General features: G+C 47.0%; 64 protein-coding genes and 3 pseudogenes. 35 read left to right on the top strand and 32 right to left on the bottom strand.

From position 1 onward, the window contains the following. Window positions 1-207: 207 nt before the first annotated feature. The 4 genes from C7N83_RS01385 (at window position 208) to C7N83_RS01400 (ending at window position 2,266) form a co-directional block, all read left to right on the top strand. Window positions 208-435: a hypothetical protein gene (locus C7N83_RS01385; protein WP_106740068.1), complete on the top strand. Its 228-nt coding sequence runs from the start codon at window positions 208-210 to the stop codon at window positions 433-435. Window positions 436-440: 5 nt separating this feature from the next. Further along, window positions 441-1,208, top strand: a complete 768-nt coding sequence (locus C7N83_RS01390) for a hypothetical protein (RefSeq protein ID WP_106740069.1) — start codon at window positions 441-443, stop codon at window positions 1,206-1,208. Window positions 1,209-1,691: 483 nt separating this feature from the next. Further along, the gene (locus C7N83_RS01395) at window positions 1,692-1,979 is read left to right on the top strand and encodes a CopG family ribbon-helix-helix protein (protein WP_106740071.1); all 288 of its coding nucleotides are present in this window, start codon (window positions 1,692-1,694) and stop codon (window positions 1,977-1,979) included. Beyond that, a complete protein-coding gene (locus C7N83_RS01400) occupies window positions 1,967-2,266 on the top strand; it encodes a type II toxin-antitoxin system RelE/ParE family toxin (protein ID WP_106740073.1) in 300 nt (99 codons plus the stop codon). The genes C7N83_RS01395 and C7N83_RS01400 overlap by 13 nt, the downstream gene beginning before the upstream one ends. A 290-nt stretch (window positions 2,267-2,556) precedes the next feature. Here the strand turns inward: C7N83_RS01400 and C7N83_RS01405 are convergent, their stop codons facing one another. Next, on the bottom strand, window positions 2,557-2,919 hold the full coding sequence (locus tag C7N83_RS01405) for a hypothetical protein (RefSeq protein WP_106740074.1): 363 nt from the start codon (window positions 2,917-2,919) through the stop codon (window positions 2,557-2,559). A gap of 649 nt (window positions 2,920-3,568) precedes the next feature. Here C7N83_RS01405 and C7N83_RS01410 point away from each other — a divergent pair. From C7N83_RS01410 to C7N83_RS01435, 5 genes are all read left to right on the top strand, one after another. After that, window positions 3,569-3,967, top strand: coding sequence for a phosphoglycerate kinase (locus tag C7N83_RS01410; RefSeq protein WP_106740076.1), 399 nt, complete (start codon window positions 3,569-3,571; stop codon window positions 3,965-3,967). Between the two features lie 59 nt (window positions 3,968-4,026). Next, window positions 4,027-4,437: a hypothetical protein gene (locus C7N83_RS01415; protein ID WP_106740078.1), complete on the top strand. Its 411-nt coding sequence runs from the start codon at window positions 4,027-4,029 to the stop codon at window positions 4,435-4,437. A 15-nt stretch (window positions 4,438-4,452) separates the two neighbouring features. Then, window positions 4,453-4,863, top strand: coding sequence for a hypothetical protein (locus C7N83_RS01420; protein ID WP_106740080.1), 411 nt, complete (start codon window positions 4,453-4,455; stop codon window positions 4,861-4,863). Window positions 4,864-4,891: 28 nt separating this feature from the next. Continuing rightward, window positions 4,892-5,146: a hypothetical protein gene (locus C7N83_RS01425; protein ID WP_106740082.1), complete on the top strand. Its 255-nt coding sequence runs from the start codon at window positions 4,892-4,894 to the stop codon at window positions 5,144-5,146. A 178-nt stretch (window positions 5,147-5,324) separates the two neighbouring features. Next, the gene (locus C7N83_RS01435) at window positions 5,325-5,762 is read left to right on the top strand and encodes a hypothetical protein (RefSeq protein ID WP_106740086.1); all 438 of its coding nucleotides are present in this window, start codon (window positions 5,325-5,327) and stop codon (window positions 5,760-5,762) included. Between the two features lie 467 nt (window positions 5,763-6,229). Here C7N83_RS01435 and C7N83_RS01440 read toward each other — a convergent pair whose 3' ends face one another. The 13 genes from C7N83_RS01440 to C7N83_RS01500 all read right to left on the bottom strand — a co-directional run bounded on the left by C7N83_RS01440 (window position 6,230) and on the right by C7N83_RS01500 (window position 17,379). After that, window positions 6,230-7,078, bottom strand: a complete 849-nt coding sequence (locus C7N83_RS01440; RefSeq protein WP_211296550.1) for a calcium-binding protein — start codon at window positions 7,076-7,078, stop codon at window positions 6,230-6,232. Between the two features lie 17 nt (window positions 7,079-7,095). Further along, the gene (locus tag C7N83_RS01445; RefSeq protein WP_106740089.1) at window positions 7,096-10,872 is read right to left on the bottom strand and encodes a putative Ig domain-containing protein; all 3,777 of its coding nucleotides are present in this window, start codon (window positions 10,870-10,872) and stop codon (window positions 7,096-7,098) included. Window positions 10,873-10,882: 10 nt separating this feature from the next. Continuing rightward, complete coding sequence (locus tag C7N83_RS01450) at window positions 10,883-11,407, bottom strand: hypothetical protein (protein ID WP_106740090.1); 525 nt, start codon at window positions 11,405-11,407, stop codon at window positions 10,883-10,885. 332 nt (window positions 11,408-11,739) lie between these two features. Then, entirely contained in the window at window positions 11,740-12,366 is a 627-nt protein-coding gene (locus tag C7N83_RS01455; RefSeq protein ID WP_106740092.1) for a recombinase family protein, read from the bottom strand. Between the two features lie 8 nt (window positions 12,367-12,374). Next, window positions 12,375-13,049, bottom strand: coding sequence for a Fic family protein (locus tag C7N83_RS01460; RefSeq protein ID WP_106740094.1), 675 nt, complete (start codon window positions 13,047-13,049; stop codon window positions 12,375-12,377). A gap of 224 nt (window positions 13,050-13,273) precedes the next feature. Then, entirely contained in the window at window positions 13,274-14,323 is a 1,050-nt protein-coding gene (locus C7N83_RS01465; protein WP_106740095.1) for a relaxase/mobilization nuclease domain-containing protein, read from the bottom strand. 10 nt (window positions 14,324-14,333) lie between these two features. After that, window positions 14,334-14,852 carry a plasmid mobilization relaxosome protein MobC gene (mobC, locus tag C7N83_RS01470; protein ID WP_106740097.1) on the bottom strand — a complete coding sequence of 173 codons (519 nt, stop codon included), beginning with the start codon at window positions 14,850-14,852 and terminating at the stop codon, window positions 14,334-14,336. Further along, the gene (locus C7N83_RS01475) at window positions 14,845-15,333 is read right to left on the bottom strand and encodes a zincin-like metallopeptidase domain-containing protein (RefSeq protein WP_106740099.1); all 489 of its coding nucleotides are present in this window, start codon (window positions 15,331-15,333) and stop codon (window positions 14,845-14,847) included. Before C7N83_RS01475 ends, mobC begins: the two co-directional genes overlap by 8 nt. Continuing rightward, window positions 15,314-15,907: an ArdC-like ssDNA-binding domain-containing protein gene (locus C7N83_RS01480; protein WP_106740101.1), complete on the bottom strand. Its 594-nt coding sequence runs from the start codon at window positions 15,905-15,907 to the stop codon at window positions 15,314-15,316. The genes C7N83_RS01475 and C7N83_RS01480 overlap by 20 nt, the downstream gene beginning before the upstream one ends. A gap of 87 nt (window positions 15,908-15,994) precedes the next feature. Next, window positions 15,995-16,207: a hypothetical protein gene (locus tag C7N83_RS01485; protein WP_106740103.1), complete on the bottom strand. Its 213-nt coding sequence runs from the start codon at window positions 16,205-16,207 to the stop codon at window positions 15,995-15,997. Next, a complete protein-coding gene (locus C7N83_RS01490) occupies window positions 16,204-16,470 on the bottom strand; it encodes a hypothetical protein (protein WP_211296551.1) in 267 nt (88 codons plus the stop codon). Before C7N83_RS01490 ends, C7N83_RS01485 begins: the two co-directional genes overlap by 4 nt. Before the next feature lie 13 nt (window positions 16,471-16,483). Beyond that, window positions 16,484-16,696 carry a hypothetical protein gene (locus tag C7N83_RS01495; RefSeq protein WP_106740104.1) on the bottom strand — a complete coding sequence of 71 codons (213 nt, stop codon included), beginning with the start codon at window positions 16,694-16,696 and terminating at the stop codon, window positions 16,484-16,486. Between the two features lie 32 nt (window positions 16,697-16,728). After that, window positions 16,729-17,379, bottom strand: a complete 651-nt coding sequence (locus C7N83_RS01500; RefSeq protein WP_106740106.1) for a lytic transglycosylase domain-containing protein — start codon at window positions 17,377-17,379, stop codon at window positions 16,729-16,731. A gap of 408 nt (window positions 17,380-17,787) precedes the next feature. On the opposite strand from C7N83_RS01500, the gene lysS reads away from it, so the two are divergent. The 3 genes from lysS (at window position 17,788) to C7N83_RS01520 (ending at window position 21,700) form a co-directional block, all read left to right on the top strand. After that, a complete protein-coding gene (gene lysS / locus C7N83_RS01505) occupies window positions 17,788-19,299 on the top strand; it encodes a lysine--tRNA ligase (RefSeq protein WP_106740172.1) in 1,512 nt (503 codons plus the stop codon). Window positions 19,300-19,558: 259 nt separating this feature from the next. Beyond that, complete coding sequence (locus C7N83_RS01510; protein ID WP_106740108.1) at window positions 19,559-19,765, top strand: hypothetical protein; 207 nt, start codon at window positions 19,559-19,561, stop codon at window positions 19,763-19,765. A 519-nt stretch (window positions 19,766-20,284) separates the two neighbouring features. Beyond that, window positions 20,285-21,700 carry an alanine/glycine:cation symporter family protein gene (locus tag C7N83_RS01520; RefSeq protein WP_106740112.1) on the top strand — a complete coding sequence of 472 codons (1,416 nt, stop codon included), beginning with the start codon at window positions 20,285-20,287 and terminating at the stop codon, window positions 21,698-21,700. Window positions 21,701-21,819: 119 nt separating this feature from the next. On the opposite strand, the gene C7N83_RS01525 is transcribed toward C7N83_RS01520, so the two are convergent. From C7N83_RS01525 to minC, 4 genes are read right to left on the bottom strand one after another with little or no spacing between them, the layout of a single operon-like run. Then, on the bottom strand, window positions 21,820-22,740 hold the full coding sequence (locus C7N83_RS01525) for a hydrogen peroxide-inducible genes activator (RefSeq protein ID WP_106740114.1): 921 nt from the start codon (window positions 22,738-22,740) through the stop codon (window positions 21,820-21,822). Then, window positions 22,737-23,012: a cell division topological specificity factor MinE gene (gene minE / locus C7N83_RS01530; RefSeq protein ID WP_106740115.1), complete on the bottom strand. Its 276-nt coding sequence runs from the start codon at window positions 23,010-23,012 to the stop codon at window positions 22,737-22,739. The genes C7N83_RS01525 and minE overlap by 4 nt, the downstream gene beginning before the upstream one ends. A 3-nt stretch (window positions 23,013-23,015) precedes the next feature. Beyond that, a complete protein-coding gene (gene minD, locus C7N83_RS01535) occupies window positions 23,016-23,831 on the bottom strand; it encodes a septum site-determining protein MinD (protein ID WP_106740117.1) in 816 nt (271 codons plus the stop codon). Window positions 23,832-23,873: 42 nt separating this feature from the next. Then, window positions 23,874-24,587: a septum site-determining protein MinC gene (minC, locus tag C7N83_RS01540; protein ID WP_106740118.1), complete on the bottom strand. Its 714-nt coding sequence runs from the start codon at window positions 24,585-24,587 to the stop codon at window positions 23,874-23,876. Window positions 24,588-24,847: 260 nt separating this feature from the next. Between minC and C7N83_RS15610 the strand changes: the two genes are divergently transcribed. Further along, window positions 24,848-25,234, top strand: coding sequence for a DUF2520 domain-containing protein (locus tag C7N83_RS15610; protein ID WP_245911086.1), 387 nt, complete (start codon window positions 24,848-24,850; stop codon window positions 25,232-25,234). Further along, window positions 25,234-25,404 (top strand): DUF2520 domain-containing protein, encoded by a 171-nt coding sequence (locus C7N83_RS15615; protein WP_245911087.1) that lies wholly within the window; start codon window positions 25,234-25,236, stop codon window positions 25,402-25,404. The genes C7N83_RS15610 and C7N83_RS15615 overlap by 1 nt, the downstream gene beginning before the upstream one ends. A 243-nt stretch (window positions 25,405-25,647) precedes the next feature. On the opposite strand, the gene C7N83_RS01550 is transcribed toward C7N83_RS15615, so the two are convergent. Together C7N83_RS01550 and C7N83_RS14445 are read right to left on the bottom strand one after the other, a co-directional pair. After that, window positions 25,648-25,908 (bottom strand): hypothetical protein, encoded by a 261-nt coding sequence (locus C7N83_RS01550; RefSeq protein WP_106740120.1) that lies wholly within the window; start codon window positions 25,906-25,908, stop codon window positions 25,648-25,650. 59 nt (window positions 25,909-25,967) lie between these two features. Continuing rightward, window positions 25,968-26,144, bottom strand: coding sequence for a hypothetical protein (locus C7N83_RS14445; RefSeq protein ID WP_211296552.1), 177 nt, complete (start codon window positions 26,142-26,144; stop codon window positions 25,968-25,970). A 239-nt stretch (window positions 26,145-26,383) separates the two neighbouring features. On the opposite strand from C7N83_RS14445, the gene C7N83_RS14125 reads away from it, so the two are divergent. Next, complete coding sequence (locus tag C7N83_RS14125; protein ID WP_146135071.1) at window positions 26,384-26,833, top strand: hypothetical protein; 450 nt, start codon at window positions 26,384-26,386, stop codon at window positions 26,831-26,833. Here C7N83_RS14125 and C7N83_RS01560 read toward each other — a convergent pair. Further along, window positions 26,793-28,268 (bottom strand): malate:quinone oxidoreductase, encoded by a 1,476-nt coding sequence (locus tag C7N83_RS01560; protein ID WP_106740124.1) that lies wholly within the window; start codon window positions 28,266-28,268, stop codon window positions 26,793-26,795. The two genes, C7N83_RS14125 and C7N83_RS01560, sit on opposite strands and share 41 nt — an antisense overlap. Before the next feature lie 349 nt (window positions 28,269-28,617). Here C7N83_RS01560 and C7N83_RS01565 point away from each other — a divergent pair. Continuing rightward, a pseudogene (locus C7N83_RS01565) lies at window positions 28,618-29,263 on the top strand (transposase). A 260-nt stretch (window positions 29,264-29,523) separates the two neighbouring features. Here C7N83_RS01565 and C7N83_RS01570 read toward each other — a convergent pair. The 3 genes and pseudogenes from C7N83_RS01570 to C7N83_RS01580 form a co-directional block, all read right to left on the bottom strand. Continuing rightward, on the bottom strand, window positions 29,524-30,141 hold the full coding sequence (locus tag C7N83_RS01570; RefSeq protein WP_106740125.1) for an acetyltransferase: 618 nt from the start codon (window positions 30,139-30,141) through the stop codon (window positions 29,524-29,526). Further along, window positions 30,134-30,322, bottom strand: coding sequence for a TM2 domain-containing protein (locus tag C7N83_RS01575; RefSeq protein WP_106740127.1), 189 nt, complete (start codon window positions 30,320-30,322; stop codon window positions 30,134-30,136). The genes C7N83_RS01570 and C7N83_RS01575 overlap by 8 nt, the downstream gene beginning before the upstream one ends. A gap of 406 nt (window positions 30,323-30,728) precedes the next feature. Then, window positions 30,729-31,289, bottom strand: a pseudogene (locus tag C7N83_RS01580) (ClbS/DfsB family four-helix bundle protein). Window positions 31,290-31,507: 218 nt separating this feature from the next. Here C7N83_RS01580 and C7N83_RS01585 point away from each other — a divergent pair. After that, window positions 31,508-31,810: pseudogene (locus tag C7N83_RS01585) on the top strand (Holliday junction DNA helicase RuvB C-terminal domain-containing protein); the annotation flags it as partial. Window positions 31,811-32,154: 344 nt separating this feature from the next. On the opposite strand, the gene C7N83_RS01595 reads toward C7N83_RS01585, so the two are convergent. After that, window positions 32,155-32,739 (bottom strand): 5-formyltetrahydrofolate cyclo-ligase, encoded by a 585-nt coding sequence (locus C7N83_RS01595; protein WP_106740129.1) that lies wholly within the window; start codon window positions 32,737-32,739, stop codon window positions 32,155-32,157. A 76-nt stretch (window positions 32,740-32,815) separates the two neighbouring features. Here C7N83_RS01595 and C7N83_RS01600 point away from each other — a divergent pair, with 76 nt between their 5' ends. The 4 genes from C7N83_RS01600 (at window position 32,816) to pyrH (ending at window position 36,064) form a co-directional block, all read left to right on the top strand. Beyond that, complete coding sequence (locus tag C7N83_RS01600; protein ID WP_106740131.1) at window positions 32,816-33,061, top strand: hypothetical protein; 246 nt, start codon at window positions 32,816-32,818, stop codon at window positions 33,059-33,061. 261 nt (window positions 33,062-33,322) lie between these two features. Next, window positions 33,323-34,048 carry a 30S ribosomal protein S2 gene (gene rpsB, locus C7N83_RS01605; RefSeq protein WP_106740132.1) on the top strand — a complete coding sequence of 242 codons (726 nt, stop codon included), beginning with the start codon at window positions 33,323-33,325 and terminating at the stop codon, window positions 34,046-34,048. Between the two features lie 125 nt (window positions 34,049-34,173). After that, the gene (gene tsf, locus C7N83_RS01610; protein ID WP_106740134.1) at window positions 34,174-35,028 is read left to right on the top strand and encodes a translation elongation factor Ts; all 855 of its coding nucleotides are present in this window, start codon (window positions 34,174-34,176) and stop codon (window positions 35,026-35,028) included. A gap of 316 nt (window positions 35,029-35,344) precedes the next feature. Continuing rightward, on the top strand, window positions 35,345-36,064 hold the full coding sequence (pyrH, locus tag C7N83_RS01615) for a UMP kinase (protein ID WP_106740136.1): 720 nt from the start codon (window positions 35,345-35,347) through the stop codon (window positions 36,062-36,064). A gap of 1,370 nt (window positions 36,065-37,434) precedes the next feature. Here the strand turns inward: pyrH and C7N83_RS01625 are convergent. Together C7N83_RS01625 and C7N83_RS16495 are read right to left on the bottom strand one after the other, a co-directional pair. Next, complete coding sequence (locus C7N83_RS01625; protein WP_106740139.1) at window positions 37,435-37,809, bottom strand: glycine-rich domain-containing protein; 375 nt, start codon at window positions 37,807-37,809, stop codon at window positions 37,435-37,437. A 187-nt stretch (window positions 37,810-37,996) separates the two neighbouring features. After that, window positions 37,997-38,125 (bottom strand): hypothetical protein, encoded by a 129-nt coding sequence (locus C7N83_RS16495; protein ID WP_281256719.1) that lies wholly within the window; start codon window positions 38,123-38,125, stop codon window positions 37,997-37,999. Window positions 38,126-38,388: 263 nt separating this feature from the next. Here C7N83_RS16495 and C7N83_RS16500 point away from each other — a divergent pair, with 263 nt between their 5' ends. Beyond that, complete coding sequence (locus C7N83_RS16500) at window positions 38,389-38,697, top strand: type II toxin-antitoxin system Phd/YefM family antitoxin (protein WP_106740141.1); 309 nt, start codon at window positions 38,389-38,391, stop codon at window positions 38,695-38,697. 2 nt (window positions 38,698-38,699) lie between these two features. Next, window positions 38,700-38,960, top strand: coding sequence for a Txe/YoeB family addiction module toxin (locus C7N83_RS01635; RefSeq protein ID WP_106740142.1), 261 nt, complete (start codon window positions 38,700-38,702; stop codon window positions 38,958-38,960). Window positions 38,961-39,053: 93 nt separating this feature from the next. On the opposite strand, the gene C7N83_RS01640 is transcribed toward C7N83_RS01635, so the two are convergent. Continuing rightward, window positions 39,054-39,296: a transposase gene (locus C7N83_RS01640; RefSeq protein ID WP_170064760.1), complete on the bottom strand. Its 243-nt coding sequence runs from the start codon at window positions 39,294-39,296 to the stop codon at window positions 39,054-39,056. A 493-nt stretch (window positions 39,297-39,789) separates the two neighbouring features. Between C7N83_RS01640 and frr the strand changes: the two genes are divergently transcribed. The 11 genes from frr to lpxA all read left to right on the top strand — a co-directional run bounded on the left by frr (window position 39,790) and on the right by lpxA (window position 50,912). Then, window positions 39,790-40,347, top strand: coding sequence for a ribosome recycling factor (gene frr / locus C7N83_RS01645; protein ID WP_106740146.1), 558 nt, complete (start codon window positions 39,790-39,792; stop codon window positions 40,345-40,347). A gap of 73 nt (window positions 40,348-40,420) precedes the next feature. Further along, the gene (locus C7N83_RS01650) at window positions 40,421-41,167 is read left to right on the top strand and encodes an undecaprenyl pyrophosphate synthase (protein ID WP_106740147.1); all 747 of its coding nucleotides are present in this window, start codon (window positions 40,421-40,423) and stop codon (window positions 41,165-41,167) included. Window positions 41,168-41,171: 4 nt separating this feature from the next. Next, window positions 41,172-41,969, top strand: a complete 798-nt coding sequence (locus tag C7N83_RS01655; protein ID WP_106740174.1) for a phosphatidate cytidylyltransferase — start codon at window positions 41,172-41,174, stop codon at window positions 41,967-41,969. A gap of 125 nt (window positions 41,970-42,094) precedes the next feature. Next, the gene (locus C7N83_RS01660) at window positions 42,095-42,580 is read left to right on the top strand and encodes a hypothetical protein (RefSeq protein WP_106740149.1); all 486 of its coding nucleotides are present in this window, start codon (window positions 42,095-42,097) and stop codon (window positions 42,578-42,580) included. 171 nt (window positions 42,581-42,751) lie between these two features. Beyond that, the gene (ispC, locus tag C7N83_RS01665) at window positions 42,752-43,936 is read left to right on the top strand and encodes a 1-deoxy-D-xylulose-5-phosphate reductoisomerase (protein WP_106740151.1); all 1,185 of its coding nucleotides are present in this window, start codon (window positions 42,752-42,754) and stop codon (window positions 43,934-43,936) included. A gap of 71 nt (window positions 43,937-44,007) precedes the next feature. Next, window positions 44,008-45,348, top strand: a complete 1,341-nt coding sequence (gene rseP, locus C7N83_RS01670) for an RIP metalloprotease RseP (protein WP_106740152.1) — start codon at window positions 44,008-44,010, stop codon at window positions 45,346-45,348. A gap of 4 nt (window positions 45,349-45,352) precedes the next feature. Further along, entirely contained in the window at window positions 45,353-47,752 is a 2,400-nt protein-coding gene (bamA, locus tag C7N83_RS01675; protein WP_106740154.1) for an outer membrane protein assembly factor BamA, read from the top strand. A gap of 82 nt (window positions 47,753-47,834) precedes the next feature. Continuing rightward, on the top strand, window positions 47,835-48,347 hold the full coding sequence (locus C7N83_RS01680; protein ID WP_106740156.1) for an OmpH/Skp family outer membrane protein: 513 nt from the start codon (window positions 47,835-47,837) through the stop codon (window positions 48,345-48,347). A gap of 181 nt (window positions 48,348-48,528) precedes the next feature. Continuing rightward, window positions 48,529-49,587 carry a UDP-3-O-(3-hydroxymyristoyl)glucosamine N-acyltransferase gene (lpxD, locus tag C7N83_RS01685; RefSeq protein WP_106740158.1) on the top strand — a complete coding sequence of 353 codons (1,059 nt, stop codon included), beginning with the start codon at window positions 48,529-48,531 and terminating at the stop codon, window positions 49,585-49,587. Between the two features lie 10 nt (window positions 49,588-49,597). Continuing rightward, window positions 49,598-50,047, top strand: a complete 450-nt coding sequence (gene fabZ, locus C7N83_RS01690; RefSeq protein ID WP_106740159.1) for a 3-hydroxyacyl-ACP dehydratase FabZ — start codon at window positions 49,598-49,600, stop codon at window positions 50,045-50,047. Window positions 50,048-50,135: 88 nt separating this feature from the next. Beyond that, window positions 50,136-50,912, top strand: a complete 777-nt coding sequence (lpxA, locus tag C7N83_RS01695) for an acyl-ACP--UDP-N-acetylglucosamine O-acyltransferase (RefSeq protein ID WP_106740161.1) — start codon at window positions 50,136-50,138, stop codon at window positions 50,910-50,912. A 565-nt stretch (window positions 50,913-51,477) separates the two neighbouring features. Here the strand turns inward: lpxA and C7N83_RS01705 are convergent. The 4 genes from C7N83_RS01705 to C7N83_RS01715 form a co-directional block, all read right to left on the bottom strand. Next, a complete protein-coding gene (locus C7N83_RS01705) occupies window positions 51,478-51,726 on the bottom strand; it encodes a hypothetical protein (RefSeq protein WP_106740164.1) in 249 nt (82 codons plus the stop codon). Window positions 51,727-52,126: 400 nt separating this feature from the next. Beyond that, on the bottom strand, window positions 52,127-52,276 hold the full coding sequence (locus C7N83_RS14450; RefSeq protein ID WP_170064761.1) for a hypothetical protein: 150 nt from the start codon (window positions 52,274-52,276) through the stop codon (window positions 52,127-52,129). 227 nt (window positions 52,277-52,503) lie between these two features. Beyond that, window positions 52,504-52,788, bottom strand: coding sequence for a S24 family peptidase (locus C7N83_RS01710; RefSeq protein ID WP_146135072.1), 285 nt, complete (start codon window positions 52,786-52,788; stop codon window positions 52,504-52,506). A gap of 200 nt (window positions 52,789-52,988) precedes the next feature. Continuing rightward, window positions 52,989-53,162: a helix-turn-helix domain-containing protein gene (locus C7N83_RS01715; RefSeq protein WP_106740168.1), complete on the bottom strand. Its 174-nt coding sequence runs from the start codon at window positions 53,160-53,162 to the stop codon at window positions 52,989-52,991. Window positions 53,163-53,316: 154 nt separating this feature from the next. Here C7N83_RS01715 and lpxB point away from each other — a divergent pair, with 154 nt between their 5' ends. Beyond that, entirely contained in the window at window positions 53,317-54,468 is a 1,152-nt protein-coding gene (gene lpxB, locus C7N83_RS01720) for a lipid-A-disaccharide synthase (RefSeq protein ID WP_106740169.1), read from the top strand. Window positions 54,469-54,602: the final 134 nt, after the last annotated feature.

Here is a 54,602-nt window from a genome sequence, read left to right on the forward strand (position 1 = left end):
CGGTCTGACTTTACAATATTTGGCTAAATCAGCTTGCGATTTTTTCAAATCGGTAAGGCGTTGTTTAATTCGGTCGGCGAGTGTATTCATGTGGCTATTATCGCTGTCAATTATTTTCCTTTGGGAAACTCAAAAAAGGGGGATTATTGATTTATTTGTTAGCCATAGGTAATATTAAAACTTCAAAACACCCACTAAGGAAAAATCATGAGCGAGTACACATTACATGATTGGCTGAAACAACAACGTGGCCGTCTTAAAGCAATGTCAGAAGCATTAGGGATTAACTACACATGGATTTCGCAAATTGCAAGTGGCCGCAAAAAAGCCCCACTCGAAACAGCCATCAAAATCTCAGCTTATACAAATAACGAAGTAACGGTTGAAGCGATTGCTAAAGCCTACAAACCTAAAGAACCAAAAAAACAAGCCTAACAGCCATGCTTATAGCCGACATTCGCCACCATGTATCAACGGACTTCGTGATTTTCAACGAGTTCGTGGCTTTGTGCGGCTCGAATTTTCAGGCATCTAACCTGCTTTCTAACCTGTTTTGGTGGAGCGAAGTCGCCGAAAAAGACCCGAAACGCTGCGGCTGGATTTATAAAACCGCCGCCGATTTGAACGAAGAAGTCGGTCTGACACGGCGCGGTTACGAGAAAGCGCGTAAATTCCTCTCTGAAAAAGGCATCATTCAATATAAACGTGCCGGCGTATTCGGGAAAATGCACTGGCAAATCAACAAAAACAAGCTGTTAGAGCTTGTCTATCAAGTCAAAGGCCAACCTGTGCCTGACTTCGATTCCAAATACCAGTTTGATACTGACAACTTCCGTTTGGAAAAGTGGGTAAACCTGACCCTGTGGAACGCCTTTCTGAAAATGCGTACCGAAAAAACAGGCAAAGCCCCGACCATTAAGCAGAAAAAATACCTGCTCAACCAACTCAAAGACCTGAAGAACAAAAAGCTCGACCTGAACGCAATTATGGAAAAATCCATTGCTTCAGGCTGGGCTGGCTTCTATGCACCCGACAGCCGCAATGCACTGCCGACACCGCCATCTGCCGATGTTGCGGCGGCTAAAATAGCGGCTGAAATTCAAGTACAACTGGACGAACGCAACCAACCGTCGCCACAATCGGAACTTACCCCTGAAGAGCGGCGGCAACGGATCGAAAAACTCAAACAGAACATGAAAAAACAGTAATCCTAGGCTGTTGGTACAGTCATACCTAAAAGCTGCTCCGGCAGCTTTTTTTGCGTCTGTATGCCCCATTCAGACGGCCTAAACAGGTAAAAATTCGGATTTTCCTATCAAAGGCCGTCTGAAAATACAAATCCGGCCTGAAATTTAAATTCTAACGTCATTTTTCAGCATAAAAACGGCTATTTCTTCCCTGAAAAATTCTCTTTTTAAATCTTATGCTTGTACATTTTATACAAAGTAGTTTGCACAGATAGGACAATCCAGTTTGCGCAAAATGTACACGCTATATACAGAGACCACGCGCAAAGACCACTTTCATAGATTATTTGGCTGTGCCTGCTTAAATTTTATTCAAATGCTTTTTTCATTAAAAATAGATACTTACAGAAATTTTTTCAGGAAATATATATACAGGTTTTGTGGATAAATACGTTAAAAGGGTATATAATGGTATTACCTTTTAATACTCAATAGGCTAACACCATGAAAACTCAGACTGTACCGGTAGCAGTAAAACTGCCCTTAGATGTCAAAGAACGTCTGAAAATCGTTGCCGAACAGCAAGACCGTTCTATGCATTGGCTGATGCGTGAAGCGGTAAATCAGTTTTTGGAGCGGGAAGAGCATAAAGCTGCTTTGAGAAAAGAAGCAGATGCATCATGGCAACATTATCAGGAAACCGGCAGGCACGTTACTTTGGAAGAAGCCAATGATTGGATGGATAAAATCATTGCCGGTGAAGAAGTGGGGACACTTGAATGCCACAAATAATTTTAACCGAAAATGCAGCCGCCGATTTACAGCGGCTGTATCTGTTTCTTGAAGAAAAAGATATACTTGCGGCTAGAAGAGCCATTCAGACCATACGGGAAACATTAAACAAACTGGCAGCATTTCCGGCAGGTGGCCGATTTTTTGATGATGATTACCGGGAATGGCCTGTGCCGTTCGGTAATTGGGGCTATTTGGTGTTATACCGGATCGAGCCGGAAGCGGTAATCATCGTGGCCATCAAACATCAACGGGAATCGGCTTATAGCGGTGTTGGTGTGAATTAAGTATCAAAAACAGGAAAGCCCCGAAGAATCGGGGCTTTTTGTATAATGGCGGCGGGGCGATAAAGAAAAGCCCCATTGCAGTGGGGCTTTCTTCTTAAACATCGCCCTAGAAAGGAGATGTTTTCGCATGAAACGCACCTGCTCTAAAGGTCGTTATGCGCTAAGACTGAAAACAGTCATTAAGCTCATCTTAATGCTGTTCCTGCCCTTAGTCAATTAACGGCTATTAAAAAAACGTAAGTTTTCCGCCCATGCCTAACCGCATGGGCGGTTTTTTTATGGTTTTAGGCTTAAATCAACTCATTCACATCAATCTTTTTTTGCCAGTCAAATTTACTGCCTGACGAGTTGGAAATCGGCTCAGTCGTTTTTTCCTGAATAACGACCGGAGCAGATGGAGCAGCCGCCGATGATACCGCTTTTTCAGTAACAGGCTTTATGATTTTTCCTGACCGCGAACGGATAAACCGATTAAGTGCCTGCTGGCTTACTTGCAGATTTTTGGTTTCCGCCAAAAATTGCAGAATGATTTTTTCGGCAAACCCCATCTTTTTCATCTGAAGAATTTCTTCTTTGAACGGCTCTAAAACCGAAGTTTTGCCCTTTTTCGGCTCGAATTTATGCTTCTCAATAAATTTGTCCAAATCGCTCATTTTCTATTACGCTTAACTAACAATAACCATACAACATAATTACAACATTAAAACAATGTTTATACAATATCGATACAACTATCTACAACATATTACTCTATATCACAACATTTTTTACAACTTAAAACAACACTTATACAATATTAATACAATTTTCTAACAACTAAAAACAACATCATTACAACGAATATACAACATTTATACAACCAATAAATCCGGTCAGCGCGTACCTTTTCCTGATAAAACGACTGTTTCGTAAGAAAATAAGGATTTTTAACTAGAACGTAGAACGCAGGATAGGCAACGAGTGCCAAAAACAGGGTGGTTCTACCACCCTTATTCCGCCCCAATCGGCGGAAACTCCGCAGAGCGGCTGAGATTTCAAAACAACCATCGAGGGCAGCGGCCGCCGTGTTGTTGGTTGATGTCTAAATTTCAAAGCGCAAAAAGTCCAGACCAAGATGAGTGTCTTTGCGCGTCTTCCACCTTTTCCACCACGCCGCTAAGGGCGCACCGGACAAAGATGAAAGCTGCACAAAGCCAGTCTGGACTTTTTGCGCTTTGAAATTTTTAACGACATCACAACACGGCGGCCGCTGCCCCCGATGGTTGTTTAATTATGAATGAACCTTTGTGAAAGGAGTATCTGATGGGACTGGATATGTACGGCTACACCATGTGTGCTGAGTTTGTCGGCGAGCGTCAGACCGATGTGAATGTTCGTGAGGAAGAAGCCGAGCAGGCGCAGTTAAGCGATATTGCCTATTGGCGCAAGTTCAACCATCTGCACGGCTGGATGGAAAAACTGTATCGGGAAAAATACGGTAGAAAAGAATCGTTCAACTGCTGCAATGTTCGGCTGGAACTTGAAGACTTGGCGCGTTTGGAGGCCGATTTGGATGGCGGAAAACTGGAACACATCCCCGGCTTTTTCTTCGGCGGTGAAGAAATCTGCCCCGAAGACATCGCCGAAACCAAAGCCTTTATCGAAAATGCGCGTACTGCCATTGGCGCAGGGCTGGCCGTCTTCTATGACAGTTGGTGGTAAGGCATTTGGAACTTGGTTTTTCAGACGGCCTGAAAGCTGTCTGAAACAGGCTTTTGAGAATGAACATTATGGAAAACAACCATAAAGAATTAGCCGAACATTTCAGGGCATTCGGTTCGGCGTTCAGGGCTACCGACATATTCAGGGACTTTATCGAGCTGACGGCCATCACGCTGATAAACCAATACGCGTTTGACGAACAATGGGACGAGCGGGAAAACCGTTATCACGCAATCCGTCAGAAATATGCTGAAGACGATTTCAGGCAGTTTCCCCAAATATTGGCGGCGTTGATAACAGCGGTTTCGGAATCGAAACAGCAGGGTATTTTTGATGACGTTTTAGGTCGTCTGTATATGGATTTGAATTTGGGCAATCCCGACAGCGGTCAATATTTCACACCGTACAGCATCAGCAGGCTGATGTCGGGACTTTTTGTCCAAGACCTGCCTGAAAAGCTGAATAAGTAAAAGTTCGTCAGCGTTTTGGAACCTGCCTGCGGCAGTAGGGCAAACCTGATTGCTTTTGCCGAACAGATTCAGCAGTTAGGTCATATCCCTGCACGACGTATGGCGGCGATGGGCGTAGATATTGACGTTCTGTGTGTATGGATGTGTTTTATCCAATGCCAGCTTTACCGCATTCCCGCAAAAATCGTGCATGGCGACAGCCTGACCTGTGAATTTTGGTCTGCTTGGTGTACTTCCGACTGGGTATATGGCGGTTTTGCACAAGCGATGGCGGATAAGGTCGACAAAGAGAAGGCTGCCGATAGCGAAGAGCCGTCTTTAACGCCTGTTCCCCCTGCATTACTGACACTTGAACAACAGCTTGTCTTGTTCTTACGCGCGTTCAGACGGCCTGACGGCCGTCTGCGACCGCGGGAAGTCCCATAGGGGAAAAACCTACCGAAAGGAAACCGATATGCAATACCGCTTTATTTACGGTCAAGACGGCTGCCGCCTGATGGTTGCGAAACTGGATGATGAGCTGGACTGTATCAACTGCACCGATGAAGACCTTGACTGTTTGGGCGAATACTACCGCGATTTGACCGTTATTTTCGACATCGACCTTTACTGCCGCCTGCATCAAATGCTAATGGCGGCGGACGATGACCGTAAAAAGATCAAGGTCTGTATGGATGCGTCGATACGGAGTGTCAGCGGCTCGTTTTAATATGCGCTGATGGGGTGCTGTTTGGAAATCTGTTTTTACGGTGGCTTTGACGTGGAGGCGCATTGGTTTTGGCAGCACACGAGCATTGATTTTAATGTGGCCTTGGTTTTTCCACCCGAGTTTTACGCCGACCCATCGACGTGGTTTGAACGGGAAATCAAAGAGAAAGGAATCCACCATGAGGACTGATACCGACCGCCTGCTGTCTGAAATTTTAACACTGCACCCGAAAGAGCAACGTCATATTTTCATGACTCTATGGCGACATTCAGACGGCCTGAATGAGGGCTTAAGCGCAGACGACTGCATTGAAATTTTTGCAACTGCACTGAAGGGGAGCAGCGATTTTGATTATGAACTGCTGGCACAAACCTGCACCGATTACAGCATACCGACCGTAAACGAAAACTTCGTTTTACTGCCGCGCCAAAGCTACGACCGCCTGTTTTCAGACGGCCTGAAAGGGAAAATTCCAGATGGGACAGAACTTGATACGGGAGCAATAACCAACCTTTTACGCTTGAAAAATGTGGGTGATTTGGCCGTGATTTTGCTGGATGTTGCAGAAGAGAAACAGTTTTCACTATGTTTTGGTGGTAAATATATTTATGAATAGATAAATATAGTAAAGAAATTCAGCTGTTAGCTGATGATTTTGAGAAAAAATATATCGGCAGACGCTGGAAAATAGCCGCAGTCTTTACCTATTGACCATATTCATGCCGTCTGAAACAGTTTCAGACGGCATGAATTGGATATTCTGAAGACATAAAATCCGCCCGCCGCAGCCCCGTTACCGCCTCTCAAGGTTCGGCAGAAACGTCCCCACGCCCCCCAAGAAAAAAACAGACTTAGACAGCTTCTCCGGCATCTTCAGCAGCCTGCGAAACCGTCACGCCTGTTTTTTTCTTGCCCCTTACGGCGGGCTTTTTTATCAGAATAAAAAACACAACATGATTAAAAATAAATGAGGCCGAATGAAATGATACTTTATTTCATTCGAACCTCATTTATCAGCGCAATGCTGATTTATTAAGTTATCACAGTAAAAAACCGTTTCCTTGGTAAATGCAAATATTTTCTCTAAACGATATTCTGAGCAATATTTTGTACCTGTAAGAGGCTTAATGCACTATCTGCGAACACCAAACTAATAGCTTGTGATTGGCTATCACTGTAATAATTACTGATACTGACTTGATCCTCCAATCCAAATGCGCGAATGACCAAGTTATTTTCATTACGGCTGAAATCTGCATCTGCTAGCTTCACACTTTCAAATACCAATTTATCGATAAAGGCATCCATTCTGACAGAACCATCAGAAATAATATTTTTACCATGACCAGCTGCAAAAATGTATGTATCTTCAGTATTAATACCACCTTCTAAATAATCGTCTCCTGAGCCGCCGATAATGGTATCCCTGCCACCGAAACCATAGATTTTATCATCGCCATTGCCGCCGGTTAACGTATCATGGCCACCCCAACCTTGTAACAACTCACCGTTATGACCACCTTGAACCTTCAATGAAACTGTTTTCATTGCTTCCTGCGTCAACGTTTTACCAGAAAATTCAAAATCAACCGAGCGGTTACCTGAAGATTGGAAATATCTGCTTACCGTAACTGTATCTTCCGATCCGTATGCATTAACTACCAGGTCATTACCTAACCGGCTGAATACGGCATCTTTGGAATGAGCAGCTTCAAAGCGGAGGATATCGCTAAATTTATTGCCGTAATAAGACGCATCAGCAACCGTATCATGACCGTGGCCGCGAGCAAAAATATACAAGTCATTGCTGTTAATGCCCCCCATCAACATATCATTACCGGCACCCCCGATAAGCGTATCGTTACCATTGCTACCACGCAGGGTGTCATCACCATCATCGCCTCTCAAGATTTTATCTTGGGCTGCGGCCAAACCGCTTACTTCCATACTCAACAGTGAGGAGGTCGATTTACCATAGGCATCCGTTGCAACCAATTGATTTGGAGATTGCCGGCATTTGGAGCAATGCCATTGAGAACTTGGCGTTCTGCATCAAATGTCAACCATTTGGGCAATTCACCACCATCGACAGTAACTGCACGATAAGTCAGTTTATCACCGTCAGGGTCGGTAAAATGCCCTTGCGGAATCGTAAACTCCCAAGGTTGGCCAACTTTAATATAGGCTGTATCCAGACGGCCTTGTACCAGTGGAGCATGGTTTTCATTGATAATAATTGTCCAGTTTTGGCTGGTATCTAAGCCTTCAGCATCAATTGCAGTAATGGTTAAATCCAACTTACCAGAGAGTTCTTCCCCAACCATACCGCTTAGTGTTCGTGTGGCACTATCAAATTTCCAGCTTTGAGGCAATGGAGAGCCATCAGAACGGGTGATTTGGTATTGTTCGATACCCTTATCGTCTATAAACAGATTATCTGCCAATTGGTAAGTAAATGTTTCCCCAATTTTTAATGATAGTGCTTCGGGTTGGGTTGAAGCCTCAGGGGCATTATTTTGAAACAGATTAAGCCCAAACATGCCGTCTGAAAAATCCTCAATCACAATTTGTGATGAGAAACGATCAGATTCCACCAGCAAACGGCTACCGTTCATAGTGAGGGATAAACCCTGAGCAGATACCCAATGTCCTTCCCGAGCTAACTTCCAATTAAGTGAATCCAAAGCCATACCATCAATCAAAATCAGGCCGCTTTTATCCTCATCGATAATGGTTTTGACATCATACGGATTTTGCAAATCACCGCTGGAGAAGATATAAACATCATAACCCTCGCCACCATCAAGCAGGTCTCGACCAACTCCGCTTTCAAGAGTGTCATGCCCCTTGCCGCCATAAAGTTTGTCATCTCCATCACCTCCGTAAAGATAATCATCCCTCGATACCGAAGCATCGCGATTGTCGTCTCCCCATAGGATGTCGTCTCCTTTTCCACCGTCTAAATAATCATTACCGTCTTGTCCGATAATCAAATCATTACCGGCACCGCCATACAGGAAATCAGCAGCGCCACCAACCGATACACGATGCACTGAATCATAAAGAGGTACTGTAGCAGTTAAGGCATAATCTCCTGTTTGAGGATCAATAGTGACTTCCCACTCATCCATCTCCCGATGAGTAAAGCTGAAACTGTTGATATACTGAGCCTCCCATGCCCCGTTTTTAAACGTATATTCAGACGTTAAAGCAGTCCTTGCTGCAGGCGATATCGTTGGCATCATCGTACCGGGTACAAAAGGCATAATTGGAGCAATCGGTGTGTAACCGTATGTTACTCCGCTTCCCTCAATATATAGATAGTGGCTACGGCTTCCATAACGGTAAAATGCATCACCAAGGATCACATCGTCTCCCGCACCACCAAAAATGGTGTCGCTGCCTTCTCCGCCAGTTAGCAGATCACAGTTTTGACTACCGTAAACTTCATCATTGCCTTCACCAGCCACGACCCAATCACCCCGTTCACCGGTACTTTCTTCAAGCAAATGACTGCCTTTGAATTCACTGTACACAATGTCATCACCAGCAAGGCCATAAATCAAATCACGGCCGCTACCGCCGATAATGATGTCACGGTCAAGAGCTTTCTCCGCTTCAGGTTTATCTGCAGACACAAACCCACTACCATTTAAAATATCATTGCCATCACCACCGTCAATCACATCAGCACCGTAACTGCCATAAACACGGTCATTACCCTCACCAACAGCCACAGTTAATGCACCGGCTGCAGTCGCAAAAACCAGATCCGCTTTGCCACCGCCGGTAAGGTTAAAATGACGGTCACTGCCAGCAGCATAAAATATATTGTATTTGTCTGCTTGACCGTAGCCGCCCGTCAACACCAAGTTTCCGGAAGCTGCCTGATCAGCTGCCTCTTTAGTAACTAACTCAATGCCTAGCCCGCGTGAATTGTCTCCATGGAAAAAGTCTTTAATCACAGCGGTATCACGACCATGCTTCACCATCAGCACATTACTGCCTTCAGGACGCAATGCCGTCATCTGATTATCAGGCTTGCCGTTTTCATCTACGCTATACCAAGATTTATCCTCGGCACTGTTACGCATAAATCTTGTTGCTTTCAGGCTGTCTGAAAACACGATTTCTCCGCTGCCGTCGCTGTCGAACACCGTGTCAATACCCTCAATCCGATACACATCACGGCCTCTGCCACCTTCCAAATAATCAGAACCCGCTTTACCCTCCAGTACATCATCGCCTGCACCGCCGAATAACTTGTCACCCAAACGGCCGCCTTTCAAACTCTCGTCTCCATCACTGCCGAAACGGGTAATCTTTTCCGTAGGATCCAACGGTTCCGCCGCGGCGACACGGGCGTGGAAATCCGTTTTCAAATCATGATAATGATAGATTTCTTTCAAATGATTATTTTCCAACCAGTTCAGTTCGGACAAATCTTTTGTCGCATATTGCTCATAATGCTTCAGCATTTCAAAACGGGCGGCAATATAGTTTGCGGTCATACCGTTCGGATTATCCGAAGAATAAAGGCTGTATTCCTGACCCGTATTCAATTTCGAGTAATCTAAACCCGTTAAGGCAAACGGCTGCATATGATGCAGGGCATAGCGCATGGCCATGCCGTCTGCAGTGTTGCTGTTTGCAATATCCAAGGAAACGGCAATAAATTGAATAGCTTGGTTGCCAGATTCTTTTATTTCCGAAATTTTTTCCTGCAATTCGGCCAAATGTCTGTGATACTGCACGCGCGAAGGCGCATCATCCGATACGTCACCAATCGCTGTTGCTGCTAAATCCGCTTTTTGGAACACAATGCCACGCACGAAATCCAATACTTTTTCCAAAGAGTCCTCAGGTTTGTGGCTGGCAGCATTTAAGATTTTATTGAATTGTCCCAAAGTGAGGTTTTTATCCAACAGGGAAAGGGTGTAAGCCAAAGCCAAGGCGTCGGTAATTTTGTACATCGAATGATTTTCTATACCGTCGATCAAACCCTTACTTTCCTCGCTGAAAACAGTTTGACGCTCGCCCACCTGCTTAAACCACCAGTCATTGGTCGTTACATTAATACCGTGTTCGGTATAGTAATTATTCTGGCCTTGGTAAAACGCAGTACTTCCAATACCCAATGCTTTCTCAATCTCTTTGAAAGCCGCTTCGCTTCTATCGATAAACCCCGCACTGTTAAACGTATCCACACCATTGATTTTCAGCCCCTGATAGCCGTCGAAAATCCGTGCAAACGCAGATGCCAAATGGCCACCCAAACTATGTCCGACAACAGTAATACCGTTTTTCAGATACTCCGCAGGAATCGCTCCTTGGGCATCTGCCGTCTCCTTTACCCACCACTTCACCATTTCATCCACCTGCTTGCGGGCAAGTGTATTCAATGCCAAATCAGCATCTGCATATAAATCATACTTGTCTGTTTTGTCCTTACCAAACTCAGTACCGCGCATAGACAAATAAACTCTGCCTGCAAAATCGCTTCCCTCTTTACCTTCCCAAAGCACCGCAGCAAATCCAGGGGCTTGCTTGTTTGCCCCATAGGTGGTGATAACTTTGAAATTTTTCTCTAAAAACTCAGATTGTCTTTTACTAAGTTGATTATTTAATATATTGGATAAGCTTAAACTATCCAACTCCTTCAAACCATCTACATATCCAGCAGAAGAAAGTAAAGATGAAACATAAACTTCTTTTAAATTAATCATTACCAAACCCTTAATTAACTATTAAAAAACCATACTTTTTTTGCATTTCAGCATCAAATTTTTTTGTCATTTCATTACAATTATCATCCATATTTGACATCAAAACAGGAGACTTAGATAAAAGTATTGAGCTCATTCTCCCTCCTTTTAAAAGAAAAGAATCAAGCTTTAAGATAATATCCCCTGTCTTTATATCTTCATATCCATATTGAAATTTTTGAATCGGTAAAACAGTATTTTTCAAATACATAGTATCAATGTAGACATGTTTTACCTTTGAGCCTCTAATTTTCTCCTCCGCAATATAAGTGATGGATACCTCCCCACAAATCTTATTAAACTCCCATCTCCCCTGCACCTCATCCTGATAAAAAAACACCATCAGCCCCAGCCAACAGCAAAAATAAACCGCAAGCTGCCACCAACTGCGGAAGAGTCCGTAGCGTCGGTTTAATTCTCCGAACAACAATCCCAATGCTACGCCGATGCCGCCGAACACCAACGCCCAATAGAGCAAAAGCAAAATCGCAATCATGGCTTACTACCTTTTTTCTTGGCCAGCCTTTTAATCAAACGGTTGTGTAGAAACAAACCCACTAAAATCCCCGGAAGTATTCCCAGTAACAGGAACGGCAGAAAATGGACAACCGCGGCCGTAATTTCAACCATATTTAATCCTTCTAACAACAACTTACCATTGTGAATTTGAAATAATTTACCGTCAATTGCTGTTCTATACAGAAACACAAGCCAGGAACTGTGTGAAACCTAAAACTCGCGGGCAGGGTACGAGCCCCAGCATGTATGCGCTTCATCGCCTATATGTATAAAGGCCGTCTGGAAATCCCAATCTTTCAGACGGCCTTTTTATCTGTCCGTATCATGCTGCTCTGCTTTATATTGCCGCATCACCAGCTTCACCAACGACACGCTGCAACCGGCCAGCTTGGCCGTTTCCTGAAGGGTATGGTTTTGGCGCAGGCTGACAATCAGCTTGTGCTTTTGTGTGTCGGCCTGACGGCCTTTGAACCGCCCCTGTTTTTTCGCTTCGGCAATACCGGCCGCTTGGCGTTGTTTGCGCTGCTCGTAGTCGTTTCTGGCCATTTGCAGGGCAATTTTCAGCAACATGGTTTGTATGCTGTCTAAAACGATTTTGGCGATTTCGGAATCGGTTTGGATTTGGCTCAGGTCGATAATGCCGGGAATGGAAAGGAACGCGCCTTTTTCGCGGATACGGTTGACCAGCTTCTCGGCTTCGGCCAGCGGCAGGCGGGTAATGCGGTCGATATGCTCGGCGATGATGACATCGCCTTGTTGCAAGTCGGCAATCAGTTGATTCAACACGGGGCGGTCGGCTCGGACACCGGAAGCCTTTTCTTTATAAATGCCTGCGATGTAGTAGCCTTCGGCCTTTGCTTTCTCAATCAGGGCATTCTGCCGCTCGAGATTTTGCGCTTCGGTGCTGACGCGTTGGTAGATTCTTGCTGCTTTCATGGCCGGCCTCAATAGTCGATACCGGAAATGCAGTGCTGATACAGGAACGCCGCCACTTCGCTGTCATCGCCGGAGCGGTAGAAGGCGGACAGTTTTTCGTTGAACTCGGGCATTTTTGCCTCGGCGATTTCCAAAATGCCGCAGCCTTTTGCCATCATCAGGGCGTTGGCAAACAGCGTGGCCGTGCGTTTGTTGCCGTCCCAAAAAACCTGCTGCCGCATCAAGGCCAACATGGTGCGTATGGCAGTTTCGGTGGTTGAGCCGCTGTATGCGTTGATATTATGCATTAGTTCTGCCACTTCCGCTTCGGCCATGACCGGCGGCGTATGGCGCGAACCGTCGAATAAGGTTACGCCCACGGAGCCGGTACGGAATTCCCCGGGAACCAGCGAATCATCTTGCGCCACCATATTGTTGATTTTTTTTAGCAGGACAATATCCACCGGCAGGCCGTCTGAAAGGTGCCGTATCACATACTGATACGCGCGTTTCAGATGGAGGATAGTTTGAATATCACCCAAAGAAGCCGTGGCGACGTTGTGGCCGTTGATAATCTGCTCGGTCTGCAACAGCGTGGTTTGACAGTTTTCAAAGCGGCTCAGATTGTGGATTTGCGCCACAAGCACCTTTTGGGCTAAAAACAGATTTTCTTTCAGGCTGAGTGCGTATTTGTCGGGATACATGCTGAATCCTATGGTTAATTTGAGCATACCCTGATTACCCAATTTCAGTACCTGTCAAACGATGGTTAATTTGGAATACTCAGGGCTTTATTTGTCCATATCCAAATTATCTACTCTATTTGCCCACTTATCAATGAGCTTTACCTTTTCTGACCTTTCTGAAAACAAAAAAAGCCCTGCGGCCATACAGAATCCTGTATGGCCGCAGGGCTTTTGTCGGGTGCTTAACGTGTAGGTTCGTTGTCTTGGCCGCGTTCGTGTTGCGGTGTCTGGCTTTTCAGACGGCCTTGTGCTTGGTCGTACTGCCGTTGGGCTTGCGTGGTAAAAGGCTGTCCGGCCATATTCTTTGCCAGTCGGCTGATGATACGTGCTTCGGTTTTGTGGCCCATTTTATACAGCTCTTTGGCAATCAGGCCATACTCAGCCAAGATATAACCACGGGTTTTCATGGCTTCTTGAAGATAAGGGTGTTTCGGCCGATTACTGTTCTGCACGGCTTTTATCAGCTCGGCTGCCTGCTGTTGGTGGACATTGCCGGCAACACCGCGCTGCCGCATGGCACGCAGTAAACCATTTTCCGGTTTTATAGTTTGGCCACGGTGCTGCCGCCGTGTGGCCGCGCATTCCACACCTTCTTCCCTGAGCTTTTCAGCAAAACGGACGCGCCACTCGAACAGGTCGTTTTTACGCGGATTCATACGTTGGCCAAAGGCATCACGCATTAACACACACAAATGGACGTGCGGGTGTTCGGGTTCGTCTTCTTTCTTTGATTCATGGTGCAGCGCAAAAACGTATTGGTGGTCGCGGAACTGCTCGGCCGCAAAATTCCGCGCAGCGCTCAATACCGCCTCCGGCGGTGTGCCGGCCGGCATGGACAGCACGATATTGAGGGCTTCACGGTGTTTGCTGCCGTCGGGAATATTGAGCTTTTCCCAGTCTTCGGTCAGCGATTTGACGGCTTTCTTGCCGTCCAGCTTTTCACCCGACTGGGTTTCTACCGTGATTTTTCCGTTGCGCGAAATATAGCCCAAATGGTTTACCACGCCCTGCATTCCTTTGGAAAACTGACTGAGCCGCTTTGGGATTTTCACCATCACTTCGGGATGTTTTTTGGCGGCGGTCAGGTTGGCCAAACCGCTTCCCGGTTTCAGCGGTATGCCCGACTTCGGACGGTGTTTGGATTTGGTCAACGGCACGCCGGAATCTTTGGCTTTGACGGCGCAGGTTTTGTAGCCCAAAAACCAATCGTCGATTTTTTTGTTGAGCGATATGGCGGTTCTCCTATTTGGCGGTCAGACGTTTGCGGTTGGTTCTCAAAACATCGGCCACTTTTTCGGTATGTTGCTTGATGATCTGCGTCAGTTCTTTGATGTGCTCGGACGTAACTGATGCGCTTTCGCCCATATTGAGCTGTCGGGCGACTTGGTTAAGGTTTCGGCCGATACTTAAAAGCTGGTAATTGGACTGATACAGCACTTCTACTTCGGAGGCCGACAAAGACGGATGTTTGCGGATATACGCCTGTACAATATCACGCACGACATCGTTCACGCTGCTGTGGTGCTGCGCGGCCGCCATTTCCAAGTAGGAACGGTCTTTTTCGGGCAGGCGAACAGTAATGCGTTTGCTGCCTTGCGGCGGCGGCAGTTTGATGAGTTCGGGTTCTTCTTTTTCCAACTGTTCTTTCAAAAGCCGTTTAGCCATCCATGAGACACTCGCTTTGCCATACCGTTCTTTGGCCAACAGAGTCAGCGCATCAATTTCTTCGCGCGTCAGTCCGTAAACGCTGATTTCAGGCATATTTGGATTCCTTTTTTCTCAAACAGAAAGGCCGTCTGAAAAAATTCAGACGGCCGGCAGCCGGCAGGCTGGATACTGCCCTATGCCATGATGTCTCAAAGGTGAAAGCAAAATCAGGCAAGGGCAGTATCTGGCCGTATCCGTCGGCCTGCTGAGGTTCAGACGGCCTTTGCTCATTCCGTTCCGTTTCAATCTGCTGCTCGAAGCTCAGCACAAAACCTTTAATCCTGCCTGCGTCCTGCGTGGCTTTCAGAATTTCCGTCGGTTCTTCGCTCAGCGCTTTGACCCAACTGCCGACATAGTGGGCATGGCGGTCGGGATTGTGCGGCAAGCCCAATTCACGCGTAAGCATCAGGGAAGCAATTTCGGCACGCAGCTCTTCACGGGCATAGGCTTCGCTGCCGAAACGGCCGCTCAAATCACGGTTCAAACGGCTTTCATGGCCGCTCCAATGGCCAAGCTCATGCAAGGCCACGGCCATAATATTCCCCCTGTCCTGCAAACTGCTCCTTTTTCGGCAGTACGATGACATCACGGCCCGGGTTGTAGTAAGCATCATTACCGCCGTGCCGGATGACTGCGCCCGACGCGGCCAGCAGCTTCTCGGCACGTTCGTGGTTTGCCCAAACGGGTTCGGCCTGTTTCAGTTCAGGAAGGCCGTCAATCTGTTCCGCATTGAACACGGTAAAGCCTTTGAAATACGGCTTTTCCAAAGCATGATGCTCTTTCACCGGTTCTCCGTTTTCATCACGCACCGTTTTACCTTGTTCGTCTTTTTTGACGCGCTCGACGTGGGTAATCAGCCGTACCAGCCCGACACCCCGTTCACCTTTGCGTACTTGGGCATTCACGGAAGCAGCCTGTTTGTAGGTCATCCAACGCGGGTCATTGCGCCCTTGCAGCATCAGGCGCAGAAAATTGAGGCCGTTGTATTCACTGCCTGACACAGGATTGTGCGGGAAATCCCTGCCCATAGATGGCTCCCACAATCGCTGAAACGGCGCGGTTCCTTGTTGCAAACGTTCAATCAGCTCTTGGGAAATTTGTCGGCGTATTCTTCCTGCCGGCTCTTTTGTTGTTCACTCATACCGGTTCTCCTTCAAACGACAAAAAAGCCCTGCCGTCTCCGGCAGGGCTTGTGCTTATTTCCAGCTTTCCAAATCCAGCAGCCGTTTGGCCGCCGGCGGCGAAGCCAGGTCTTCAAGATAGGCTTTCATGGCTTCGTAGGAAGTGCAGGCGGTCAGGTATTTGTCCTGCTCTTCATCATTCAGCCTGAAAAATACGGCCTGCTCTTCGGGGGTGAGCAGGTTATCCCAGTCGTCTTGCCAAATGTCGGCGAAATTTTCCGAAGTCATGATGTTCCTTTTCTGATGTTCCAGTCTCCCGCCTTATCCACCGCGTCCTTGTCGACATATCGAATTCGGTTGCCTTCGCTTGAAATATAACGGCTTCCGTACACACGGATTTTCAGACGGCCTGCAGGCATTTTTTTCAACACGTCGCAATACATCAGATAGTCGATTTTGGAACGGCTGTTCAACGAATGCGTGCATTTCAACACATGGATGCCTGCCCACTTTTCAGGGCGTTTTTTGTGTATCGTCCTGCCTATCATCATAGGTCATCTCCTTTTATCGTGAAATTTCCGGTTCCTGCTCTTGGCTGTGTTCAGGACGGTGTTGCGGTTCCACCGTCATTTTTTGTGCCGACGGTGCTTGCGTAGGGCTGGGAATCTGAATTGGCTGAGGCAGTTTACTGCCTTTCATCTTCTTGGCCGTATGCTCGTAGTAGTTACGCAATGCATCGGTGCGGGTATCGCCTTCCAAACCTTGCAGCGTGTCCATAAGCGGTTGTGAAAAATGCCCGAAGGCTAAATTTAAAACTCTTGGAATACGTCCCAGGTTTCATGCTGGCGTTTCATCACCACAGGCATAGCTCTAGCAGTTTCCGATTGCACGGAGACTGCAACAGTATTAGGTTCTGTCGTAGGTTTAACAGAAGATTTTGCAGGAATAGGCATACTATAAGCAGCCGTTTTAAGTAAAGGCTTTTTACTCAGACGCGCGTATCGATATTTAACATTCCGCACATAAGCTCGAGTTTCAGTATAGGGCGGAATACCCTTATACCGATCAACCGCACCCTCACCGGCATTATATCCAGCTAAAACCAAATCAAGATTACACCCAGTTGGGTGACTTCTATCCGGATAGCGGTTACATAAGAAGCGTAAATATTTTGTTCCTGCAATCAAATTTGGTTCAGGTTGATATAAAAGTTTAGGGCTCACCCCCATACGCGCTGCCGTAGGTGGTATTACCTGCATTAAACCTTGAGCATCTTTATGGGATAAAGCCTTCGGATTTCCTTCACTTTCTCGCCCCATAACAGCCCATATAAGATTTGTATCCAACCGCTGCGCTGCTGCGTGTTTTTCAACTAAAGCAGCGTATTGCGGAAATGTTAATCTGTCTGCATTTGCTACTGAAGCTAAGAGCAACGCTGCCATGAATACTTTTCTTTTCATTGAACCTCCTTTCAAAAACAAAAAAAGCAATATCTAAAGCTTCTTCAAGAGAAGGTTTTAAATATTGCTTCTGTGTCGAAATTGTGCCTGAAGTACAATTTTTACAACTACTGTATCAGGCTGTGTATGCAGGATTAAATACTGTTTAAAAACAATTAGTTATATTTTATATTTATGACTTTTAATCCGTTGGTCGAAGGTTCGAATCCTTCACGACCCACCAGATAAAAATAAAGAAACCTGCTTAGTAATAAGCAGGTTTCTTTACGTCTGACTGAAAGGTTGGCCGAATTTTCAGACGTACTTGAGTAGATAAAACAAGCGGTTTCGCGTAAAATATGTGCAATATTTATCTGTCTCAAGAAGGCCGTCTGAATCTGCGGCCTGTCTTTATTTTTGGAAAACACCATGAGCGAACAGCACAATCCGCCTGTCGAGCCGCAACTTGACGAAAACCAAATCATGACCTTGCGCCGTGAAAAACTGGACGACATCCGCAAACAGCGCAATGCCTACCCCAACGATTTCAAACGCGACAGCTTTGCCACCGACTTGCACCAGCAATACGATGCCTTAAGCAAAGAAGAACTTGATCCGCAAGCCATTTCGGTCAAAATCGCCGGCCGCATGATGCTCAAGCGCGCGATGGGTAAAGCCAGCTTTGCCACCATTCAAGATGCCAGCGGCCAAATCCAGCTTTACATTAACAATCAAGGCGTGGGCGAAGCGGCGTACGACGATTTCAAACATTGGGATATGGGTGACATCGTCGGTGCGGAAGGCACTTTGTTCAAAACCAACCACGGCGAATTGACCGTGCGCGTATCGGTAATTCACTTGTTGAGTAAATCGCTGCGCCCACTGCCGGACAAACATAAAGGCTTGTCTGACCAAGAAACCAAATACCGCCAGCGTTATGTGGATCTGATTGCCAACGAAGAATCGCGTCAAACCTTTATCAAACGTAGCCAGATTATTCAATCGGTGCGTAATTTCATGGTGGGCGAGCAGTATTTGGAAGTAGAAACGCCGATGATGCACCTGATTCCGGGCGGCGCGACGGCCAAACCGTTCGTCACCCACCACAATGCCTTGGATATTCCGCTATATCTGCGTATTGCGCCGGAATTATATCTGAAACGCTTAGTAGTCGGCGGTTTGGAACGCGTATTTGAGATCAACCGCAGCTTCCGCAATGAAGGCATGTCAGTGCGCCACAATCCCGAATTCACCATGATTGAGTTTTACGAAGCATTTTCCGATTACGAACGCATGATGCAGATGGCGGAAGACATCATACGCAGTGCATCGATGACAGTCAACGGCACGGCAAAAATCAGCTACAACGGCAAAGAAGTCGATTTGGAAAGCCCTTTTGAGCGGCTGACGATTTTAGGTGCGATTAAAAAATACAATCCGCACTACACCGATGAGCAGTTAAACGATGCCGAATGGCTGAAAAAAGAAATTATCAAACATGGTGAGAGTCTGCCGCCTTCTCCAGGCATCGGCAGCCTGCAATTGGCTTTGTTTGAAGGTTGCGCTGAGAGTAAATTGTGGAACCCGACCTTTATTGTGGATTATCCGGTAGAAGTGTCGCCATTGGCACGCGCATCCGACAGCAAACCGGGTTTGACCGAGCGTTTTGAGTTGTTTGTGGTCGGCCGTGAATTGGCCAATGGCTATTCCGAGTTGAACGATCCGGAAGACCAAGCCAACCGCTTCAAATTGCAAGTGGCGCAAAAAGATGCCGGCGATGATGAAGCCATGCATTACGATTCCGACTACATCCGCGCGATGGAATACGGTTTGCCGCCGACTGGTGGTTGCGGTATCGGCATCGACCGCTTGGTGATGCTGCTGACCGATGCGCAAACCATCCGTGATGTGATTTTGTTCCCGCAAATGCGTCCGGAATAAAACATCAACCTCAAGGCCGTCTGAAATAAATGTTTCAGGCGCCTGCAGATTTGCATAGCAAGTACAACTTTTGATAACAGAAAAAGGTCAGTATGCGGCAGCATACTGCCTTTCCCAATAAGAAAGTTTGCGCCCATTTGCGTAAGCACGGCACCATTTACCGCTTCCCGCACTGCGACCGTCAAAACGGTGCCACCTGCGCATCATCCCCAAACCCTACCGCAGAACATACGGAAGCGGTTTATGGAACAAAGGAAAAGTGCCCGGCCGGGCCGGCATGGAAGAGCGCCCGGCCATCGTCGGCAGGAAAAAGCATGCCGGCGGTTTCGAGACGGATACCATCGCCGGCAAAGCGCAAAAGAACGAGCTGCCGGTTGCCGTTGGCCGGGTAACCAAATTCGCCATCATCAGAAAAATCAAAAACTCAAAGCCGGATATGTTGCAGGAGTCATTACCCGGGCTTTAAAGCCGTTCAAACATCATGTTAAAACCGTCACATTGGATAACGGCAAAGCGTTTTACCGCCACAGAACCTTTGCCAAAGCGCTGGGGCCCAAACCTACTTCTGCCCTCCCTGCCGTTCTTGGGGAAAGGGGACGGTAGGGAATACCGGCAGTTGATACGCCGATACTTCCAGAAAGGAACGGATTTCAGGAAATTCGGCAGGCAACAAATTAAGGCGGTCGAAGATGCCCCTAACCGCCGCCGAGGAAAAATGCCGGATTATGATTCTCCGGTTAATTTGTTTCTGAAAGCGGTACAATCGGGAACAGCCAAATGTTGCATTTGAAATGCGGACTCACAGGCCTTTTATTGTGGATAATATTTACGGTTGTATTGAAGACGGGTTCTTTCTGAAAAGACAACTGTTTAAACAAATGGTTACACAAATATCAACAATCTGATACAATTGTTTACAATTTAGGATTTAGGCGGACTGATGGGAAAGGCCGTTTGGAACTGTTTTTCATTTTGAAAGGTGACTATGACCGAATCTTTACACCAATGGGTGAATGCTATTAACAGCCCGTTGTGGGACGGCTTGATTTTCTTGTTGATGGGGACAGGTTTATTTTTTACCGTCGCGACCGGTTTTGTGCAATGGCGGCTGTTTGGCCGCAGTGTGAAAGAAATGTTGGGCGGGCGCAAGCAAGGTAGCGATCCGCACGGGATTACCCCATTTCAGGCGTTTGTGACCGGCTTGGCCAGCCGTGTCGGCGTGGGCAACATTGCCGGTGTGGCGATTGCTATCAGTATCGGCGGCCCTGGAGCGGTGTTTTGGATGTGGCTGGTTGCCTTAATCGGTATGAGCTCTGCGTTTGCCGAATCTTCACTGGCGCAGTTGTTTAAAGTCCGTGATTATGACAACCATCATTTCCGCGGCGGTCCGGCTTATTATATTACTCAAGGTTTGGGTCAGCGCTGGCTGGGTATTTTGTTTGCCTTGAGCCTGATTTTCTGTTTCGGTTTGGTCTATGAGGCGGTGCAGTCGAATACGATTGCCGCAGCTGTCGAAACGGCTTGGGGCTGGGACAAACATTCGACTGGTGTGGCGTTGGTAATTCTGACTGCGCCGATTATTTTCGGCGGTATCCGCCGTGTGGCGAAGCTGGCGGAAATGATTGTGCCGCTGATGGCTGTGTTGTATCTGTTGATGGCGCTGTATATTATCGTGACCAATATTGGTATGTTACCGCAAGTGTTTGATTTGATTTTCAGCAATGCCTTTAAATTTGATGCGGCAGGCGGCGGTTTGCTCGGCGGTCTGATTTCGCAAACGATGATGATAGGTATCAAACGTGGCTTGTATTCGAATGAAGCGGGTCAAGGATCGGCTCCGAATGCTGCGGCTGCGGCTGAAGTGAAACATCCGGTATCTCAGGGTATGATTCAGATGCTGGGTGTGTTTGTCGATACCATCATTGTTTGTTCGTGTACGGCGTTTATCGTGTTGATGTCGGATACACACGGTAGTGATTTGGTCGGTGCGCAGCTGACTCAGGCGGCGATTGTGAGCCATGTCGGTGAGTGGGGAGCGGATTTCTTGGCGGTGGTGTTGTTTATGTTTGCCTTTACGACCATTATCGGCAACTATGCCTACGCTGAATCAAATGTGCAGTTTATCAAGAGTCATTGGCTGATTATGGCTGTATTCCGTATGGGTGTGCTGGGTATGGTGTATTTCGGCGCGGTGCAAAGCGTGCCGTTGGTGTGGGACATGGCCGATATGGCGATGGGGACAATGGCGTGGATTAATCTGATTGCGATTCTGTTGCTGTCGCCGCTGGTGTTTCTACTGCTGAAAGACTACACGGCCAAGCTGAAAGCGGGTAAGGATCCTGAATTTAAATTATCCGAACATCCGGGCTTGAAACGCAAAATCAAATCGGATATTTGGTAATTCGGACGGCCTTGTTTTAAAAAGCTGCTTTCTTTGGAAAGCGGCTTTTCTTAATATCTAAAAACCAAGGCCGTTTGAAAAGGATTTTTTTCAGACGGCCCAGATATCAGGTGTAAACTTTAATCTTTGATAAAAGACACACCATTCAAATGTGAACTCAAAATCGCACTGCGCAAAGCGGTTAATGCTTTCGGGCGCACGAAATTGCGGCGGTATGCCAAAACCACTCGGCGGTTGGGTGCGGTGCCTTCAAACGGAATGATACTAAACAGCAAATGATCGTTTTCGGTCAGGGCGGTAGCCGGCATCACACTGATGGCCAAGCCACTGGCAACCATGTGGCGGATGGTATTGATGGAGCTGCCCTGCAAGGTATTGGTTAAGCCTTGGATTTTCTGCTTGGCGGCTAATTCCGCGCAGCTCGACAACACTTGGTCGCGCATGCAGTTGCCTGCGGTCAGCAGCAATACCTGTTCTTCAGCCAACATGCTCGGTGTAATAGCATCCAGCTCTTCAAAAGAATGGCCTTTGGGTACAATCACAAAAAATGGTTCGTCATACAAAGGCTCGGTAACAATGCCCGGTTCTTGGAACGGTTCGGCTACCACGATGGCATCTAGATCACCGCGTTTGAGTGATTCGGTCAGCGTGTAAGTGTAGGTTTCCTCAAGCATCAGCGGCATTTTCGGCGCGGTGTCGCGCAGCGAAACAATCAGTTTCGGCAAAAGGTAGGGGGCGACGGTGAAAATCAACCCCAGCTTGAATGCGCCTTCCAATTCGTTTTGTTCCTCATTGGCCAGATGCTTGATTAAATCAGCTTCTTCCAACACGCGGCGGGCTTGGGCAACAATGCGTTCGCCTGCTTCGGTGGTGATGATGTCGTTGCTGCTGCGGTCAAACAGCGAAACCGACAGCTCTTCTTCCAGTTTTTTAATTGCAATGGAAAGGGTAGGCTGGCTGACAAAGCAGCGTCGCGCCGCGCGGCCGAAGTGGCGCTCTTGGGCAACGGCTACGATGTAACGCAATTCGGTTAAAGTCATTCAGCGGCCTTTTTTTGTTCAGGCAGAGTGATGTTCAATTCAAGAACGTCTAAGCCGTCTTGTTTCTCTTGAGAAATGCGGATGTCGTCTAAGGAAACGTTGACATACTTAGACAGCACTTCCAGCAGCTCTTTGCGTAGCGTCGGCAGATAATCCGGCGCACCGCCACCGTTTTCATTGGCGCGTTCTTGCGCAATGATGATTTGCAGGCGGTCGCGTGCCACTTCGGCGGTTTTCGGCTTTCTGCCGAACAGGATATCTAACAAAGACATGGCTTAACCTCCGAACAAGCGTTTGAAGAAGCCTTTTTTCTCCGCTTCGAGGAAACGCATTTCCCGATTTTCACCCAGCAGGCGGGCAATCACGTCTTTATAGGCTTCGGCTGCGGCCGCACTGTTTTGATGAATAACCGGTTCGCCGGCGTTGGAAGCCTGCAAGACGTTTTGAGATTCCGGAATCACGCCCAACAACGGGATGCGCAAGATGTCGCAAATGTCTTGTACCGACAGCATTTCACCTTTTTCCACGCGCTCAGGGGAATAGCGGGTAATCAGCAAATGCTCTTTCACGCTGCCGCCTTGTTCGGCTTTGCGCGATTTGCTTTGTAAAATACCCAAAATACGATCGGAGTCGCGCACGCTCGATACTTCAGGGTTGGTGGTGATGATGGCTTCATCGGCAAAATACAGCGCCATCAACGCACCTTGTTCGATACCGGCAGGCGAGTCGCAGATGATGTATTCGAAGCCCAGTTTTTTACCGGCCAATTCTTCCATCACTTTTTCTACACCTTCACGGCTCAGTGCATCTTTGTCACGGGTTTGTGATGCGGGCAGGATAAACAGGTTTTCGCAGTTTTTGTCTTTAATCAGGGCTTGGTTCAGCGTGGCTTCGCCTTGAATCACGTTGATCAAGTCGTACACGACACGGCGCTCGCAACCCATAATCAAGTCAAGGTTACGTAGGCCGACGTCGAAGTCGATAACGGCGGTTTTGTGGCCGCGTAAGGCCAAACCGGTTGCAATACTGGCACTGGTGGTGGTTTTGCCCACGCCGCCTTTACCTGAAGTTACTACAATAATTTTTGCCACGATATTTCCTTTTCAGATACTCAAACTTGAGATTTCAAAAAATTATTCGGTGTCGATTGCGCTGATGACCAAGCGGTTGTCTTGCAATGAAACTTGCACCGCGCGTTTATGCAGGTGTTCGGGCAAATCCTGCTCGAAGTTGCGGTAAATGCCGGCCACGGAAACCAATTCGGCCTGCATGGAATGGATGAAAATTCGTGCGTTGGTGTCGCCTTTAGCTCCGGCCAACGCACGGCCGCGCATCGGTGCGTAAATGTGGATATTGCCGTCGGCAATTAGTTCTGCTCCTTGGCTGACAATGCCGGTAACGATTAAATCGCCGTTTTCCGCATAAACTTGCTGGCCGGTGCGCACGGGGGTGCTGATTAAAACCGTCGGGTTGCTGATAACGGTGGTGGAAACAGCTTTGATGTCGGCCGGTTGCAATTGTGGTGGCTGCTGCGGTATATCGGATTTTTCGCCACGACTGAACATCAAATGATAGCGCGCCGCATAAGCCGCCCATGTTTCATTTTCGTGGCGCAAGCCTAAAATCTGCATGCCGTAGCGGGCAAACAGTGAAATGACGGCGGCCAAGTCCAATGATTCAGGGTGCTCGAAATCCTGTACATCCAAAACAAACGGTACAATTTCCAAGCCTTGGTACTGTCCAGTACGCTGGCGCAGAGATTCTTCCAATTCAGTCAAATCTGCGGTGTGCAGATAAATAGCCAACACATCCAATCGTGCCGACTTAACGTCAAACGCGGGTTTCATAGTGAGTAAACAATAAAAAAATTTAATGACGTAAGTTTACCGTGTTAATCTAAGCTATTCAATCCGTTTAGACCGTCTGAAATGAAAAAATATTCCATATTGTGGACGCAGGTCGCGTCGGGCAAACTTTTGCCGCATTATTGAACCGTCAATCCCGATTGGCAGCTTTCTTAACATCATCAGCCGCCGAATGCCTTTAGGGCAATGGTTCCAGCGGATATTGCCATTACCTACCGAAACTGCCGAACGCATTACCTGTCATGTCGCATTGCCCCTGCAAACCTTGGTACTGTACTTGGGCGGAGCTCAAACCATACAGGTTTTACAAGCAGTTAGCGCGCATAGTGCATTGGCGGGCAGCCTGCACGGTGTTTGCCTTTTCCGATGCCGAACATTCAGTGGCGAATCTGGCTGGAAATTTGTGCGCCGTCGAAGCCGGACATGCGTATGCTGTCGAGATTTTGCAACAATTGGCCGAAGCCTTGGGATTGACTGCGTTTGCAATGCCGTCTGAATATAAAGCATGTTACCATGCGGCTTTGTCGGCGGCATCCAATTTCAGCGTGACCTTGGCCGAGTTTGCCCAAAATTTGCTCAAACCCTTGGCTTTGCCGGAAACCTTATCTCGCCTTTGGTCGGCAGTTTGATGCAGCAGAGTATTGATAATTTAGACAAACTGTCGCCATTGCAAGCACTGACCGATCCGATTGTGCGCGGCGGCGACAGCACAGTCAGCGGTGCACTTGGCGGCGATGACGGCGGTGGAACAGGCAGATTACCGCATTGGTGTGCAGTATGCCTTGAACGTTGGCCGTAACGAAATTAGATAAAGAATCGGTGGAAAAAGTTCGGATGGTCTTGGAAGAATGGGGAAAGGATGGGTGAATCAAATTTAAGGCCGTCTGAAAGCCGATTCCGATTCCTTTCATACCGAATTCGGAAACAGCTTTCAGACGGCCTGACGGTCATGCCTTTATCGGCACAAGATTGGCTTAAAACTTAGTTTTACTGTACTTGCGGGGTTTTAGGGCTGCATATCTGGGTGGCCTTGTTTGGCGCGTTATGGCTGGCGGTCGGTGCGTTCTTGTTGGCGTTTTCGCTGGTTTTCCAGCAATTGTTTTTGCTGCTTGGCAGGCAATATTTGGAAAATGTCGTGACGTTCTTTTAAGCATTTTACCTCCATGTCGACCATGCGTTGTTTGCGTTCGGCGGTGTGTTGTTTAAGTTCTGCTTGACGCTCGTTTACCAGGCGGCGGGCGGCAGCTTCGTCAAAGTGTTTGCCGATAATCAGGGTTTGCTCGGCGGCGCGGCGTTGCTGCATTTTTGCTGGAATTCAGCACGTTTGGCGACAACAGGTGCTTGTCGTTTGCCGTTCTGCTTCTAGCGGTTGGCTGCCATGATTTTTTGGATTTGCGTTTTTTGTGTGCTGCTTAGGTTTAATTCTTGCAATTCGCGCGGCAATTCGCCTTTGAGGCGCATTTTATGACCATGTTTGTGCATATGGCCTTGTTTCACCGGACGGTTGTTTTGCGACACGGTATCGGTGACCTCGGCCAAACTGATTAAAGAAGCTGAAGCAACGGCAATATATTTTTTATCATAAGGTTTGTCCTTCGGAAAGTGTTTGAGAAAGTATTTTTTTGAAAGGAAACATGGTGAAACGAATCATATAATCCGCTGTGGTTAATGAGTGTGAGACGGGGGTAAACGGCTGTTTGCCGCGGGTTATGGATTGTGGGGATGGCAAGGATGCGTAAGAGGTCGTCTGAAAAATCACAAATAGGTTAATTTTGGGTATGAGGTTAAACCAAAACAGCGTATCAGCAAAGCGATACGCTGTTCAGACGGCTCGAAGGGTTAGAAAAGATCGGGTTGTTTACACTTTTTATGCGGAACCGCTTTTATTTTTTGTCGAAAGGATTGTTTTAGGATTTTTGGGTATTCTCAAAAACTATGCGGCCTTGCTGTGCCTTTTGACATTTTTGGCAATACGCAAAATTCCAAAACGGGTCTTCGGGGAAAAACAAAAAGTGCAGACAACGCTGGAATTTTCTACAGCCGAACCCTTCGTAAAATCCCCATCTTTGGTACATTTCTTTGCAATGCGCTTCTCGAAACTTAATCATTTCATGGGCTGTCTGCGCGTTCTGTATTGCTTGGCTTTGAAACTGACTCAAATCCGGGGTTTGGAAAAGGTTCCGGCCTTTAAGCCTGATGAATGCCCAACACTTTGGCGGTGTGGCTGATAATTTCTTCGGCAAACGCAGGGTTGTCGTTCAATTTCACGCCGTAGCCCGGAATCATCTCTTTCAGACGGCCTTCCCATGCCGCCTTGTGTTGCGGAAAGCACTGGTTAACCAGGCTAATCATCAGAGGGACGGCAGTCGAAGCGCCCGGCGATGCGCCCAAAAGTGCGGCCAACGAGCCGTCTTCATGCATCACCAATTCGGTGCCGAATTGCAATACGCCGCCTTTTCGATTGTCTTTCTTAATGACCTGCACGCGTTGGCCGGCAGTAATCAGCTCCCAATCGTCGGGATTGGCATTCGGATAGTATTCCAGCAGTGAGGTAATGCGCTCTTCTTTGGTTTTGCGTAATTCGCCCAGCAGATATTTGGTCAATGGCAGGTTGTTCCAGCCGGCGCGCAAAATCGGCAGCAGGTTGTCGCGGTGAATCGACATCGGCAAGTCCATCATTGAACCTTGCTTCAGAAAGTTCGGTTTGAAACCGGCATACGGGCCGAACATCAAATGACGTTTGCCGTTAACGTGACGGGTATCCAAGTGCGGCACCGACATCGGCGGCGCACCGACCGATGCTTGACCGTATACTTTGGCATTGTGGCGCTCGGCAGTTGCTTCGTTGTTGTTGCGCAGGAACAAGCCCGATACTGGGAAGCCGCCGTAGCCGCGTCCTTCCGGAATACCGGATTTTTGCAGCAGCGACAAAGCACCGCCACCGGCGCCCAAGAAGACGAAACGGCTGCGCAAGGTGAGTTTTTGCGTATTGTCGCGGGTGTCGCAGGTTTTGATTGCCCATGCACCATCGGCTTTGCGGTCGAGTTCTTCCACATGGCGGTTGCACAACAGTTTCACGCCACGGCTGGTTAGGTTGTCAATCATTTGACGGGTGATGTTGCCGAAATCAACGTCGGTGCCTTCTGCCGAGTAATTGGCGGCAACCGGCTGGCTTTCGTTGCGGCCTTCGATGACCAACGGCGCCCATTCGTGGATTTTGCTGCGGTCAGTTGAGAATTCCATTTTCTCGAACAATTTTTGTTTTTTAAACACGCCAAAACGTTTTGGCAAGTAGGCGCAATGGTCGTCGGTCATCACAAACGACATGTGCGGCACGCTGTTGATAAATGAGTTGTCGGCCATTTTACCTTCGCTCACCAAAGAAGCCCAAAATTGGCGGCTGATCATGAATTGTTCGGCAATATTCAATGATCGTTCCGGATCAACGGTACCGTCGCTGTCCAAGGGTGCATAGTTTAATTCGCACAAAGCAGAATGACCGGTACCGGCATTATTCCAGGGATTGGATGATTCTTGTGCAATATCGTCAAGGCGTTCGACAATGGTAATTGCCCAAGAGGGTTCGAGTTCTTTGAGCAGAATACCCAAAGTAGCACTCATGATTCCTCCACCAACCAATACAACGTCAGTCGTTTCAGCCATGGTTATACTCCTAAAGGATAGGCAGGCAATGATTTGCCTTTATGATTATTCCGTATTTGGTGTTATCTGTGCATAGACAGATTATTAACAATATATATGCCTTGGAATTTAGTGGATTTTGCACAGAAATGCAAAGATTTTATGAAAGGAATCAGTGTATCCGATGATGACAAGGCCATTTGAAACATTCAGACAGCCTTGATGGCTAAGGAATTGGTTGCGCATATCAAAAAATCATTAATATTGAAATATTTTTAGATTTTCAAAAAAATCAAAATTGATAAGCGGTTTCCAGCAAAATTTCAGATAAGGGGCTGAAGCAGATTGGCCGTCATGTCAGACTGCAAAAATAAAGATAACCAATTGCAAATTAACAAAGAATACCCAAAGAAAACTTCTCCGGTTTTTCGTACCGGAAGCCACAGCCCGTGCAGCCGCTGATATTTATTGGGCTATGTTGTCCTACCGTAAACCAGCCGGGTGACAGCCTGTCATTTGGTGCAGGAAGCCGGCAGGGTTTTCAGAGGCCCACCACCGGGCCGGACGGGTGCTATTTCGGCGGTCGGCGTAAGGGCAAACGCGGACGCGCGGCAGCAGGGAAAGCGGCAGTATCCGGCACCTTAAAGCGGCAGGGAAAGGTTGGTACCGCCGTTGTGGGGATAGCGGGAAGGATGCCTTATTTCCGGTTATCAAACAGCAAACAACACCTGACAGCATTGTTTATACCGGTAGTGACAGGGGCTGTGGCGTGCTTGATGCGGGGTAGGTTCGCGCATCAGCGCATCAACCGTTCACGGTTTTTTGCAGACCGTCAAAACCCTATCGGCGGCATTGGAAATTGTTGGAACCGGGTGAAGTGCGTCTTGCGCAAATACAATGGGGTTGGCCGTAAATCTTGCCCGCTGTCCTTGAAAGAATGCGGGTTCCGCTTTGACTTTGGCGCACCGTCCGGGCAGCTTGAAATGCTGCGGCAATGGTGTGGTGTTTGGGGCTAATCTGCGTCAGCCCTTCAGATAATAGTTGCACCGAACGAGTCAGTCGGTTTGAATGCCGACAATACGCCTTCGATATTATGTGCTACAATCATTACGGTTACTGAATGGTTCATCATTCTCCAATCATAATCAAGTTTTTCCGCAATAACTTTATTAATATTAAAATAGAAAGTGGGTAACCAAATATTCGCCCAAAAAAAATCAAAAAAACACTTACCCAAATTAACTTTGTTAAAAAAACATTTTCTAAAATGACTTCGCTAAATTTCCAGTTTATTTATCCTCCTTACAGGATTTCCAACATAAGTTCCTGATTCAAAGATATCTTTAATCACTACTCCACCGGCACCAATAAAGCTATCTGAAGCTATTTTTAAATTATTACTGACAACTGCTCCTGCACCGATCCATGTTCCTAAACCAATTGAAACAGTTCCTGCAATATGTGTTCCTACAGAAATATGGCAATAATCCGAAATCGAACAATCATGATCAACTGTAGCTCCAGTATTAACAATACAAGATTCACCTATTTTTGTATCGGAATTAATCACAGCACCTGCCATTACAACGGTACCTCTACCAATCGAAACACGCCGACTGATAATTGCATTTGGATGTATCAAGGAAACAATATTGTACCCCTGAATTTTCTCAGTAATTTTTTTTCTTATTTTTGAATTTCCGATAGCAACGACAAAATCACAGTCCTCATATTTTGAGATTTCGGCTAATTTACCAATCACTGGAAAACCAGCACAATCTTTTTGAGAATCATTATCATCTAAAAAATATATTTCCTCATATCCATTTTTATCAGCAATATCTGCAACTACTTTACCGTGGCCGCTGGCTCCAATAATTATTAATTTATTCATTACCTGTAAACCCTTCTATGATGCCGATGATGGCCGGAATGCCCATCCAGCAGAAAATGGCGTAAAATAAGCCCATCCATATGCAGTTGGAGCAGAATTTGTGTACGCCGAACGAACCAAATAACAAAACCATCACGACATATGGGGCTTTGTTGCAGGTATGGGGATTAAGAAGCAGCATAAGAACAAAGACGGTTGCATATTACTTTCCTTGTTGGTTATTCTTGTTCTCAACGCTGAGTATAGTTGAGTATATAGGAAATAAAGCGGCAGACTCAAGGTCGTCTGAAACAGGTTTACTTGAATTTATACGCATTATATGAATATGAAAATGTTTGAATAGAATAGTTAATCTGGAAATAAATTTTCCTTAGAATCAAAAATTCTTTGACTGCAGACAAAAAATTCTTTGGTGTGGTAGAAATAAACGGTTACATTGTGTCACCGTTTATTTTTCCAACGGCATAACCATGAGCGGCAACCGCGATTTTTTCCTATTTTGACCATGTGGTTTCTGGTAATGATTTTTGTATTGATCGGCTTCCAACACTTTGTAAGAGCGTTCTGTTCGCACATTGACCAATCTTCTATCGGGACGATAAAGCCAACTTTTTCCATTTACGTATTTGCGTTCGAAATGTCCCAAAAGGCGCTACGGTATTGACATGAATAAATTTACAGACTGGCCAAGTGGCAGTTTTGGTAGCAGCGTCAGCCCATTTTCTCTGATGCGGTTTAAACAGCTCATCATCGGTCATACTTTCAATCATCCGATAGATTTTATCGATATTTGAAGTTAGCACCGTCTGTAATTCCGCTAAAGACAAATCTGCGTAAGTCTCAGTAAACCACTGATATAATTTTCCTAACTGATTCCATTTAAACTGGTCAGATGGCGTATAAACTTCAATGCCCGCCCTTTCATCATTCTCCCACTTCAGCAAAAGCGTTGTCTAGCCAACAACCTGATAAGCCAGATTCTCAGCCGGTGTTCGCTCAACATCTCCAACCTTCACATCTTTTAGCGTTTCTGGAATGATCTCAAACCCGGTTATGTATTTTTGATGGCTTTTTTGAATCGCCTCAATTAATTCTGTTTTAGATTGGTATTGTCTCATCAGCCCCTCCCAATAGATATAGTGTTGCATAACACAAACGCATCACTGTAAAAGTAGACCTTATAAAACCTTAAAAGTCAATTTTGGTATGGCCTAGCCTATTAGCAGCCGGCAGATATGGAATGGTGATGCCGACATTGCCAACCAAGTACGCATGCTGGAATTTCAGCAGGAATTAAACGAACGTTTAGCACGAAGCCGCCGCCAGTTCGATACCGAAATCAAGCTGGCGGAAAATACCTTAGTAAAAAAACGACGGCGTGACTGATGCGGGTGTCGCCGATGCGGCTTTACGCATGCCGGATGTCGATACCCAAGGTTTGGACGTGATGGACAGAAAATTTCTTGAAGCCATTTTATACAAATTCAAATTCGGCGGCGGTCCGGTGGGATTGGAAAATGTTGCCACAGCCATCGGCAAACCCACTGATACGATTGAAGATGTAATTAGGCCCTATTTAATCCGGCAGGGCTTTTTACAGTGCACACCGCGTGGCCGTGTGGCGACTGAACGCACTTATCTTCACTTCGGCTCGAAGGTTTCTGAATAAACCTATAGTGACGGCCGTCTGAAACTTTTCAAGCGATTCTGTTTTTGGGGCTGTCCCAGATAACTAAACTGTTCCGGGACAGCACTGCGGATATGTTTATTATTCCTGCAAGCATTTGGGCGGTGCGGACGTGACGTGGGGATAATTCTTTCTGAACATGATTCCCGTGTTTTTGGGCAGTGCTGTCGGCGGCTTGTCGTTTGTGGGCGCATCTTACCTGTATGCTTACGAGTATTTGCTGAAAGAGGATTTTTCAATTTAATCTGAAACAATAATACAAAAGGCGTTTGCCATGCAATCAGGCAAATGCCTTTTGTATATTATATTTAAGGTCGTCTGGAATATTAAAACTTCAATTCGCCTTGTTCCGAAACAAAGCCGGCTAACGCAATATCGTGCGGTTCGACAGGCAATTCATCGACCAGTTGGCAGCCAAATCCCACGCCCATGGTTTTTGTCGGCAAACGGTATTTTATCTGCGCCAGAGTCGCATCGTAAAAACCGCCCGCTTGCCCAAGCCGGTAGCCGCGCTTGTCAATGCCGACAACCGGGACCAGCAACAAATCCAAACGGTGCGCGCGGCGTTTCTGACCGTCAAATTGCGGAATAGATAATTTGGGTTTGCCGCGTTTGCGCTCCGGTTGCTGCGCCTTCCCGGTCAAATAATAGCGCGTGAACCATAAACGGCGCGCATTCGGCTCGATATACGGCAGATAAAGCTTCGCCCCGCGTTTTAAGGCCGTCTGAATAAAATCATCCAAACGCAACTCCCGGCCAATCGGCCAATATACGCCGATGTGCCGGCCTTTTCTGATGTGGCGTTTGAGCAGGCGGTTGATGATTTGTGTTGCGGCGGCGCGTTCGGCAGGATTCATTTGCGCACGCGCACGGCGTAAGGTCCGGCGCCATTCGGTTTTATCAACAGGCATGAGGCTTCTCCAGTTGGGCGGATAGGGCAGATTTGCGGTAAAATCCGTTTCTCTTTTCATCAGGGACACCATTATTATGTGGCATATCGTCATTATCGGCTATTTATTTGTGACGGTGATGTTTTCCGCCGCCCAGCCGAACATTGCGCGCGCATTGATTTATCTGCTGTTTTGGGTGGTGTTGCCGATGATTTTCTTGTCATGGGCGGCCGTCACACGTCGCCGTAACCGCTTGATGAAACAAGCCGCCCGCACCGAAACCGAAGCCTTAAGGCGGCCAAGGCAGGTGTCGGGGCAAGTGCAAAACCCAGATTCGGAATGATTCGGCTGCTGCGCATCCGTCGAATTAGCTATTCAGGCTGAGTTAAGCCGTCTGAAAAAAAAAAAAACGACAATGCCAAGTAAAACATGACATTTCCCTTTCCAGACGGCCGGTTATCCTATATAATTTTCGGGCTTTTGATTTTAAAAGCAAATTTTCATTTTTTAAAATATGCCCACTTTCGCCGAAGGGTGCTTGGCTGCGACCAAGTTCTATGCGATTGAGTGTGTGCTCTTAACCCTTTAAAATTTAAGGAATATTATGTCTCAAATTACCATGCGTCAGATGATTGAAGCCGGTGTTCACTTTGGTCACCAAACCCGTTTCTGGAATCCGAAAATGGAACAGTACATTTTCGGTGCGCGCAACAAAATCCACATTGTCAACTTGGAAAAAACCCTGCCGATGTTCCAAGATGCGCAAGAAGCGGTTCGTCGTCTGGTTGCCAACAAAGGCACCGTATTGTTTGTCGGTACCAAACGCCAAGCACGCGAAATCATCCGCGAAGAAGCAACCCGTGCAGGCATGCCTTTCGTTGACCACCGCTGGTTGGGCGGTATGCTGACCAACTACAAAACTGTAAAACAGTCTATCAAACGTCTGGAAGAAAAAACTGCCGTTCTGGAAAACGCTGCCGAAGCCGGTTACGGTAAAAAAGAAATTCTGGAAATGCAGCGCGACGTTGAAAAACTGGAACGCTCTTTGGGTGGTATTAAAAACATGAAAGGCCTGCCTGACGCCATTTTCGTGATTGACACCGGTTACCAGAAAGGTACTTTGGTTGAGGCTGAAAAACTGGGTATTCCGGTGATTGCCGTTGTCGATACCAACAACAGCCCTGACGGCGTGAAATACGTGATTCCGGGCAACGATGACTCTGCAAAAGCCATCCGCCTGTACTGCCGCGGTATCGCCGACGCCGTTTTGGAAGGCAAAAACCAAGCCTTGCAAGAAACCGTCGCCGCTGCCCAAGCTGCTGCTGAGTAATACAGCGACGAAAAAGGGGCTTTTAGCCCCTTTTTTCAAATAATTAAGCGCGGCTCAATGCCGTACTTACCGATTCCGAATAAAGCATATTGGCTTTATTTTTCTAAAAATTCAAGGAGTTTAACATGGCAGATATTACTGCAAAAATGGTTGCCGACCTGCGCGCCGCTACCGGTCTGGGTATGATGGAATGCAAAAAAGCGTTGGTTGAAGCCGAAGGCAACATGGAAAAAGCCGAAGAAATCCTGCGCATCAAATCAGGTGCGAAAGCCGGTAAATTGGCTGGCCGTACTGCTGCTGAAGGTGTATTGGCTTATGCCATTGAAGGCAACGTGGGTGCTTTGGTTGAAGTAAACTGCGAAACCGACTTCGTCGCAAAAGATGCCGGCTTTGTGGCCTTTGCTAACTCTGTGGCCCAAACCGCTGTTGCGCAAAAACCTGCTTCAGTAGAAGCGTTGAGTGAAGCTGTTGAAGCCGAGCGCAAAGAAATCATCGCCAAATTGGGCGAAAACATGTCTGTCCGCCGTTTCGAATTGATCGACACTCAAAACCAACTGACTGCCTACATCCACGGCGCTTTGGCGACTGAAGGTGTATTGGTTGAGTTCAAAGGTTCTGAAGATGTTGCCCGTAAAATCGGTATGCACATCGTTGCTGCCAAACCAGTCTGCGTTTCAGAAGCCGAAGTGGATGCCGAAACCGTTGAAAAAGAACGCCGTATCTACACCCAGCAAGCCATTGAGTCCGGCAAACCTGCCGATATCGCTGAAAAAATGGTGGAAGGCCGTATCCGTAAATTCTTGGCAGAAATCACTTTAAACGGTCAACCGTTCGTGATGAATCAGGATCAAACCGTGGCTCAATTTGCCAAAGAAAACGACACTGAAATCATCAGCTTTGTACGTTACAAAGTCGGTGATGGTATTGAGAAGAAAGAAGTTGACTACGCTGCCGAAGTAGCCGCTGCTGCTAAAGTGTAATCAGCCATGAATAAGAAAGCACCTGGATTCATTCATATTGAATCAGGGTGCTTTTTTTTGAGAAATTTATTCAGACGGCCTGTTGATTTGTGTGCGTGTAGGCCGTCTGAAAACCGAATGGGTTGAATCTACGTTAAACACATGCTTTGATTTATCAAAAAAATACTAAAATTTCAGAAAATTCAAAGCGTTTACCATTGTTAAACTACTCATTCCGCATACCTGATACACCCATATTTCCATATCGAATGCCGTCTGAAACCCTAATCCGATGTTTCAGACGGCCTCTGTAAACCCGTGAAGAAAAGGCATTTCCATGACCCAGCAAGTCAAATACAAACGCGTCTTATTGAAACTCTCAGGCGAAGCCCTGATGGGCAAAGATGCATTCGGCATCAACCGCGATACCATCATGCAAATTGTCGGCCAAGTCAAAGAAATCGTTGATTTGGGCGTGCAGGTCGGCGTTGTGGTCGGCGGCGGCAATATTTTCCGCGGCGTATCCGCACAAGCCGGCAGCATGGATCGTGCCACTGCCGATTATATGGGCATGATGGCCACCGTCATGAACGCCTTAGCCTTGAAAGACGCATTCGAATCATTGGGCTTGAAAGCCCGCGTGCAATCGGCTTTGAGCATGCAACAAATTGCCGAAACTTATGCCCGCCCCAAAGCCATTCAATATTTAGAAGAAGGCAAAGTATTGATTTTCGCCGCTGGGACCGGTAACCCGTTCTTCACCACCGATACCGCTGCTGCTTTGCGTGGTGCGGAAATGAACTGCGACGTGATGCTGAAAGCCACCAACGTAGATGGTGTGTACACCGCCGATCCGAAAAAAGACCCAGAGGCCACCCGCTACGAAACCATCACCTTTGACGAAGCGCTCAACAAAAACCTGAAAGTAATGGACGCGACCGCATTCGCCTTGTGCCGCGAACGCAAGCTGAATATCGTCGTGTTCGGCATCAGCAAAGAAGGAGCCCTCAAGCGCGTGATTGCAGGGGAAGATGAAGGTACATTGGTTCACTGCTAAACTGATTTAAGTATTGAAATGATAAGGCCGTCTGAATAGTTCAGACGGCCTTTGTTATTTGCCAACTAACCGGGAATTTTTCTAAATAAAATCAGAAATAAAAAAACTGAACTTAAAATAATAAAATATGTTTGCATCTCAAGTATAGAATTGAATCCTTGGTTTTGATATGGATAGCAATACAAAAGAAAAGGCATAAATACCAAAAGCATAATTGAATTTAAAATTAATTGTGGAGCTAACGTTTTGCCAAATCTGCGTAGAGAGCCCATAGCTAGACTCGATAACCTTGGGCAAAAGTGAATAGGCATAATGTGAAAAACAATTCTTCGGAAGGCATAGAAAGATTTTTTACATTAAGCAATTGTAACAAATATGGATATGCCAAATAACTAATCCCCATGGTAAACATGAAAATACCCAACATATATGCTATGTTTTGATAAAATTGCAGACGAGAAAAATTTTTATTCCCACTAATATATAAACTATTGGCTTGAGAGAACGCAATCAATGGTATCTGTAACAGTAAAGTAATACTGCTGAAAACAGATAATAAAGCAACATATTCTGTACTAAATGTAAGCATTTGTTCAGTTACAAAGTAGAAAATGATTTTTTGGCATAGCATACCCACTGATATTGGTAGTCCTAAGACAAAAATTTTTTTAAGAAAAAATAAGATGAGAGAGAACCTGCTTATTTTGTTTCTCTGAATTCTTTACCCAACTTAAAATTAAAAGAAATGTAAGAGTGATTTCTGTCAGTAAAAAAAGATAAAAATATATTTGATATAACTAATAGGTGAACTCTGTTCTATAAGTAGAGCCATGCATAGCAGAAAGCAAATACCAGTAGCTGATGAAATTGTTTTGCACCACGAAATTTTTTTATGTAACCCGATACTTTCTAAATATATATATCCATAATTATTAATAGCAAGAAATAAAATTGACGGCAGGTAAATAAAGACTAATGGGTTAAGAAGGGATTTTTCTACCCATGAGAATTTTCCGAGGTCAATGACAAAAAAATAAAAAACAAATTTATTAAGATTGCTGCTAGACCAAAACAGGCAGCAAGTATTAATCCACTAATAAAAGAAGGAGGGCTTCCATGAAATTTTATATAATTGTTAATTATATTTCCAGTCACCAATAATGGCATTGTAAAAAATGCGGTCGATATTGAAAATATAGCCATTAGATAGCCGAATAAAGAGAGACTTTCATGATTAAATCTTGCTAGAAATATTACAGCAATAGAGCTGCTTAGAAAAGGCATGATGCGAGTAACACTGAAAGGTATTACTCGTGAGTTTACAAAGTTTAGGTAGTGGTTTTTTTGTGATGCTCGTGCACAACTTGAATTTAGTAGTCCCATATTGCTTTCATTCTTTGTCCAAATTCTAATTCATAGAGTTGTTGAGATAGTTCAAAACAATCAATTAAGTTGTTACGATCAGACTCGCTTCTCATGCCAAAATAGGGGTAATGGTGAAAATAATATCCAAAAATATTCATACAGCCACTATGGTATTGCCTTGTATCGAGAATGTGATGGTGCCATATCTTATCAACCTCAAGACTCGGTACAATAATCGGCATAACAGTAATATACTTTTTCTTAAGAAATAAGAAATTTTTATAATATTGAATGGCTGTATTTAACTCTTCTATTCTCCAAGCTCTGACTACTAAAGGATCTGGTTGACACAGCTTTTCAATTAAATTCGTGAAATCCATTTTATATATAGAACTGCTTCTTCAACAGTTGGTTCATATGAATTTCTTATTTCCATTCTGTGTGGCAATGTATCTACTACATTTTCCAAATTGAAAAGTTTTGAATTCATAATTAAATCTCCTATTTTTAGAAAAAGTAGGGCTGGCAGAACAAATTCCTTCAAACCCTACTTCACTTCAGAAGAAATTACCAGTTACCGTCACCTTGACAGTGAGAGGCTTTTACATCATTTTGATGCTTGGCATCAATGCGTTGTTGTAAAGGTTTAGCAGTTACTACAACTTGTTGTTTCAATTGCCGGATCGGTTTTTCCATAATAAGCTCTTTTTTGTAAAATAAATGCACAAATTACACCCAAATAAAACAATAATGATTATCATTTATAATTTGAAATGCTAATTTAAAAATTTAATTTAATTTAAGTCACTATTTTTAATTTGAGTTTTCCATAACTATATGATTTATATTTTGCTTCATTAAGGATTATTCGATAAGGTTTTGTCTGAGTTAAATAATTATTATGGTTGCTATAATAGTTTTCCCAATTAAGTCGGCTTATTTGGCAGATTACCCTATTTATGGCTGTACCTAATACCTGTGCAAAAAGAAAAAATACACATAAGATCAATAGTATAATCATAGATAAGGTAGTCAACTACACCAGTATCCGCAACAATTTGGCGCAGGTAATGACTGAAGTGAACGAAGACAAAATCGTTGCCCACATTACCCGCCGCAACGGTAATAATTGCGTGCTGATGGCGGAAGACAAATATTCTTCGCTGATAGAAACCCTGTATCTGCTGACAAGCAAAGCCAATGCTGCATGGTTGGAAGAGTCGGTTGCTCAAGCTGAAAACGGCCGTTTTATCGATATCGAGTTATAAGCATGAACCACCGTTTTACTGAAAATACGGCGGCCGACTTTCGTTATTGGCAACAGCATGATGAGAAAAAAGTAGCGCGGATTAAGTTGTTGGTTCAAGATATTAAAGAAAATCATCCGAGCGGCATCGGCAAACCCGAACCGCTCCGGCATCAGAAATCAGGGTTATGGTCGCAGCGGATTGACAGGGAGTACCGGCTGGTCTATTCAGTTGAAAACGATATGATGACGGTTTACAGCTGCCGTTACCACTATGAAAAATAAATCTCCCCTCCCCAAGAGGCCGTCTGAATGCCAACCTGCCATTCAGACGGCTTTTTCTTATTTCTTTTCTATTTTTTAATATAGTCAAAGAAATTAAAAAACAGTACAAATCCACATAAAGTAAAAGAAAAGGGTATCGATGCAGTCAAGCCGCCAATCCTGACGTATTTTCTTAATCCGAGCCCAATATTTTTCAACAGGGTTAAAGTCAGGACGATAAGGCGGTAACCAAAAAATCGTATGACCTGTACCTTCAATTAAATCTTGAATATCAGCTCTTTCATGAAACGCGGCATTATCCGTCACGGCCGCGCTGTTTTGAGGTAATTCCGGCAATAGCAAAGACCCAACCCGGTTGAGCAGTTTGCCGTTGTGAATTGCGCCTGCAGCATCGGTTTTGTTTTTAAGCTGCCAGTTGTATGTGCCATAACATGACCGGCCTTTAGGTGCACAGGCATAAGGCCATGTCTATTTTTGACTTGCGTGTGGTAACAACTTTTTCTCCAGCCGTTTTTTCCGGTTTTGTATGGTGGCTTTGCTGATGCTGTCTCCACCGGCCAGTGCCCGATAGGAAGCACCTGCTGCAAGTTTGTTCAGTATCATTTGCCGGTAGTCTTTTGAGTATGACATATGTGGTATTGTGCTGAATTTAATTTTCTTTGACTATAAAACTTCATTAAAAAACAAAGTTGTCTGCCTTGTTTAACTTGTCGGAACGCCGTAATAACGGTACTATGCGAAGTTAACAAATACCTTAGTCCGCCTGAAGCCAGCATTTTCAGGTAGCCTGTTATTATATCTTATTGATTTTAATAGTTGAAAGAACCAAATGATTAGTGATATTCAAAAAACTGCTGAAACCAAAATGCAGCGTTCGTTGGAAGTGCTGAAGGAAAATCTGTCTAAAGTCCGTACCGGCCGTGCCCACACCGGCCTGCTGGATCAAGTGGAAATGGAATATTGGGGCAGTATGGTGCCGGTGAGCCAAGTGGCCAACGTCACTTTGATTGACTCGCGCACCATTGGTGTGAAACCGTTTGAAAGCAATATGGCAGCCAAAGTGGAAAAAGCGATCCGCGATTCCAATTTGGGTTTGAACCCGGCGTCTGTCGGCGATTTGATCCGTGTGCCGATGCCAATGCTGACTGAAGAGCGCCGTAAAGACCTGATTAAAGTGGTGCGCAGCGAAGCCGAAGAAGGCCGCGTACACATCCGCAATGTGCGCCGTGATGCCAACGATCACATCAAAAAATTGTTGAAAGACAAAGAAGTGTCGGAAGATGATGCACACCGTGGAGAAGAAGCGGTGCAAAAACTGACCGATAAATACATTGCCGAAGTGGATAAAACTTTGGCTGCCAAAGAAGAAGATTTGATGGCGATCTAAATCCTGACATCCGGATTTGAAACAGGCGGGGCGATTTGCCCTGTCTTTGCAGCTTTCTTCCAATGAGGCAAACATGAACAGCAGTACACAAACAATTTTGGCGCATACCGACGTGCCGCGCCACATCGCCGTGATTATGGACGGCAACGGCCGCTGGGCGAAAAAGCGTTTCCTGCCCCGAGCGATGGGTCACCAACGCGGCCTTAATGCGCTTGAAACTATGGTGAAGCATTGTGCCAAAATAGGCGTGCAATACCTGACCATGTTTGCCTTCTCAACGGAAAACTGGCGCCGTCCCGAAGATGAGGTTTCCTTTCTGATGAGCCTGTTTTTGCGGGCTTTGCAAAAACAAGTGAAGCGTCTGCATGAAAACAATATGCGCTTGAAAGTCATCGGCAGCCGCGGGCGGTTTCATGCCGATATTGTGGCAGGTATTGAAACCGCTGAAGCGCTTACCGCCCAAAATACCGGCCTGACGTTGAGCATTGCCGCCGATTACGGCGGCCGTTGGGATATTTTGCAGGCGGCCAATAAAGTGCTGGCCGAAGGGCATACCGAAATCACCGAAGCACTTATCAGCCGCCATTTGATGCTGGGTGATGCGCCCGAGCCGGACTTGTTTATCCGCACCGGTGGTGAAACCCGCATCAGCAATTTCTTATTGTGGCAGATGGCCTATGCCGAACTGTATTTCACTGATGTATTGTGGCCTGATTTCGACGAAAAAGCCCTAAGCGCGGCCATTTCATCTTTCCAAAACCGCGAACGTCGTTTCGGGCGAACTTCCGAGCAATTACCGGTTGGGCAGCAAAGAGGTTGAAGCGATGTTGAAACAACGAATCCTCACCGCATTAGTATTGCTGTCCTTAATGTTGGGCATGCTGTTTTACGCACCCGATGGACTGTGGGTGGCATTCAGCGGCCTGATTGCCCTGTCGGCCTTGCGGGAATATGCCTGCATGAGCGGGTTGAGCAAAATCCAAATCAACCATTTTATTGTGGCCAGCCTGATTTTCGGCATCGTTGCCTATTTGGGTGATTGGAAGCTGCCCAACGTGGTGTGGTATGTCGTGTTGGTGTTTTGGCTGTTGATTATGCCGCTTTGGCTCAAGAAAAAATGGACGCTTAAGGGCGGCTGGCAAGCCTATGCCACCGGCTGGATGCTGATGCTGCCGTTTTGGTATGCCTTAGTTGATTTACGCCCAAGCCCTGAAAGCGCTGTGTCGTTGTTGGCGGTGATGGGTTTGGTGTGGGTAGCCGATATTTTTGCCTACTTCACCGGCAAAGCATTCGGTAAAAACAAAATTGCCCCGACCATCAGTCCGGGGAAAAGCTGGGAAGGTGCCATCAGCGGCGCAGTATGCGTGGCGTTGTACATGACTTGGGTATGGTATGCGGATTGGCTGGCGTTTGATACTGGCTGGCTGAATGTGCTGTTAATAGGCTTGGTGCTGACGGTGGTCGGCGTGTGCGGCGATTTGCTCGAAAGCTGGCTCAAACGTGCTGCCGGTATCAAAGACAGCAGCAATATTCTGCCCGGTCACGGCGGCGTGTTCGACCGTATCGACAGCCTGATTGCTGTATTGAGCGTGTATGCCGCCATGATGGCAATTTTGAACTGAAGGCCGTCTGAAAGAAGAAGCAGATAAGGACGGCTTCAACTGCTTTTAAACGCCAATACAAAAGCGTACCTAATCCCGCCGCCGCAATATGCCGTATCAAGCAACTGTCTTTTGGAGAAAATATCATGAAATGCGTTTATACAGCCTTGGCTCTTTGTATCACTCTGGGTGCGTGTGCCGCTGCCAACACTAATACCCGTGATCTTATCTTCCAGCAGGAAAGCTATAAATTTACAGCCTTCCAAAATCAAGACGGCGGCTTCCGCAACCATCTCTACACCGCCCGCAACCACCCTGAACGCAGCCTGATTCTGACAGGCGAAGCCCTGCCGCCTTATGTGACTGCGCAGGAATACGTTAACCAACGGATGCAATTGGAACAGCGGCACCGCAAAAACGACTGCACTGTTACAAAAAAATCCCTGCGGCAAACCGTTTATTATGTCTGCCAAGTCCGCCACGAACCTACCACCCTCGTTTACCTGCCCGGTGCGGTGAAAGGATACGGCTTTGTGAAAATTTATGGCAACAAAAAAGGCTTAAGCTCTGCGGGGCAGCAGAAAGCTGCGGAAGATTTAATCCGTTTGGAGCTGCCGTTTCCAACCGAATAACAGAGAAAATACAATGGCATGAAAAATCAGCCGTTATTTCCCTGCTGCCGTAGTATGTCGAAAAACGATAGGCCGCCCGAAGAACAGATTGATGGGATTGCCGCATCAAACGATTGCGAAAAATCCGACTGCCGTCCGGATCGTTCAGACGGCCTAAACAGAAATTGAAATATGACCACACAAGTTCTCACCATTTTAGGCAGCACCGGCAGTATCGGCGTCAGTACTTTAGACGTGATTGCGCGCCACCCTGGTAAATTCCGCTTATTTGCGCTGGCAGGGCACAAACAGGTTGGGAAATTGGCGGCGCAATGTGTGCAGTTTGCGCCCGAATATGCGGTGGTGTCCGATGGTGAGCATGCCGCGAGTTTGCAAAATCTGTTGCAAACCAAGGGCTGTAAAACCCAAGTATTGCACGGCGCACAAGCCTTGATTGATGTGGCGAATGACGATCAAGTCAGCGGTGTGATGTGCGCGATTGTCGGTGCAGCAGGGCTGCCTTCTGCTTTGGCGGCCGCGCAAAAAGGCAAAACCATTTATCTGGCGAATAAAGAAACCTTGGTCGTATCCGGCGCGCTGTTTATGGAAACTGCCAAGGTCAACGGCGCGACTGTATTACCGGTTGACAGCGAACACAATGCGATTTTCCAAGTGTTGCCGCGCGATTATCAAAGCTGTCTGAACGAGCATGGCATTCAATCAATTATCCTCACCGCTTCCGGCGGCCCGTTTCTCGAAACCGATTTGGCTGCGTTTGCCCACATCACGCCGGCGCAAGCGGTCAAGCATCCGAATTGGAGCATGGGGCAGAAAATTTCGGTCGATTCCGCCTCGATGATGAACAAAGGCTTGGAGCTGATTGAAGCGCATTGGCTGTTTAACTGCCCGCCGGATAAACTTGAAGTTATGATTCACCCTCAATCCGTGATTCACAGCATGGTGCGTTATCTCGACGGCTCGGTGCTGGCACAAATGGGTCATCCCGATATGCGCACACCGATTGCCTATTGCTTAGGCTTGCCCGAGCGCATTGAATCGGGTGTGGGCCCGTTGGATTTCGGCAGCTTATCGGCCTTGACCTTTAAAGAGCCTGATTTCAACCGCTTTCCGTGTTTGAAACTGGCCTACGAAGCCATGCACACCGGTGGCGCCGCACCTTGCGTGTTGAATGCCGCCAACGAAATCGCCGTAGCTGCATTTTTAGACGGTAAAATCCGTTTTACCGATATTGCCAAAGTAGTGGCCGACAGTTTGGAACATCATGTTTCAGACAGTCTTCACGATATTGAAAGCCTGTTGGCGCAAGATGCCTGTACACGTATTCGGGCGAAAGCATTTATCAGCAGCCTGAAATAAGTTTCAGACGGCCTCACCAAACCAAGGCCTTCTGAACGCACAACATCCAATCAAAACATCAGGGGACTTTTTTGCAAACCTTATTAGCATTTATCGTCGCGATTCTGATTCTGGTCAGCTTGCACGAATTCGGCCATTATATTGTGGCGCGTTGGTGCGGCGTGAAAGTGCTGCGCTTTTCGGTAGGCTTCGGTAAGCCGTTTTTCACCAAAAAACGTGGCGACACCGAATGGTGTCTGGCGCCGATTCCTTTGGGCGGCTATGTCAAAATGGCCGATACGCGCGAAGGCAATGTGCCGGAAGAAGATTTACCCTATGCTTTCGACAAACAGCACCCGGCCAAGAAAATCGCGATTGTTGCCGCCGGCCCGCTGACCAATCTGGCCTTGGCGGTATTGCTGTATGGCCTGAGCTTTTCTTTCGGTGTGACTGAAATCCGTCCGTATGTCGGCATGGTCGAGCCGTCCAGTATCGCCGCTAAAGCAGGTTTCCGGCCCGGCGATAAAATCCAATCGGTTAACGGCACCGCAGTCGGCGAATGGGGCGATGTACAAACCGAAATCATCTTGAATGTGGAAGCCGGCAAGGTCGTTGTTACCGTTCAGACGGCCTCAGGACAAGCGGCAACACGCGTGATAGATGCTGCCGGTACCCCCGAAGCGGGTAAAATTGCGAAAAATAGCGGCAACATCGGTCTGTGGCCTTTTAAAATTACCAACTATGTTGGTTTCGTGCAAGAAGGTAGTCCGGCAGAACAAGCCGGTTTGAAAGCGGGCGACAAGCTGATCAGTGCCGACGGTCGTGAAATTCGCGAATGGGCGGCTTGGGCGGAATTGTTCCGCGACAGTCCGGGCAAGAAGCTGGATGTGGTGTATGAGCGTGACGGCCAAACTTTTCAGACGGCCTTACGCCCGAATACGCTGGAATTGGAAGACGGTACCTTGGCCGGCCGTGTTGGTGTGGCGGCACTGCGTGATGAAGCGTGGGATAAGCAGGTTCGCTTCCAATATATGCCGTCTGTAGGTGAGGCCTTCAAAATAGGCTGGGATAAAATGATCGGCTATTCGGCCACTACGTTGAAATTTTTCGGTAAACTGCTGATTGGCAACGCTTCGGCCAATCATGTTTCCGGTCCATTGACGATTGCCGATTTCGCCGGCCGTTCGGCGGCCTTGGGTGTGCAGAGTTATTTGGAATTTTTGGCCTTGGTCAGCATCAGTTTGGGTATTCTCAACTTGCTGCCGGTGCCTGTTTTAGACGGCGGTCACTTGGTGTATTATATCGCCGAATGGATACGCGGAAAACCGTTGAGCGAGCGCATTCAGGCCATCGGTTTACGATTTGGTCTGGCTGCAATGCTGATGTTGATGGCGGTGGCGTTCTTTAATGATATTAATCGTTTGTTTGGATAATTGTATGAAATTAAAACAGATTGCTTCTGCTTTGATGATTTTGGGTTTGACGCCTTTGGCATTGGCCGATTTCACCATTCAGGATATTCGTGTCGAAGGTTTGCAACGCACCGAGCCGAGCACAGTGTTCAACTACCTGCCGGTCAAAGTGGGCGACAACTTCAGCGACGAGCGCAGTGAAGAAATCATCCGTGACCTGTATGCGACCGGTTTCTTTGACGACGTACGCGTTGAAACCATGGGCAACCAAGTGCTGCTGACCGTGGTAGAGCGTCCGACCATCGCCAGTTTGAATATCACCGGCGCTAAAATGCTCCAAAACGATGCCATCAAGAAAAACTTGGAATCATTCGGTTTGGCGCAGTCGCAATATTTCAACCAAGCGACACTGAATCAGGCCGTTGCCGCTTTGAAACAGGAATATGTGAGCCGCGGTAAACAGTCGGCACAAATCAAACCGACCGTGACCAAACTCGCTCGTAACCGTGTTTCCATCGACATCACGGTGGAAGAAGGCAAATCGACCAAAATCACCAACATCGAGTTTGAAGGCAATGAGAAATATTCCGACCGCAAGCTGATGAAGCAAATGTCTTTGAGCAAAGGCGGCATATGGACATGGTTGACCAAAAGCAACCAGTTTAACGAACAAAAATTCGCGCAAGACATGCAGCGCGTGAATGATTTCTATCAAAATAACGGCTATTTCAGCTTCCGCATTGTCGATACCGACATTCAAACCAACGAAGACAAAACCCAGCAAACCATTAAAGTGGTGGTGGAAGAAGGCGACCGGTTCCGTTGGGGCAAGGTACACATTGAAGGCGATACCCGCGAAGTACCCAAAGCCGATTTGTACAAACTGCTAAAAATGAAAGAAGGCCGGTGGTATGAGCGCCAGCAAATGGTGACTGCGCTGGAAGCCATTCAAAACCGCATGGGTACGGCGGGCTATGCATTCAGCGAAGTCAACGTTCGGCCGCAACCGAATCCGGAAACCAAAATTGTCGATTTCGTGTTGTACATTGAACCGGGCCGTAAAGTTTATGTAAACGAAATCAACATCACCGGCAACAATAAAACCCGTGACGAAGTGATCCGTCGCGAATTGCGCCAAATAGAAGCTGCACCATACGACACGTCCAAGCTGCAACGTTCTAAAGAACGTGTGGAATTGTTGGGTTACTTTGACAATGTCCAATTCGATGCCAAACCGGTTGCCGGCACGCCTGACCAAGTCGATTTAAACATGAGCCTGACCGAACGCTCTACCGGCTCGCTGGATTTGAGCGCAGGGTGGGTGCAAGATACCGGTATCGTCATATCCGCCGGTGTGGCTCAAGACAACCTGTTCGGTACCGGCAAATCCGCTTCCGCACGCGTATCGCGCAGTAAAACCACCGCCAACGGCTCGCTGTCGTTTACCGACCCCTACTTCACACCCGACGGCGTGAGCTTGGGCTACGACATCTACGGCCGCAAATACGATCCGCGCAAGGCATCTTCCAGCGCGAAACAGTATAAAACCACCACTATAGGCGGCGGTTTGCGCATGGGCGTGCCGATTACCGAATATGACCGCGTGAATTTCGGCTTGGCGGCAGAACATCTCACGGTTAATACATTCAACGGGGCGCCTAAACGTTATAAAGAATTTATTCAGAAGTATGGTAACAATGATAGCGGCATCGGTAAATTTAAAGGCCGGGTGTATAAAGGTACTATCGGCTGGGGACGTAATAAAACCGATAATGCTTTATGGCCTACCCGCGGCTATTTGACAGGTGTAAACGGCGAAGTGGCCTTGCCGGGCAGTGATTTGAAATATTACACACTGACCCACAACCAGACTTGGTTCTTCCCGTTGAGCAAAGATTTGACCCTGATGTTGGGTGGTGAAGTCGGCTACGGTAACGGTTACGGCAAAACCAAAGAAATGCCGTTCTTTGAAAACTTTTACGGTGGCGGTTTAGGTTCGGTGCGCGGTTTCGAAAGTGGTACGCTCGGCCCGAAAGTGTATGACGAACACGGCGATAAAATCAGCTATGGCGGTAATAAAAAAGCCAACGTGTCGGCTGAGTTGCTGTTCCCAATGCCGGGCATTAAAGATGCACGCACCGTGCGGTTGAGCCTGTTTGCCGATGCGGGCAGTGTGTGGGACGGCAAAACCTATACCGATTCCGAAAACGACATTCGTTCCGGTTCAACACAAAAGCAAAACGTTTACGGTTTGGGCACCAACCACAAATCGACTTTTAAAGAAGAGTTGCGCTATTCTGCCGGTGCGGCGGTAACTTGGCTCTCGCCTTTGGGACCGATGAAATTCAGTTATGCTTATCCGATTAAGAAAAAAGAAGGCGACGAAGTCCAACGCTTCCAATTCCAATTGGGTACCACATTCTGATTCGGGCAGGCCGTCTGAAAACCCCTGTCGGATGTTTCAAACGGCCCGGACTTTCCGCCACAAGAATGTAAAGGACTTGATGATGAAAAAAGTATCAACAATCCTCCGTTTGGGCAGCGCGGCGGTGTTGGGCTTCGGCCTGATGACACAGGCTGCGGCAGCCGAAGCCGTGCAGAAACTCGGTTTCATCAATACCGAACGCGTGTATCTCGAATCCAAGCAGGCGCAAGGCATTCAGGCCAAACTGGAAAAAGAATTCGGCAGCCGCCAAAAAGCCTTGCAAAAGCTGCAACAAGAAGGCGCGGATTTGGAGAAAAAACTGGCCGACAACCGTCTGCAAGGCCAAGCGCGTGAAAATGTAGCCAAACAATGGGGCGAAATGGTACAGCGTTTCCGCCGTGAGCAAGCCAAATTGGCGGAAGACTACAACCTGCGCCGCAATGAAGAATTCGCCGCTTTGCAGCAAAACGCCAACCGCGTAATTCTTGAATTAGCCAAGCAGGAAGGCTACGACGTGATTTTGCAGGACGTCATCTACGTCAACAGCAAATACGACATTACCGACAGCGTGATTAAAGCACTGAATGCACGATAATACTTCAGACGGCCTCCAATCAAACAAGGCCGTCTGGAAAATCAATGGTTAAAAATGCTTTAAACAGCGGGTTCCGTTCCTGAATCAGACGCCTGTTCCTGTTTACACAAGCTGCGAACCGTTCAACCATTTGCCGTTTAAACTTGTGATTTCAAGCATTCAGACAGCCTGAAAGTCCCCTATGGTTTCACAAAACTATACCCTTTCCCAAATCGTGGCTGAACTCGGCGGCGAATGGCGCGGCAACGATATTGCCGTCCAAGCCGTACGCCCCTTGGCCGACGCGCAGGTCGAACACATCAGCTTTTTGGCCAATCCCAAATACAAAGCCGATGTGTACGACAGTCAAGCCGGTGCGATTATCGTGCCGGCCAAGTCTGCCGGTGAGTTTTCCGGCCGCAATCTGATTGTCGCCACCGACCCTTACCTGTATTTCGCCAAAGTCGCACGCCTGTTTTCGCCCATCGTGAAGGCCGCAGGCAGCGTGCATCCGACTGCCGTGATTGAACCCGGTGCCACTGTGCCTGCAAGCTGTGAAATCGGTGCCAACGTTTATATCGGCGCGAATACCGTTTTGGGCGAAAACTGCCGCATTCTGGCCAATGCCGTGATTGAACACGACTGTACCTTGGGCGATGAAACCGTGATTCACCCCAATGCCGTGATTTACTACGGCTGCACCTTGGGCAAACGCGTTGAAATCCACGCCGGCGCAGTCATTGGTGCCGACGGTTTCGGTTTGGCCTTTGCCGGTGATTCGTGGTTCAAAATTCCGCAAACCGGCGGTGTAACCTTGGGCGATGATGTCGAAATCGGTTCCAACAGCAATATCGACCGCGGAGCCATGAATGACACTACTGTCGGTAACGGCACCAAAATCGACAACCAAATCCAAATCGGCCACAATTGCAAAATCGGTTCGCATACCGTCATTGCCGCCAAAACCGGTATTTCCGGCAGCGTGACCATCGGCAATTACTGCATCATCGGCGGCGGTGTCGGTACCGTCGGCCACATTGAAATCGCCGATAAAACCAACATTGGCGGTGGCACTAGTCTGACCCACAGCATTACCGAACAAGGGCAGCACATTGCCGGCATCTTCCCCGACATGCCCTATAGAGAATGGGCGCGCAACGGCGTACACATCCGACATCTGAACGAAATGCACAAGCGTCTCAAACAGCTGGAAAAAACACTCAGCACCAACCATTCAATCCACATCGATTCTAAAAAATAAAAGGAAAATTATGGACTTAACGTTACCGATTGAAGCAAAAGATATTCAAAAACTAATTCCGCACCGCTACCCGTTTTTACAGCTTGACCGCATCACAGCCTACGAGCCGATGAAATGCCTGACCGCGATTAAAAACGTCACCATGAACGAGCCTCAGTTTCAAGGCCATTTCCCCGATTTGCCGGTTATGCCGGGCGTGCTGATTATCGAAGCCATGGCGCAGGCTTGCGGTACGTTGGCCATCTTGAGCGAAGGCGGCCGCAAAGACAACGAATTTTTCTTCTTCGCCGGCATCGATAATGCCCGTTTCAAACGCCAAGTGATTCCCGGTGACCAACTGGTTTTTGAAGTCGGACTGATCACCAGCAAACGCGGCATCGGCAAATTTAATGCTGTGGCCAAAGTCGATGGCCAAGTGGCGGTCGAAGCCGAAATCATGTGTGCCAAACGCATAGTGTAATATTGTCTGAAGCGTTATCCGTCCATGCAGCAGACAACAGGCCGTCTGAACATATTTCAGACGGCCTTATTGAAATAAGGAGCACAACATGTCTCTTATCCATCCTACCGCCATCATTGATCGGAAAGCTAGACTCGATTCCAGCGTGAAAGTAGGGCCTTATACCGTTATCGGCCCGAACGTGCAAATCGGCGCGAACACCGAAATCGGTTCGCACGTCGTGATTAACGGCCATACCTCCATTGGAGAAAACAACCGCATTTTCCAGTTTGCCAGCTTAGGCGAAATTCCGCAGGATAAAAAATACCGCGGCGAGCCGACCCGCCTGATTATCGGTAATGGCAATACCATCCGCGAATTCACTACCTTTAATCTCGGCACCGCCACCGGTATCGGAGAAACCCGTATCGGCGACAACAATTGGATCATGGCCTACTGCCATCTTGCACACGATTGTGTCATCGGCAACGACACTATCTTTGCCAACAACGCATCCTTGGCCGGACATGTCACCATCGGCGATTATGTCATTCTCGGCGGCTACACGTTGGTGTTTCAGTTCTGCCGGATCGGCGACTACGCCATGACCGCGTTTGCCGCCGGTGTACACAAAGACGTGCCACCGTATTTCATGGCCGCAGGCTATCGTGCCGAACCGGCCGGCCTCAACAGCGAAGGTATGCGCCGCAACGGCTTCACTGCCGAACAAATCGCCAACGTGAAAGACGTGTACAAAACCATCTATCACCGCGGCATTCCGTTTGAAGAAGCCAAAACCGATATTCTGAAACGTGCCCAAACCCAATCAGAATTGGCTGTGTTTAAAGATTTCTTTGCCGAATCGACACGCGGGATTATCCGTTGATGATTAAGTGACATGATAAAGGCCGTCTGAAAACCTGAACTGTCCCCCCAACCCTTGGGCAAGTTAAGAATGTTTCTCAAACAGCCTTTTCAAGCCGGGTTCTGCAGGCAACGGGGCTCAGCTTTTTTAAGTCCAGACTCAAGCATTCATGATTGCAGTATGTAATCATTTATGATTGTTGCCGGCCCCGCCGCCGGCAGCGCACCTTCTTCATCGAAGCTTTCCGTTTTCAGGGGTAAGTAACAAAAAAGGTGATGAAAATTGCTGAAAGCCTTATTCTGTAAGGTTTTTAGAGGTTGAATACCCGTGACTGCAAAGGAAACCACATTCATTGGCATTGGTGACACCGATTTTGCAGTGCGGCGGCGCAGATGTGTGCATGAGGCTTTGAAGCGCGCTGCCGGCTGTGCACTTGGTGATAATGGGGTAGGTCCCGGTATTTGAAGTCCGGTGTATATTCGGACATAAGAAAACCGCACCTTCTTAGTTGGGGGGCCTGACTTTTGGGGCGCAGTTTATGTTTCAGACGGCCTTTTACCTTGGTTTGTTTTTTGACAACCTATATCTACATCTTATTGTATTTGTCGGACATGTAGATAATCATCATCCACAAAAGACAGATATACATAATGACAGATGAGGCAACAAACAGCAGGTTTTCTAGAGCAGTCATCGGTGGCATCGGGCATCGGAAACCACATTCATTGGTGGCACCGAAAATATAATAGATGACTTCATTGATAACCAAAACAATAACGGGTTTTTTGTATTTGCGGAAAATATTGCGGATAAAATCCAAAATGATGTCCCACATAATGCCTTACTCCGTATAGTCTCAGATACACAAGAAAGCATTTCCAAGCGCAAGCGGTTATACAATGCTGCTGTATTGACGCAGCTGCGGCATTGCCGGTTGCCGCGTATAACATGAGCCAGCTTTAAATGTTGCAAGTGGATTATGAGATTTTTGTCATAATTGAAGATTGGCAGACATATCAGCAGCCATTGCGAACATTATCTCCTTCAAAGAACCTGATACATTATATAGAAAGTTGTAAGTCACATCTACTGCAAGCATACGTTTCGAACAGGTTTACCACGCTTTCCACGACTTTAATCACATCATTATTGATATTTTCGAGACGGTTGGCAGCAATAATGCCTTTTCCCTAAATTTCGTCAATAAATGCCGCTTATTTATAGATTTGGCACGATTACTTTGTAACAGTGGTATTCATCTTCGGATTATCGGCCTGAAGATTGACATCACCTTGGTTTTTGAAAGATGCACAGACGGCAATCGGGATTGCGCTGAGGACGCAGATTGCTGCTGCGGTAAGTTTGAATTTGTTTTTAAAATTCATTTTATTTCTCCTATAAGTTTTTGTTTAAATACAGCTGACAAACCAACAGTTATTCAAGTTTTGCGGCACCGGCATCTGATTGACGCAATGAGTTTTAAAATTTTCTTTAATAAATAATAAGATTTAGTTTAAATTTTATTTTAAAATTTGGAATATGAATTTGATTTTAAAAAATAAAAAACGTAGAACCATGCTCTGCGGAAAATTATTTTAAAATAGTGTTGGATTTATCCGCAGCGCCAGATCATTCTGCCGAGCAGTTGGAATTTGTCGGCATTGTCAAAGCTGACGGTCATCGGTTCATAAGCGGGATTGCTACTGATGAGCAACAGGCCGTCTTCGGTTTGGCGGACACATTTGATGTAAAACTTTTCTTTGAAAACGAATGCGTAAATCTCTCCGTCGGAAATATCGATTAATACAGTATCCCGGTCTTTGAGATCGGGCTTCATACTGTCGTCGCAAACATACATGCCGCGCAGATTTTCAGGACTCAGCCGTTTGGCCCTCAAGCCAGCGTTGGTGGAACAGCAGCGGATCTTCTTTATGGTTGTTTATCCAGACGAAATTTCCACTACCTGCTGACAATTTGTAGCCATATAGCCTATTTCATGATGGGTGTCAGAACCCGGATTATGCTCTTGTACGGCTACAGGTAAATATTTGGGTAAAAGAGTATCATTGCCGAATTGCAGCCAAACAGTGCTAATACCTAATACTTTGGCAATTTTTTCCAATTTTTTAGCACGGGGAGGAGCACCTTGCCGTTCTCGTCTTCCCAATGTTTGACAGCTTGTGCGGTTACGCCGACCGCATCACCGAGTTGCTGTAATGTCCAACCTTTTTGCCGTCTTATTTGGCGGATTCGGGTATATATGGTTTCCATGATTTCTGTACTGTTGAATTGAAAATTTAGTTTAAATTAGAATATTTCAGTTTAAATATCAAATTTAATTTAAAAAGGCCGTCTGAAACTTTCAGACGGCCTTTGCTTATCAATCTGTTAAAATATCCGCAACTTAACTCTACGTTATTCGCACATGAAAAAAAATCTGACCATCGCCATCTGTGTCGGCGAAGCGTCGGGCGATCTGCTCGGGGCACATTTAGTCTGCGCGTTGAAACAGCGTTGTCCTGAGGCAAAGTTTATCGGTATCGGTGGCGAACGCATGAAGGCGGAAGGCTTTGAGAGCCTGTATGACCAAGAAAAGCTGGCGGTGCGCGGTTTTGTCGAAGTGGTGAAGCGGTTACCGGAAATTCTGAAAATCCGCAAAAGGATTGTGAACGATTTAATCCGCATCCAGCCCGATGTGTTTGTCGGTATTGATGCACCGGACTTTAATCTGGGCGTGGCAGAGAAGCTCAAAGCAGCCGGTATTCCGACCGTGCATTATGTCAGCCCGTCGGTATGGGCGTGGCGGCACGGGCGAGTGAATAAGATTGTGCATCAGGTGAATAAAGTGTTATGTCTGTTTCCGATGGAGCCGCAGCTTTATCTTGATGCGGGCGGGCGGGCAGAGTTTGTCGGACATCCGATGGCACAAACCATGCCGCTGGAAGCCGACCAACAGGCGGCGCGTGTACAATTGGGCTTACCGTCCGATATCCCATTGTTTGCATTGATGCCGGGCAGCCGCGTGAGTGAAATTGATTATATGGCACCGATATTTTTTCAGACGGCCTTATTGCTGCTGGAGAAATACCCGCAGGCGCAGTTTGTATTGCCTGCCGCCACCGCCGCTACGCGTCAACGCTTGACCGGAATCTTGGCGCAAGCCGAGTTTGCCCGATTGCCGCTGACTGTGGTGGACAGGCAATCCGATGTGGCGTGCGCCGCCGCTGACGTGGTATTGGTGACGAGCGGCACAGCTACGTTGGAAGTCGCCTTGTGCAAGCGGCCGATGGTCGTCAGCTATAAAATTTCGCCGCTGACCTATGCCTATGTGAAGCGTAAAGTCAAAGTGTCCCATGTCGGATTACCGAATATTTTATTGAATAAGGCAGCCGTGCCGGAATTGCTGCAACATGATGCCACACCGGGAAAACTCGCTGTAGCGGTTGCGGCATGGTACGACCATCCGGCAGCGGTGGCGCAATTGAAACAGGATTTTTATGCCCTGCATGAGTGGCTGAAAAAAGATACGGCGGCGTTGGCGGCAGAAGCGGTGTTGGCGGAAGTAAAGGCCGTCTGATCAAGCGCTTATGCGGCGTAACCGGATGATAAAGATTGACAAAGCGGCACAACGCTTCCTGTGCTCCTTATTCCGGAACGTACATTTGTTATGCCGCATCTCTATCAAAATGCGGATAACGTGCCCGGCTTTAC

Origin of the sequence: Neisseria iguanae, from assembly GCF_003013245.1 — a bacterium.
In the GTDB taxonomy this organism is placed as follows: Bacteria; Pseudomonadota; Gammaproteobacteria; order Burkholderiales; family Neisseriaceae; genus Neisseria; species Neisseria iguanae.

Excerpts from the sequence above, each read along its gene's own strand:
- bamA (WP_106740154.1), top strand. The coding sequence starts at position 45,353 with ATGAAATTAAAACAGATTGCTTCTGCTTTGATGATTTTGGGTTTGACG.
- lpxD (WP_106740158.1), top strand. The coding sequence starts at position 48,529 with ATGGTTTCACAAAACTATACCCTTTCCCAAATCGTGGCTGAACTCGGC.
- C7N83_RS01445 (WP_106740089.1), bottom strand. The coding sequence starts at position 10,872 with ATGATTAATTTAAAAGAAGTTTATGTTTCATCTTTACTTTCTTCTGCT.
- C7N83_RS01705 (WP_106740164.1), bottom strand. The coding sequence starts at position 51,726 with ATGTGGGACATCATTTTGGATTTTATCCGCAATATTTTCCGCAAATAC.
- C7N83_RS01495 (WP_106740104.1), bottom strand. The coding sequence starts at position 16,696 with ATGGACACGCTGCAAGGTTTGGAAGGCGATACCCGCACCGATGCATTG.
- lpxB (WP_106740169.1), top strand. The coding sequence starts at position 53,317 with ATGAAAAAAAATCTGACCATCGCCATCTGTGTCGGCGAAGCGTCGGGC.
- C7N83_RS01525 (WP_106740114.1), bottom strand. The coding sequence starts at position 22,740 with ATGACTTTAACCGAATTGCGTTACATCGTAGCCGTTGCCCAAGAGCGC.
- C7N83_RS01405 (WP_106740074.1), bottom strand. The coding sequence starts at position 2,919 with ATGAGCGATTTGGACAAATTTATTGAGAAGCATAAATTCGAGCCGAAA.
- ispC (WP_106740151.1), top strand. The coding sequence starts at position 42,752 with ATGACCACACAAGTTCTCACCATTTTAGGCAGCACCGGCAGTATCGGC.
- C7N83_RS16495 (WP_281256719.1), bottom strand. The coding sequence starts at position 38,125 with ATGGAAAAACCGATCCGGCAATTGAAACAACAAGTTGTAGTAACTGCT.
- C7N83_RS01490 (WP_211296551.1), bottom strand. The coding sequence starts at position 16,470 with ATGATGATAGGCAGGACGATACACAAAAAACGCCCTGAAAAGTGGGCA.
- C7N83_RS01520 (WP_106740112.1), top strand. The coding sequence starts at position 20,285 with ATGACCGAATCTTTACACCAATGGGTGAATGCTATTAACAGCCCGTTG.
- C7N83_RS01500 (WP_106740106.1), bottom strand. The coding sequence starts at position 17,379 with ATGAAAAGAAAAGTATTCATGGCAGCGTTGCTCTTAGCTTCAGTAGCA.
- frr (WP_106740146.1), top strand. The coding sequence starts at position 39,790 with ATGATTAGTGATATTCAAAAAACTGCTGAAACCAAAATGCAGCGTTCG.
- C7N83_RS01625 (WP_106740139.1), bottom strand. The coding sequence starts at position 37,809 with ATGGATTTCACGAATTTAATTGAAAAGCTGTGTCAACCAGATCCTTTA.
- C7N83_RS14125 (WP_146135071.1), top strand. The coding sequence starts at position 26,384 with ATGAGGTTAAACCAAAACAGCGTATCAGCAAAGCGATACGCTGTTCAG.
- C7N83_RS14450 (WP_170064761.1), bottom strand. The coding sequence starts at position 52,276 with ATGAATTTTAAAAACAAATTCAAACTTACCGCAGCAGCAATCTGCGTC.
- C7N83_RS01485 (WP_106740103.1), bottom strand. The coding sequence starts at position 16,207 with ATGACTTCGGAAAATTTCGCCGACATTTGGCAAGACGACTGGGATAAC.
- C7N83_RS01635 (WP_106740142.1), top strand. The coding sequence starts at position 38,700 with ATGAACCACCGTTTTACTGAAAATACGGCGGCCGACTTTCGTTATTGG.
- C7N83_RS01650 (WP_106740147.1), top strand. The coding sequence starts at position 40,421 with ATGAACAGCAGTACACAAACAATTTTGGCGCATACCGACGTGCCGCGC.
- C7N83_RS01455 (WP_106740092.1), bottom strand. The coding sequence starts at position 12,366 with ATGAAAGCAGCAAGAATCTACCAACGCGTCAGCACCGAAGCGCAAAAT.
- C7N83_RS01715 (WP_106740168.1), bottom strand. The coding sequence starts at position 53,162 with ATGGAAACCATATATACCCGAATCCGCCAAATAAGACGGCAAAAAGGT.
- C7N83_RS01415 (WP_106740078.1), top strand. The coding sequence starts at position 4,027 with ATGAACATTATGGAAAACAACCATAAAGAATTAGCCGAACATTTCAGG.
- C7N83_RS01680 (WP_106740156.1), top strand. The coding sequence starts at position 47,835 with ATGAAAAAAGTATCAACAATCCTCCGTTTGGGCAGCGCGGCGGTGTTG.
- minE (WP_106740115.1), bottom strand. The coding sequence starts at position 23,012 with ATGTCTTTGTTAGATATCCTGTTCGGCAGAAAGCCGAAAACCGCCGAA.
- C7N83_RS01385 (WP_106740068.1), top strand. The coding sequence starts at position 208 with ATGAGCGAGTACACATTACATGATTGGCTGAAACAACAACGTGGCCGT.
- C7N83_RS15615 (WP_245911087.1), top strand. The coding sequence starts at position 25,234 with ATGCAGCAGAGTATTGATAATTTAGACAAACTGTCGCCATTGCAAGCA.
- C7N83_RS01400 (WP_106740073.1), top strand. The coding sequence starts at position 1,967 with ATGCCACAAATAATTTTAACCGAAAATGCAGCCGCCGATTTACAGCGG.
- C7N83_RS01410 (WP_106740076.1), top strand. The coding sequence starts at position 3,569 with ATGGGACTGGATATGTACGGCTACACCATGTGTGCTGAGTTTGTCGGC.
- C7N83_RS01460 (WP_106740094.1), bottom strand. The coding sequence starts at position 13,049 with ATGTATCCCGACAAATACGCACTCAGCCTGAAAGAAAATCTGTTTTTA.
- C7N83_RS01395 (WP_106740071.1), top strand. The coding sequence starts at position 1,692 with ATGAAAACTCAGACTGTACCGGTAGCAGTAAAACTGCCCTTAGATGTC.
- lysS (WP_106740172.1), top strand. The coding sequence starts at position 17,788 with ATGAGCGAACAGCACAATCCGCCTGTCGAGCCGCAACTTGACGAAAAC.
- C7N83_RS01550 (WP_106740120.1), bottom strand. The coding sequence starts at position 25,908 with ATGCAGCAACGCCGCGCCGCCGAGCAAACCCTGATTATCGGCAAACAC.
- C7N83_RS01595 (WP_106740129.1), bottom strand. The coding sequence starts at position 32,739 with ATGCCTGTTGATAAAACCGAATGGCGCCGGACCTTACGCCGTGCGCGT.
- lpxA (WP_106740161.1), top strand. The coding sequence starts at position 50,136 with ATGTCTCTTATCCATCCTACCGCCATCATTGATCGGAAAGCTAGACTC.
- C7N83_RS01450 (WP_106740090.1), bottom strand. The coding sequence starts at position 11,407 with ATGATTGCGATTTTGCTTTTGCTCTATTGGGCGTTGGTGTTCGGCGGC.
- mobC (WP_106740097.1), bottom strand. The coding sequence starts at position 14,852 with ATGCCTGAAATCAGCGTTTACGGACTGACGCGCGAAGAAATTGATGCG.
- C7N83_RS01435 (WP_106740086.1), top strand. The coding sequence starts at position 5,325 with ATGAGGACTGATACCGACCGCCTGCTGTCTGAAATTTTAACACTGCAC.
- rpsB (WP_106740132.1), top strand. The coding sequence starts at position 33,323 with ATGTCTCAAATTACCATGCGTCAGATGATTGAAGCCGGTGTTCACTTT.
- C7N83_RS16500 (WP_106740141.1), top strand. The coding sequence starts at position 38,389 with ATGGCTGTACCTAATACCTGTGCAAAAAGAAAAAATACACATAAGATC.
- pyrH (WP_106740136.1), top strand. The coding sequence starts at position 35,345 with ATGACCCAGCAAGTCAAATACAAACGCGTCTTATTGAAACTCTCAGGC.
- C7N83_RS01475 (WP_106740099.1), bottom strand. The coding sequence starts at position 15,333 with ATGGCCGTGGCCTTGCATGAGCTTGGCCATTGGAGCGGCCATGAAAGC.
- C7N83_RS01655 (WP_106740174.1), top strand. The coding sequence starts at position 41,172 with ATGTTGAAACAACGAATCCTCACCGCATTAGTATTGCTGTCCTTAATG.
- tsf (WP_106740134.1), top strand. The coding sequence starts at position 34,174 with ATGGCAGATATTACTGCAAAAATGGTTGCCGACCTGCGCGCCGCTACC.
- C7N83_RS01425 (WP_106740082.1), top strand. The coding sequence starts at position 4,892 with ATGCAATACCGCTTTATTTACGGTCAAGACGGCTGCCGCCTGATGGTT.
- C7N83_RS01575 (WP_106740127.1), bottom strand. The coding sequence starts at position 30,322 with ATGCTGCTTCTTAATCCCCATACCTGCAACAAAGCCCCATATGTCGTG.
- C7N83_RS01570 (WP_106740125.1), bottom strand. The coding sequence starts at position 30,141 with ATGAATAAATTAATAATTATTGGAGCCAGCGGCCACGGTAAAGTAGTT.
- C7N83_RS01600 (WP_106740131.1), top strand. The coding sequence starts at position 32,816 with ATGTGGCATATCGTCATTATCGGCTATTTATTTGTGACGGTGATGTTT.
- C7N83_RS01390 (WP_106740069.1), top strand. The coding sequence starts at position 441 with ATGCTTATAGCCGACATTCGCCACCATGTATCAACGGACTTCGTGATT.
- C7N83_RS01660 (WP_106740149.1), top strand. The coding sequence starts at position 42,095 with ATGAAATGCGTTTATACAGCCTTGGCTCTTTGTATCACTCTGGGTGCG.
- minC (WP_106740118.1), bottom strand. The coding sequence starts at position 24,587 with ATGAAACCCGCGTTTGACGTTAAGTCGGCACGATTGGATGTGTTGGCT.
- C7N83_RS15610 (WP_245911086.1), top strand. The coding sequence starts at position 24,848 with ATGTCGCATTGCCCCTGCAAACCTTGGTACTGTACTTGGGCGGAGCTC.
- C7N83_RS01560 (WP_106740124.1), bottom strand. The coding sequence starts at position 28,268 with ATGGCTGAAACGACTGACGTTGTATTGGTTGGTGGAGGAATCATGAGT.
- fabZ (WP_106740159.1), top strand. The coding sequence starts at position 49,598 with ATGGACTTAACGTTACCGATTGAAGCAAAAGATATTCAAAAACTAATT.